Annotated in this window: 45 protein-coding genes, 1 tRNA gene and 1 riboswitch (2 of these 47 cut by a window edge); of the genes, 29 read left to right on the forward strand and 17 right to left on the reverse strand. The window is 70.0% G+C overall.

Translation table 11 applies throughout. The annotated features are described in order from the left end of the window. A protein-coding gene (locus ABT061_RS06335; protein ID WP_350913293.1) for an SSI family serine proteinase inhibitor crosses the window boundary here: on the forward strand, nucleotides 1-112 show its 3' portion. 203 nt of this gene lie to the left of the window's left edge; only the last 112 of its 315 coding nucleotides appear in the window; the start codon falls outside the window, past its left edge; it ends in the stop codon at nucleotides 110-112. A gap of 258 nt (nucleotides 113-370) precedes the next feature. Next, nucleotides 371-1666, forward strand: a complete 1296-nt coding sequence (locus ABT061_RS06340) for an FAD-binding protein (RefSeq protein WP_350913295.1) — start codon at nucleotides 371-373, stop codon at nucleotides 1664-1666. A 149-nt stretch (nucleotides 1667-1815) separates the two neighbouring features. On the opposite strand, the gene ABT061_RS06345 is transcribed toward ABT061_RS06340, so the two are convergent. Further along, on the reverse strand, nucleotides 1816-4017 hold the full coding sequence (locus ABT061_RS06345; protein ID WP_350913297.1) for a DUF262 domain-containing protein: 2202 nt from the start codon (nucleotides 4015-4017) through the stop codon (nucleotides 1816-1818). 112 nt (nucleotides 4018-4129) lie between these two features. Further along, a complete protein-coding gene (locus ABT061_RS06350) occupies nucleotides 4130-4828 on the reverse strand; it encodes a TetR/AcrR family transcriptional regulator (protein ID WP_350913299.1) in 699 nt (232 codons plus the stop codon). 113 nt (nucleotides 4829-4941) lie between these two features. Here ABT061_RS06350 and ABT061_RS06355 point away from each other — a divergent pair, with 113 nt between their 5' ends. The 3 genes from ABT061_RS06355 to ABT061_RS06365 all read left to right on the forward strand — a co-directional run bounded on the left by ABT061_RS06355 (nucleotide 4942) and on the right by ABT061_RS06365 (nucleotide 7219). Then, complete coding sequence (locus tag ABT061_RS06355; RefSeq protein WP_350913301.1) at nucleotides 4942-5286, forward strand: YrdB family protein; 345 nt, start codon at nucleotides 4942-4944, stop codon at nucleotides 5284-5286. Between the two features lie 13 nt (nucleotides 5287-5299). Beyond that, complete coding sequence (locus ABT061_RS06360; RefSeq protein ID WP_350913303.1) at nucleotides 5300-6244, forward strand: NAD-dependent epimerase/dehydratase family protein; 945 nt, start codon at nucleotides 5300-5302, stop codon at nucleotides 6242-6244. An 84-nt stretch (nucleotides 6245-6328) separates the two neighbouring features. Next, nucleotides 6329-7219, forward strand: coding sequence for a Gfo/Idh/MocA family protein (locus tag ABT061_RS06365; RefSeq protein ID WP_350913305.1), 891 nt, complete (start codon nucleotides 6329-6331; stop codon nucleotides 7217-7219). 25 nt (nucleotides 7220-7244) lie between these two features. Here ABT061_RS06365 and ABT061_RS06370 read toward each other — a convergent pair whose 3' ends face one another. Then, nucleotides 7245-8528 (reverse strand): Glu/Leu/Phe/Val family dehydrogenase, encoded by a 1284-nt coding sequence (locus tag ABT061_RS06370; RefSeq protein WP_350913308.1) that lies wholly within the window; start codon nucleotides 8526-8528, stop codon nucleotides 7245-7247. A 252-nt stretch (nucleotides 8529-8780) separates the two neighbouring features. Here ABT061_RS06370 and ABT061_RS06375 point away from each other — a divergent pair, with 252 nt between their 5' ends. The 4 genes from ABT061_RS06375 to ABT061_RS06390 all read left to right on the forward strand — a co-directional run bounded on the left by ABT061_RS06375 (nucleotide 8781) and on the right by ABT061_RS06390 (nucleotide 21617). Further along, nucleotides 8781-10346 (forward strand): alkaline phosphatase D family protein, encoded by a 1566-nt coding sequence (locus ABT061_RS06375; protein ID WP_502991370.1) that lies wholly within the window; start codon nucleotides 8781-8783, stop codon nucleotides 10344-10346. Between the two features lie 418 nt (nucleotides 10347-10764). Then, on the forward strand, nucleotides 10765-14790 hold the full coding sequence (locus ABT061_RS06380) for a LamG-like jellyroll fold domain-containing protein (protein WP_350913313.1): 4026 nt from the start codon (nucleotides 10765-10767) through the stop codon (nucleotides 14788-14790). 115 nt (nucleotides 14791-14905) lie between these two features. Next, nucleotides 14906-21193 carry an RHS repeat domain-containing protein gene (locus tag ABT061_RS06385; protein WP_350913315.1) on the forward strand — a complete coding sequence of 2096 codons (6288 nt, stop codon included), beginning with the start codon at nucleotides 14906-14908 and terminating at the stop codon, nucleotides 21191-21193. After that, a complete protein-coding gene (locus ABT061_RS06390) occupies nucleotides 21186-21617 on the forward strand; it encodes a hypothetical protein (protein WP_350913318.1) in 432 nt (143 codons plus the stop codon). Before ABT061_RS06385 ends, ABT061_RS06390 begins: the two co-directional genes overlap by 8 nt. 139 nt (nucleotides 21618-21756) lie before the next feature. On the opposite strand, the gene rocD is transcribed toward ABT061_RS06390, so the two are convergent. From rocD to ABT061_RS06415, 5 genes are all read right to left on the reverse strand, one after another. Next, nucleotides 21757-22968 (reverse strand): ornithine--oxo-acid transaminase, encoded by a 1212-nt coding sequence (rocD, locus tag ABT061_RS06395; protein WP_350913320.1) that lies wholly within the window; start codon nucleotides 22966-22968, stop codon nucleotides 21757-21759. Between the two features lie 43 nt (nucleotides 22969-23011). Continuing rightward, the gene (ddaH, locus tag ABT061_RS06400; RefSeq protein WP_350913322.1) at nucleotides 23012-23806 is read right to left on the reverse strand and encodes a dimethylargininase; all 795 of its coding nucleotides are present in this window, start codon (nucleotides 23804-23806) and stop codon (nucleotides 23012-23014) included. Between the two features lie 126 nt (nucleotides 23807-23932). After that, on the reverse strand, nucleotides 23933-24430 hold the full coding sequence (locus ABT061_RS06405) for an Lrp/AsnC family transcriptional regulator (protein WP_350913324.1): 498 nt from the start codon (nucleotides 24428-24430) through the stop codon (nucleotides 23933-23935). A 143-nt stretch (nucleotides 24431-24573) separates the two neighbouring features. Next, nucleotides 24574-25281, reverse strand: coding sequence for a DUF5941 domain-containing protein (locus ABT061_RS06410; RefSeq protein ID WP_350913327.1), 708 nt, complete (start codon nucleotides 25279-25281; stop codon nucleotides 24574-24576). Beyond that, nucleotides 25278-26855 carry a CDP-alcohol phosphatidyltransferase family protein gene (locus ABT061_RS06415; protein WP_350913329.1) on the reverse strand — a complete coding sequence of 526 codons (1578 nt, stop codon included), beginning with the start codon at nucleotides 26853-26855 and terminating at the stop codon, nucleotides 25278-25280. Before ABT061_RS06415 ends, ABT061_RS06410 begins: the two co-directional genes overlap by 4 nt. Before the next feature lie 177 nt (nucleotides 26856-27032). On the opposite strand from ABT061_RS06415, the gene recO reads away from it, so the two are divergent. Beyond that, the gene (gene recO, locus ABT061_RS06420; protein WP_350913331.1) at nucleotides 27033-27770 is read left to right on the forward strand and encodes a DNA repair protein RecO; all 738 of its coding nucleotides are present in this window, start codon (nucleotides 27033-27035) and stop codon (nucleotides 27768-27770) included. Continuing rightward, nucleotides 27767-28546, forward strand: coding sequence for an isoprenyl transferase (locus ABT061_RS06425; protein ID WP_350913334.1), 780 nt, complete (start codon nucleotides 27767-27769; stop codon nucleotides 28544-28546). Before recO ends, ABT061_RS06425 begins: the two co-directional genes overlap by 4 nt. A 63-nt stretch (nucleotides 28547-28609) precedes the next feature. Here ABT061_RS06425 and ABT061_RS06430 read toward each other — a convergent pair whose 3' ends face one another. From ABT061_RS06430 to ABT061_RS06455, 6 genes are all read right to left on the reverse strand, one after another. Beyond that, nucleotides 28610-29158 carry a CGNR zinc finger domain-containing protein gene (locus ABT061_RS06430; RefSeq protein WP_343978465.1) on the reverse strand — a complete coding sequence of 183 codons (549 nt, stop codon included), beginning with the start codon at nucleotides 29156-29158 and terminating at the stop codon, nucleotides 28610-28612. A 258-nt stretch (nucleotides 29159-29416) separates the two neighbouring features. After that, on the reverse strand, nucleotides 29417-29824 hold the full coding sequence (locus ABT061_RS06435) for a Fur family transcriptional regulator (protein WP_350913337.1): 408 nt from the start codon (nucleotides 29822-29824) through the stop codon (nucleotides 29417-29419). Further along, nucleotides 29821-30654 carry a metal ABC transporter permease gene (locus ABT061_RS06440; protein ID WP_350913340.1) on the reverse strand — a complete coding sequence of 278 codons (834 nt, stop codon included), beginning with the start codon at nucleotides 30652-30654 and terminating at the stop codon, nucleotides 29821-29823. Before ABT061_RS06440 ends, ABT061_RS06435 begins: the two co-directional genes overlap by 4 nt. Then, on the reverse strand, nucleotides 30651-31403 hold the full coding sequence (locus tag ABT061_RS06445) for a metal ABC transporter ATP-binding protein (protein ID WP_350913342.1): 753 nt from the start codon (nucleotides 31401-31403) through the stop codon (nucleotides 30651-30653). Before ABT061_RS06445 ends, ABT061_RS06440 begins: the two co-directional genes overlap by 4 nt. 36 nt (nucleotides 31404-31439) lie before the next feature. After that, nucleotides 31440-32411, reverse strand: a complete 972-nt coding sequence (locus ABT061_RS06450; RefSeq protein WP_350913345.1) for a metal ABC transporter substrate-binding protein — start codon at nucleotides 32409-32411, stop codon at nucleotides 31440-31442. Between the two features lie 197 nt (nucleotides 32412-32608). Further along, nucleotides 32609-32998 (reverse strand): DUF6703 family protein, encoded by a 390-nt coding sequence (locus tag ABT061_RS06455; RefSeq protein ID WP_350913348.1) that lies wholly within the window; start codon nucleotides 32996-32998, stop codon nucleotides 32609-32611. A gap of 115 nt (nucleotides 32999-33113) precedes the next feature. Here ABT061_RS06455 and ABT061_RS06460 point away from each other — a divergent pair, with 115 nt between their 5' ends. From ABT061_RS06460 to ABT061_RS06480, 5 genes are all read left to right on the forward strand, one after another. Then, complete coding sequence (locus tag ABT061_RS06460; protein ID WP_350913351.1) at nucleotides 33114-33392, forward strand: antibiotic biosynthesis monooxygenase family protein; 279 nt, start codon at nucleotides 33114-33116, stop codon at nucleotides 33390-33392. A gap of 131 nt (nucleotides 33393-33523) precedes the next feature. Next, a complete protein-coding gene (locus ABT061_RS06465) occupies nucleotides 33524-34909 on the forward strand; it encodes a glycine--tRNA ligase (protein WP_350913354.1) in 1386 nt (461 codons plus the stop codon). Between the two features lie 94 nt (nucleotides 34910-35003). After that, nucleotides 35004-35675 (forward strand): response regulator transcription factor, encoded by a 672-nt coding sequence (locus ABT061_RS06470; RefSeq protein WP_350913357.1) that lies wholly within the window; start codon nucleotides 35004-35006, stop codon nucleotides 35673-35675. A 394-nt stretch (nucleotides 35676-36069) separates the two neighbouring features. Then, the gene (ppdK, locus tag ABT061_RS06475; protein ID WP_350913359.1) at nucleotides 36070-38712 is read left to right on the forward strand and encodes a pyruvate, phosphate dikinase; all 2643 of its coding nucleotides are present in this window, start codon (nucleotides 36070-36072) and stop codon (nucleotides 38710-38712) included. A gap of 212 nt (nucleotides 38713-38924) precedes the next feature. Further along, on the forward strand, nucleotides 38925-40157 hold the full coding sequence (locus tag ABT061_RS06480; RefSeq protein ID WP_350913362.1) for a deoxyguanosinetriphosphate triphosphohydrolase: 1233 nt from the start codon (nucleotides 38925-38927) through the stop codon (nucleotides 40155-40157). 13 nt (nucleotides 40158-40170) lie between these two features. On the opposite strand, the gene ABT061_RS06485 is transcribed toward ABT061_RS06480, so the two are convergent. Next, on the reverse strand, nucleotides 40171-41004 hold the full coding sequence (locus tag ABT061_RS06485) for a M23 family metallopeptidase (RefSeq protein ID WP_350913364.1): 834 nt from the start codon (nucleotides 41002-41004) through the stop codon (nucleotides 40171-40173). A 224-nt stretch (nucleotides 41005-41228) separates the two neighbouring features. Here ABT061_RS06485 and dnaG point away from each other — a divergent pair, with 224 nt between their 5' ends. The 4 genes from dnaG (at nucleotide 41229) to ABT061_RS06505 (ending at nucleotide 46326) form a co-directional block, all read left to right on the forward strand. Next, nucleotides 41229-43079, forward strand: a complete 1851-nt coding sequence (gene dnaG / locus ABT061_RS06490) for a DNA primase (protein ID WP_350913367.1) — start codon at nucleotides 41229-41231, stop codon at nucleotides 43077-43079. 185 nt (nucleotides 43080-43264) lie between these two features. Next, on the forward strand, nucleotides 43265-44368 hold the full coding sequence (gene rpoD / locus ABT061_RS06495; RefSeq protein ID WP_386271728.1) for an RNA polymerase sigma factor RpoD: 1104 nt from the start codon (nucleotides 43265-43267) through the stop codon (nucleotides 44366-44368). Between the two features lie 123 nt (nucleotides 44369-44491). Next, a complete protein-coding gene (locus ABT061_RS06500; RefSeq protein ID WP_350913369.1) occupies nucleotides 44492-45790 on the forward strand; it encodes an MGH1-like glycoside hydrolase domain-containing protein in 1299 nt (432 codons plus the stop codon). Between the two features lie 74 nt (nucleotides 45791-45864). Next, a complete protein-coding gene (locus ABT061_RS06505; RefSeq protein ID WP_350913371.1) occupies nucleotides 45865-46326 on the forward strand; it encodes a hypothetical protein in 462 nt (153 codons plus the stop codon). 108 nt (nucleotides 46327-46434) lie between these two features. Here the strand turns inward: ABT061_RS06505 and ABT061_RS06510 are convergent, their stop codons facing one another. Further along, on the reverse strand, nucleotides 46435-46746 hold the full coding sequence (locus tag ABT061_RS06510) for a YtxH domain-containing protein (protein ID WP_350913373.1): 312 nt from the start codon (nucleotides 46744-46746) through the stop codon (nucleotides 46435-46437). Nucleotides 46747-46919: 173 nt separating this feature from the next. On the opposite strand from ABT061_RS06510, the gene ABT061_RS06515 reads away from it, so the two are divergent. The 7 genes from ABT061_RS06515 to ABT061_RS06545 all read left to right on the forward strand — a co-directional run bounded on the left by ABT061_RS06515 (nucleotide 46920) and on the right by ABT061_RS06545 (nucleotide 53454). Beyond that, nucleotides 46920-46995: transfer RNA gene (locus ABT061_RS06515), tRNA-Asn, on the forward strand. Nucleotides 46996-47337: 342 nt separating this feature from the next. Then, complete coding sequence (locus tag ABT061_RS06520; RefSeq protein ID WP_350913376.1) at nucleotides 47338-48462, forward strand: nitric oxide synthase oxygenase; 1125 nt, start codon at nucleotides 47338-47340, stop codon at nucleotides 48460-48462. Between the two features lie 235 nt (nucleotides 48463-48697). Next, on the forward strand, nucleotides 48698-49873 hold the full coding sequence (locus tag ABT061_RS06525) for an agmatinase family protein (RefSeq protein WP_350913379.1): 1176 nt from the start codon (nucleotides 48698-48700) through the stop codon (nucleotides 49871-49873). Beyond that, complete coding sequence (locus tag ABT061_RS06530) at nucleotides 49870-50877, forward strand: ABC transporter substrate-binding protein (protein WP_350913382.1); 1008 nt, start codon at nucleotides 49870-49872, stop codon at nucleotides 50875-50877. The genes ABT061_RS06525 and ABT061_RS06530 overlap by 4 nt, the downstream gene beginning before the upstream one ends. Before the next feature lie 16 nt (nucleotides 50878-50893). Beyond that, complete coding sequence (locus ABT061_RS06535; protein WP_350913385.1) at nucleotides 50894-51841, forward strand: ABC transporter permease; 948 nt, start codon at nucleotides 50894-50896, stop codon at nucleotides 51839-51841. Continuing rightward, nucleotides 51838-52605 (forward strand): ABC transporter ATP-binding protein, encoded by a 768-nt coding sequence (locus ABT061_RS06540; RefSeq protein ID WP_350913387.1) that lies wholly within the window; start codon nucleotides 51838-51840, stop codon nucleotides 52603-52605. Before ABT061_RS06535 ends, ABT061_RS06540 begins: the two co-directional genes overlap by 4 nt. A 36-nt stretch (nucleotides 52606-52641) precedes the next feature. Beyond that, nucleotides 52642-53454: an enoyl-CoA hydratase-related protein gene (locus tag ABT061_RS06545; RefSeq protein ID WP_350913390.1), complete on the forward strand. Its 813-nt coding sequence runs from the start codon at nucleotides 52642-52644 to the stop codon at nucleotides 53452-53454. Between the two features lie 15 nt (nucleotides 53455-53469). Here ABT061_RS06545 and ABT061_RS06550 read toward each other — a convergent pair whose 3' ends face one another. After that, a complete protein-coding gene (locus ABT061_RS06550) occupies nucleotides 53470-53991 on the reverse strand; it encodes a DUF402 domain-containing protein (RefSeq protein WP_350913393.1) in 522 nt (173 codons plus the stop codon). 52 nt (nucleotides 53992-54043) lie between these two features. Further along, a riboswitch (SAM riboswitch) is annotated at nucleotides 54044-54156 on the forward strand. Nucleotides 54157-54281: 125 nt separating this feature from the next. Here ABT061_RS06550 and ABT061_RS06555 point away from each other — a divergent pair. Together ABT061_RS06555 and ABT061_RS06560 are read left to right on the forward strand one after the other, a co-directional pair. Beyond that, nucleotides 54282-56039, forward strand: coding sequence for an FAD/NAD(P)-binding protein (locus ABT061_RS06555; protein WP_350913396.1), 1758 nt, complete (start codon nucleotides 54282-54284; stop codon nucleotides 56037-56039). 68 nt (nucleotides 56040-56107) lie between these two features. Next, nucleotides 56108-57671, forward strand: the 5' portion of a protein-coding gene (locus tag ABT061_RS06560; RefSeq protein ID WP_350913399.1) for an ABC transporter substrate-binding protein. It continues 80 nt past the right edge of the window; only the first 1564 of its 1644 coding nucleotides appear in the window; its start codon is at nucleotides 56108-56110; its stop codon lies off the right edge, out of view.

Raw genomic sequence — 57671 nt, forward strand, 5'->3', positions numbered from 1 at the left:
CACGACGGCGAGTGCGACCGGCACGTGGGACGGCCAGTACATCCAGTACCGGCGGACCTTCAGCAACGAGTGCGACATGCACGCCGCGACAGGTCCGGTCTTCGACTTCTAGGTCCTGACCTTCGAGGGGCCGGGAGAGGAGAGCACTCACCCGCCGGCGTCTGGAGAGGATCGGGCCGCCGCCGCCCGTCATGAAACGGCGGCCCGATCCCCGGAACATCGGCTTGCATGGCGGCGGGGCATTCCGCCGCCGTACGAGCCTGAAATACCCTTGGGGCGGTGATGCCGTCGTCGCGCCCTCGCATGGCCACCCGTGTGCGGCGCGCATCCGCCGTGCACGGCCTGGCGCGAGGCGTAGAGAGGGCACGACTTGACCGGACGGCTGCTGAACTGGGCGGGCAACATCACCTACGGCGCCGCGCGGTTCCACCGCCCCGGCAGCATGGAGCAGCTCCAGGAACTGGTCGCCGGCAGCGACGCCGTCCGGGCACTCGGCACCCGGCACTCCTTCAACGAGATCGCCGACCGTCCCGGCGGTGACCTCGTCTCGCTGGAGGGTCTGCCGGGTGGGCCCGAGCTCGACCCGGCACGCGGCACGGTCACGGTCGGCGCCGGGGTGCGCTACGGCGAGCTGAGCCGCTATCTGCACGGTGCGGGCTACGCGCTGCACAATCTCGGCTCGCTGCCGCACATCTCGGTCGCCGGTGCCTGCGCCACGGCCACGCACGGCTCGGGCGACGCCAACGGCAACCTGGCGACCGCGGTCTCCGGCCTCGAACTGGTCACCGCCGACGGTGAGGTCACCTTCCTCAGCCGGGAGCGGGACGGCGATCGCTTCGCGGGGGCGGTCGTCGGGCTCGGCGCGCTGGGAGTCGTCACCAGGGTCGTCCTCGACGTCGTCCCGGCCTTCGAGGTGCGGCAGCACGTCTACGAGAACCTGCCCTGGGCGCGCCTTGAGGAGCACTTCGAGGAGATCACCTCGGCCGGATACAGCGTGAGCATGTTCACCGGATGGGACGGCCCGGTGATCGACCAGGTGTGGGTGAAGCGGCGTGACGGCGAGCCCGGCCCGTGGGAGCCGGTGTCGCGCTGGCTGGACGCCACGGCCGCGCCGGCCGACCGGCACCCGCTGCCGGGGCTGTCCGCCGTCAACTGCACCGCGCAACTGGGGGTGCCCGGCCCCTGGTACGACCGGTTGCCGCACTTTCGCCTGGACTTCACCCCGAGCAGCGGGGAGGAGCTCCAGTCGGAGTATCTGCTCCCGCGCCGCCACGCCCTGACCGCGCTCCGCGCGCTGGACGGGGTCAGGGACGTCGTCTCCCCCGTCCTGCAGGTGTCGGAGATCCGCACCGTCGCGGCGGACGAGTTGTGGCTGAGCCCCTCCTACCGCCAGGACGTCGTCGCGGTCCACTTCACCTGGAAGAAGGACTGGCCCGCGGTGCGCCGGGTGCTCACCGTGATCGAGGATCTGCTGGAGCCCTTCGAGGCCCGCCCCCACTGGGGCAAGCTCTTCCTGATGGGCCCCGAGCGCCTGGCGTCCCGGTACGACCGGCTACCGGACTTCCGGCGGCTGGCCGCCGACCTCGACCCCACGGGCAAGTTCCGCAACCCGTTCGTCAACGATCGTCTCTTCGCGGGTGATTCTCCCTCATCGGTGTCGAGGTGACGGTCCACCTGCCGGAGGTGGATCCCCGGCCAGCCGGTTGTCTCGCCGGACGGGCACACCGGCACCGCCCCTACTCCACGGCACTGCCGGGCAACGTCGACGTCGGACCGCACCTCGCTTGAGGGAGGCTTCACCCTCCGGCCGGTTCGTCAGTTCGTGGAGACGAGGCCGCGGGTGATGGCCTCCTCGCGGAGGCGTTTCAGCGGGATCGCCGCGCCGTCGCGGTCGATGCGCCAGACGTCCCAACCGGCGCACGCCTTGCTCCCCGCGGCCGCGGCCCCGGCGGCGGACAGGGAGTGATACGCCTGGTCCGTCGCCGCCAGCCTGATCCTTCCGTCCTCCTCGATCGTGGCGTGGTGGACCTCGCCCTTGACCGTACGGAAGATCTTGGCGTTCGGCGCTATCAGGCCGCTCCTGATCAGGTCGGCGACCTCGACGCCGTAGTGGCGGCGGGTCGTGGGCGACTCGACAGGAGTCGGGAGCGGGATCACCGGCAGGCGGAAGCCGAGCCTGGCCGGGTTCCAGATCTCCTCGCAGAGCAGCCGGTAGAGGTGCTGGCGCTGTTCGATCTCCCGTACCCCGAAACTGGGGCAGGGCCGGAACGCCTTGTCCAGCCCCGAGTCCCTGAGGTAATGGGTGAACGGGGTGTTGCGCAGGCGGCTCTTGGGGTGCAGAGAGGCGGCGAGCCGGTTCTCCGCGTAGTAGTGCTCGATCTTCCTGTCGTAGGGATCGTCGCGGAAGCTCGCGTTGACGGACTTGGGCAGGAGCAGCAGGGCGCCGAGGCGATTGCGCCGGATGTAGAACTCGGCGGTGGTCTTGACGGCGTCCCGGTACCGTTCGAAGCGGTTGGCCCAGATGTGCTCGATCTCGTAGTCGCGCCGCCCCCGCAGGAAGGCGTACTCGTGCTGCCCTCCCTCGCAGGCGCGCTGGACGTGGGCGGTCATCCGGGAGAGCAGGTAGCGGACCACGCGGCGGTTGTTGGCCCGCAGCCCGAAGGAGGCCAGCTCGCGGAAGTCGTGGTCGAGCAGGGAGGTCTCCCGGCCGAGGACCGTGGCGACGTCCTCGGCGGTCCGGCAGATCCGCAGGACGGGGATCAGCCGGTGGATGACCTCGTCGAGGTCGCGGCGCTGCACGGGAAGATTGTTGACGCACCTGCGCACGTAGAGGAGGTCGAGGAATGAGGCGACCATCGAGGTCTTCCGGACGAACACCTCGTCGGTGTCCTCGGGAGAGACGACGGAGAGCAGCAGTGTGAACTGGTTGTCGATGCCGTTGTAGCCGTTGAAGTAGACGGCTGCCAGGGCGGGCGTGAACTCCCGGCAGGCGCGGAGCAGCTCGCAGTAGCGTTTCGACACGTCGGTGAGCTTCCGCACGAACTTTTCGGCCTCTGCCGGGCGGCCGAGGCCCAGCTGGACGTCGTTGCGCAGGATCCACTCGTGGACGGCCCGCCCGATCTCGGCGGCGTCCTCGGAGTCCTTGTCGAGGTGCGCGTACTGCGCCAGCAGGAACGAGCGGACGTACGCGCTGGGCGTGTTGGCCTCGGGGGAGTCGGTCTCCGCGGTGGTGAGACGGGCCAGCATGTCGGCCCACTCCCTGCCCAGTTCCTCGCGCGGCTGCTCGCCGATCCGCCGGAAGAGATGGCCCTTGAGCAGGTCCACGTGGCTCAGCCGGAGCCCCCGGTCGTTCATCGACACGAAGATCTCGCGGCCGTTCTCCTGGTCGAGGGCCCGGATGCCGACCAGGCAGACCCGGTCTAGCAGCCACCGGACGAAGGGCACCAGGGCCTCGCCGCGCAACTCCTCGGGGAACTCCCCGTCGATCTCCCTGCTCCGGTCGTGCAGGTTGCGTACCGAGATGTGCGCGTCGTCGGGCAGGGTGAACCCCTTGAGACCGTTCCAATCGGTGACCAGGGAGTTGAGCAGCTGCGCGCGGGACAGCTCCTCGGAGCTGCCGACCTTGAAGCTCCGCCTGCCGTGCCGCGCCGTGTAGGTGAGCCCTTCCAACTCGTCGACGTTGATCCACATCTCCTGGTCGAGCAGCAGCTGCCGGAGATAGATGAGCACGAGGTGGAGGGTGGTGACGCGCTGCTGGCCGTCGACGAGGAAGGTGCGGCCGTCGCTCTCGTGGTAGACGTAGGGGCCCAGGAAGTACGGGGCGTAGCGGCCGGCCTCCTCCTGGTCGTGCAGGGGGTTCCACTGGCTGAGGAAGCGCTGGCTGAGGTCGTCGATCAGCGTGCTGACCTCGTGCCGGGTCCAGGTGTACTCACGCTGGTAGTAGTCCAGTGCGAAGGAGTTCCGCTCGAAGAGGGTGCGGACCGTCACACCCTCGCCGTGAATGGGACTGTCCACCATGAAGTCGGCAGCGCCTCTCGCCTGTGGGGGGACGGCTCACTCGAAAGCCGATTCTTCTCGTTTATCACGTTGAATCGGCAACCGTTACCGATCGCCGCTAAGTCGTGACATGTCAGGCGGGTAGGCCGAGGGTGCGGGCCTGACAGCGCATGGTGTGGTCGAAGGCCGCGGCGCGGTCCAGGATCGCGTTGTTGAACTGGCCGAACAACTCGAAGCTGATCCAGCCGAACAGGCCGGTCCAGGTGATCAGGCCGCGGACGATCACGTCGTCGGGGACGTCGGGCATCAGCTCGCGCAGGCGTGCGGCGTCCTCGCGGAAGGACGGCGGGGCGGGCGGGTGGTCGCCGGGTGGGTTCAGGGTTCCGGCCCGGTGGGCGTCGGAGACGATCCGGCCGTAGACGACGGTGTCGCGGATCGCGGCGGGGACGGTGTCCTGCGGAGCCTGGTAGCCGGGGACGGGGGAACCGTACAGCAGGGCGTACTCGTGCGGGTGGGCCAGTGCCCAGTCCCGTACGGCGTGGCAGACCGCCATCCACCTGCCCGCGTGGTCGGTGTGCGGGACGGCCGCGTCGGCGTTCTCCACGGCCTCGCCGAGGGCGTTGTAGCCGTCGATGATCAGGGCCGTGAGCAGGTCGTCCTTGGAGGGGAAGTAGCGGTAGATCGCGGAGGAGGCCATGCCCATCTCGCGGGCGACCGCGCGCAGGGACAGGCCGCTCGCGCCGTCGACGGCCAGCTGCCCGCGGGCGACGTCGGCGATCTCGCGGGTCAGCTCGGCCCTGACCCTTTCGCGTGCGGTGAGGCTCGAACTCATGTCCCGACCATATCAGAGCAGTGGAAAGAAACGAGAGCACTGCTCTTGACGAACGGCGCTCTTTAACGAGAGCATTGCTCTCAGAACGGAGCGGCAATCTCTTAGGAGCCCCCATGATCTCCCTGGCCAAGAACACCAACCTGCTCGTCATGTTCCTGCTGGAGCTGGGCGTGCTGGCCTCGGTCGGTTACTGGGGTTTCGTCACCGGTTCGAACTGGCCGGTGAAGCTGCTCCTCGGCCTCGGCGGCCCCGCGCTGTTCGTCGTGGCCTGGGCGATCTTCGGCGCGCCCAACGGCGCGACGATCCCGCTCACCGGTCTCGCCCGTGCCGTCCTGGAGGTGCTCTGGTTCGGCGGCGGCGCCGCGGCGCTGGTCATGGCCGGCCGTGTCGTCCCCGGGATCGCCTTCGCCGCACTCTTCGTCGTCAATGCCGCGCTGCGGCTCCTCTGGAACCAGTGAAGGAAGAACCATCATGGCCAAGCACGTCATCGCGGGAGCCGGTCAGGTCGGCTCCGAGGTCGCCCGGTTGCTGGCCGGGCAGGGCCACGAGGTGGTCCTGGTCAGCCGCTCGGGCTCGGGACCCGAACTGCCGGGCATTCGCAGGGTCGCCGCCGACGCGGGCGACCGCACGGAGCTGACCGCCCTGACCAGGGGCGCCGCCGTCCTCTACAACTGCGTCAACCCGCCCTACCACCGGTGGGCGCGGGACTGGCCGCCGCTCGCCGCGTCGCTGCTGGGAGCCGCCGAGGACACCGGCGCCGGATATGTCATCCTCGGCAACCTCTACGTCTACGCCGCTCCCACCAGGCCGATGCGGGAGAGTGACCCGTTGACCCCGCCTAGCGCCAAGGGCGAGATACGGGTCCGGCTGTGGCAGGAGGCCCTGGCCGCGCACGAGGCGGGCCGGGTCCGGGTGACCGAGGTGCGCGGATCCGACTTCTTCGGCCCCGGCTGCCTGGACCAGTCACACCTGGGGGAGAGGCTCGTGCCCAGGCTGCTGGCGGGCAAGGCCGTTCGCGTCGTCGGCGACCCCGCACAGCCGCACAGCTGGACCTACGTGCCCGATGTCGCGCGGGCCCTGATCGCGGCGGGTGAGGGTGACCGGGCCTGGGGCCGCCCCTGGCACATCCCGACGAACGAGCCGATGACGGTGCGCGAGGTCGCCGCGCGGCTGTGCGCGCTCGCCGGAATCCCCGACCCGGGAGTCAAGGCCATGCCGCACTGGCTGCTGCGCGCCGCCGGGACCTTCTCCCCGATGCTCGGCGAGCTGGAGGAGCTGCGCTACCAGTTCGTCCGGCCCTTCGTCCTGGACTCGGATGACTTCCAGGAGGCCTTCGGCATCGCGCCGACCCCGATGGACGAGGCGCTGGTCGCGACGATCGCGTGGTGGCGCGACCGTCTGGCCGCGGCGGCGTAGGAACCGGCCGGACGCCGTACGGCGGGTGCGCCGGCCCGGGGCGCGACGTACGCGCCGGAAAAGCGCGCGCCGTAGGCTCTCAGCATGAAGATCGCTGTCATCGGCCTCGGGGACATCGCGCAGAAGGCCTACCTGCCTGTCCTCGGCGCGACCTCCGGCCTCGACCTGCACCTGTGCACCCGCGACCGTGCCACGCTCGACCGCCTCGGTGACGCCTACCGGGTCGAACGCCGGCTCTCCTCGGTGGACGAGGTGCTCGGCGCGGGGGTCGAGGCGGCCTTCGTGCACGTCGCGACGGAGGCGCACGTGAAGGTCGTCGAGCCGCTGCTGCGGGCCGGCGTCCACGTCTACCTGGACAAGCCGATCGCCTACACCCTCGCCGAGGCCGAGCGCCTGGTGCGGCTGGCGCGGGAGAGCGAGCGGTCGCTGCTCGTCGGTTTCAACCGCCGTAGGGCGCCGTCCTACGCCGCTCTGCGCGATCTTCCCCGCGATCTGGTGGTGATGCAGAAGCACCGTGCGCGCCATCCGGAGAACCCGCGAGCCGTCGTCTACGACGATTTCATCCACGTCGTGGACACGCTCAGGTTCCTGGTGCCGGGTGAGGTCGAGCACACCGTCGTCCGCACCCGGGTCAGGGAGGGACTGCTGGAGCACGTGACGCTGGAGCTCTCCGGGGACGGTTTCACCGCCTTCGGGATCATGAACAGGATGGGCGGCCTGGCGGAGGAGAGCGTGGAGGTCATGGGCGGCGGCGCCAAGCGCCGGGTGGTCAACATGGCCGAGGTGACCGACCACGCCGGCGCCGAGACCCTGACCAGGCGGGGCGACTGGACCCCGGTCTCCCGGCAGCGGGGCATCGAGCAGGTCTGCCTGGAGTTCCTCGACGCGGTCCGCTCCGGCACCGTCGTCGACGCCGCCGACGCCCTGGCCACCCATGCGATCTGCGAGGAAATCGTCACCGCCGCGGCCCGGTAGCGCGTGACGGGGCGCGGTTTCAGGATCAGAGCCCGCGCGAACGGTGCGCCTCGGCGACCCGGCCGACGCCGATCACGTGGGCGGCCTGGCGCAGGGTGATCCCTCCCTCGGCCGAGACCGCCGCGACCGTGTCGAACGCGTTCTCCACGAGGCCGCGGAGCCTCGCGTCCACCTCGCGCGCGCTCCAGGAACGAGCCTGCGCCTCCTGCAGCCACTCCAGGTAGGAGACGATCACACCGCCCGCGTTGGCCAGGATGTCGGGGACCACCGTGATGCCCGCGTCGGCGAGGACGCGGTCCGCCCCGGGCGTGGTGGGGCAGCTGGCACCCTCCACGATCAGGCCGGCCCTGATCCGGGGGGCGTTCTGCTCGGTGATCGCCCCCTCCAGAGCCGCGGGAACGAGCACGTCCACATCGAGTTCCAGCAGGTCGTCGTGGGACAGCGGGTCCGCCTCGCGGTAGCCGCGCACTCCACCGGTCTCCTTCGACCACGCCCGCAGGCCGTCGACGTCCAGGCCCGAACGGTTGACCACGGCCCCGGTGCTGTCGGAGACCGCGACCACGAGAGCGCCCGCGTCGGCGAGGTGGCGCGCGGTGGGGGCGCCGACCTTGCCGAAGCCCTGGATCGCGACGGTACGGCCCTCGGGGGAGCCGCACATGGCCCTGAGCGTGGCGAACCGCACGCCGCGTGCGGTGGCCTCCGCCCGCTCCGGCGCGCAGCCGGAGGTCGTCGATCCGCCGGTCGTCACGCCGGGCAGCGGGTAGCCCGCGTTCACCGAGTAGGTGTCCATGATCCAGGCCATGGTCCGCCTGTCGGCGCCGACCTCGGGGGCCGGGACGTCCCGCTCGGGGCCGACGATCGGCAGCACCTCGTTGACGTAGCGGCGGGTGACCCGCTCCAGCTCCCGGGTGCTCAGCGAGGCGGGATCCACCGAGACGCCGCCCTGGGCGCCTCCGTACGGGATGCCGGCCAGCGCGCACTTCCACGTCATCCCCATGGCCAGCGCGGTGACCTCGTGGACGTCGGTGCGGGGGTGGAAACGGATGCCGCCCTTCGCCGGGCCACGGGTGATGTTGTGCTGCACCCGGAAACCCTGCACGACGTCCATCCGGCCGTCCTCGCGGCGGACCGGCACCGACACGGTGAGTGAGCGGCGGGGAGTGGCGAGCATGGCGCGCAGGCTGTCGTCCAGGTCCAGCCGGTCGGCCGCCTGGCCGAGCTGGAAGAGCGCGGTGTCGAGGGCCTGACGGCCAGGGCTGACGGGAGCGATGGTGGCCGGCGTCGTCGACGGCACCGTGAGCGTCCTCAAGGGAAACCTCCGTACGGTGAGCGGAGCGCCTTTGCTCCGCCCGGGGCAGCTGGTCACGATCAGAGTAGGTGCGCTTTTTTGCCTGCGGGGACGGGCAGTGTTTCGTTCTCGTGACCGCTCCGAGGCCTGGTCGCGCCACCGCGACCGGATGGTGCGTTGTTATCTGTCCGCGTCTCTGGGCAATCTGGGAGGAAGGTACGGATCTGGCGGGCTCCGGTAAAGGATTCCCGCCGTCGTGCGGTGACTGAGGGGATGAACGTGCCGGAACTTGTGCTCGGACCGATGTTGCGTTACGTCGACGAGACGAGCGCGTCGGTATGGCTGGAGACGAGCGAGCCGTGCGAGGTGACGGTCGAGGTCGGTGGCGTGAGCTCGCAGGCCAGGACGTTCACGGTGCACGGTCACCACTACGCGATCGTGGACGTGGCGGGCGGCGGGACCTACCAGGTGCGCCTGGACACCGAGACCGTGTGGCCGCTGCCCGACCAGCCGCCCAGCCGCATCCGCCTGCTCGGCCCCGACGGGCCGGACCGGGTGATGTTCGGCTCCTGCCGGACCAGCGTGCCGCACGACCCCCTGCACACGATCTCCCACGGGGTGGACATGCTGCGCGCGTACGGCTGCACCCTGATGGAGGCGCCCGAGGACCGCTGGCCCGACCTGCTGCTGCTCCTCGGCGACCAGGTCTACGCCGACGAGCCCTCCGCCGAGATGCTGAAGTTCATCGGAAACCGCAGGGACGGCGAGCCGAAGAAGGAGATCGCCGACTTCGAGGAGTACGCCGAGCTGTACCGCCTGGCGTGGGCCGACCCGGAGATCCGCTGGATCCTCTCCACGGTGCCCACCGCGATGATCTTCGATGACCACGACCTGCGCGACGATTTCAACACCTCCAGCACCTGGCGCGAGCAGATGGAGCACGTCCCGTGGTGGCGGCACCGGGTGATCTCCGGGATCGGCGCCTACTGGGTCTACCAGCATCTGGGCAACCTGTCGCCGGCGGAGCGCGCCGCCGACGAACTGCTCAGCAAGGTGTGCGCGGCCGAGGGGGACGGCGGGGAGGTCCTCGACGCGTTCGCCGAGCACGCCTACGACGTACCCGCCGACAGCCGGTGGAGCTACGCCCGCGACCTCGGCGACACCCGCCTGATCATGCTGGACTCCCGTTGCTCCCGCCGGCTCACCCCGAAAGACCGGCGCATGATCGACCCGGTGGAGTGGGAGTGGCTCACCGAGCAGCTCCAGCGGGACGGCGCGAAGCGCTACGTGATCGGCTCCTCGGTGCCGTTCCTGCTTCCCGCGGGCATCCACCACATCCAGAACTGGAACGAGGCGCTGGCGCAGGGGGCCTGGGGCGCCAGGGTGGCCCGCTGGTCGGAGGCGCTGCGCCAGGGGCTGGACCTGGAGCACTGGGCGGCCTTCCGGCGCTCCTTCGAGGACCTGTCCAGGCTGCTGGCCGGGCTGGGCAGGCCGGTGATCATACTCTCTGGAGACGTGCACTACTCCTATGTCTCGAAGGCGCACGGGCTCCCCGTCTACCAGCTGGTCTGCTCGCCGATCCGCAACCCGCTGAGCCGCACGCTCCGCCTGGCCAACATCGTCGCCCAGTTCGGTGTCGCCAGCCTGATCGGACGCTCGCTCTCCCGGCTGGCCAAGATCCCCAAGGCGCCCTTCAGGTGGCGGATCACCAACGGCCCCTGGTTCTCCAACGCGGTGGCGGTGCTGTCCCTGGACACCGCCCCCACCTCGGTCCGCTGGGACACCGCCACCGGAACCGACGTCTCGGAGATCACCACGGTGGAGCTGAAGGGGATCTAGCGAAGCGCCTCCGTTCCCCGTGCCGAGAGGTCCGGGGCGCGCCGCGGTTTCCGGGCGACGTCCGGCCAGAGAACCGGGGCATTCTTCTCGCGCGCCCGGGAAGCTGTGGAACGCACCCACCTGGGAAGTTGTGGAAACCGCTTACCGAGAGCCGTAAGTACGTTCGTTTCGATCGCAAAAAGATCATTGACAACGAGCGTCACCCGGTTTTACATGGTGATCATCAGCGCTGATTTGCCCCTTTTCTACCAGGTGACACAGCTTTGGGCTGCCGTCATCCCTTTTTCTGGTGAGGCGCATGTCAACGTTACGGGGCCTGGCGGCCGTACTGGCCGTCGGGGTTATCGCTACGGGGTTAACGGTCGGGATCGACGTCCATGAAGGGGCTCCGAGGGCGGTCGCGTCCTCGGCGGAGCCGGTGGCTCCGACGGATGAGCAGGCCGGCAGGATCGCCCGCGAGACGGGCCGCAGCACGGAGATCCTCGCCAAGCGGGGTGAGAGCAGGGAGGTCTTCGCCAACCCCGACGGTTCCTTCACCGCGGTGGAGCACCTGCGCCCTGTCAGGGTCCGGCAGGACAGCTCCTGGGTGGCGCCGGACGTCACCCTGATCCGCAGGCCCGACGGGTCCATCGGGCCCCGGGCCTCCACCGTCGATCTGACCCTCTCCGGTGGAGGGGACGAGCCCATGGTGCGGATGGCTCGGGCCGGCCGGGAGATGTCGCTGAAGTGGCCGGGGAAACTGCCGGAACCTGAACTGCAGGGCGACTCGGCCGTCTACCGGTCGGTGCTCAAGGACGTCGACCTGGTCGTCCGGGCCGACACCGACGGGTTCGCGCACACGCTCGTCGTCAAGACCAGGGAGGCGGCGGAGAGCGGAGCCCTCGCCCGGCTCGGCTTCGACCTGGGCGGGACCGAGCTGGCGGTGCGCGCGGAGACGGACGGGCAACTGCGAGCCGTCGACACCGGGGGAGGAGGCGCGGTCTTCGAGGCCCCGTCGGCGATCATGTGGGACTCCGGCACGCAGGCCGGGACCGCGTCGGCCGGGACGGAGAGGCGCGCGGCGGCCGAGCCGCAGGAGGACCTCGCCAGGGGCCCCGCACCGACCTCGAAGGTGGCCGACGTCGGAGCCGCCGTCGAGGACGGATCACTCACCCTCACTCCCGAGGCCGCGCTGCTGACGGCTCCCGACACGCGCTTTCCCGTCTACATCGACCCGGTGTGGAAGACGGTCAAGGCCTCTGCCTGGGGGTACGTCTCCCGCACCTACCCGAGCACGTCGTACTACAAGTTCGGCGGCAAGGCCGACTCCGGCATGGGCTACTGCTCGGGCGACTCCAAGTGCGCGCCCTCGGACGTGAAGCGCATCTTCTACCGGATGCCCACCAGCGCCTACGCGGGCAAGTACATCATCTCCGCGGAGTTCGTCGCCAAGGAGACCTGGTCCTACTCCTGCGACGGCCGCACCGTGCAGCTCTGGCGGACCAAGGGGTTCGTCGAGGGCTCGACCTGGAACTCCACCAAGGACAACTGGCTCGAACACCTCGACACCCGGGACGTGGCGAAGGGCTGGTCCTCCAGTTGCCCGGGTGGCGACGTGGAGTTCAACGCGACCAAGGCGGTCAAGGACGCCGCGGCGGGCAAGTGGTCGACCACCACGTTCGGCCTCAAGGCCGGGTACGAGACCGACCCGTACGGATGGAAGCGGTTCGCCGACGACGCCTGGCTCCGGGTCAACTACAACACCCCGCCGCCCCAGCCGAAGATGGCCAACCTGACGATGGACCCGGGAGGCAAGTGCGTCTACTCCCCGGCCCCGGCGGTGCGGGTGCCCCCGACGCTGTCGGCGGTGCTGCACGACTCCGACTCCGCCGACGCCAAGAAGGTGTACGCCGAGTTCCAGGCCAGCTGGGACGGCGCGACGAAGTGGACCTCCGGCAGGATCGGCCCCAAGACCACGGGATCGACGTTCCAGGTCAAGATGCCCTCGACGATCCCCGAGAAGAAGACGATCGCCTGGTCCGTACGCACCTGGGACGGCTACCAGTACAGCCCGTGGAGCTACGCGGGCGACGCGACCGGCTGCTACTACACCTATGACAAGAGCGTGCCGGCCGCTCCGGTGCTGACCTCGACCGCCTATCCCGCGTCGGACCCGGAGAACGAGCTCGACCCGTGGTACGACGGGGTGGGCCGCTACGGAGCCTTCACCGCCGACTCCGCCTCCACCGACGTCGTCAAGTACTGGTTCGGGATCAACGGCAACCCCACGCAGGCCAACGAGCGCAAGCCCAGCACCAACGGCGGGCCGGTGACGATCGACATCGCGCCCGAGCACGCGGGGCTGAACTACATCACGGTCCAGGCCTTCGACGCGGCCGGCAACGCCAGCGAGATCGGCCGCCACGCCTTCAGGGTCAAGGCCGGAGCGCCGGCGAAGGCCGAATGGCCGCTGGACGAGCCCATCGACTCCCCGCAGGTCACGGACATCGGGGGAACCTTCCCCGCCACCGTCACCGGCGGCGTCACGCTGGGTGTGGACGGCATCTCGAAGAGCGCCGCGCAGTTCAACGGCGTCAGCGGGTACGCCAGGACCACCGCTCCGGTGGTGGGCACCACCACGAGTTTCTCGGTGTCGGCGTGGGCGCGGCTCCCGGAGGTCAAACCGACCCACGCCGGGGTGATCGCCACCCAGGCGGGCACGGCGCGACCGGGCTTCGAGCTGTACTACTCCTCCTCCTACGACCGGTGGATCTTCAACAGGTTCAGCACCGACAGCACGAGCGCCACGATCGTGCGGGCGATCGGGACCACCGCGCCGCAGGGCGGGGAGTGGGCGCACCTGGTCGGCGTGTACGACTCGGTCGCCAAGCACATCAGGCTCTACGTCAACGGCAAGCTGGCCTCGACCACGGCGTTCACCACGCCGTGGAACGCCACCGGACCCGTACAGATCGGTGCGAGTCTGTACAGCACGGTCCCGGACGCGTTCTTCCCCGGTGAGGTCGACGATCTGCGGATCTTCGACCGGATCGTCACCCCGGAGGAGGTCGGCAACCTCTTCAGCCAGCACCCGGTGGTGAACGCCCGCTGGAAGCTGAACGACTCGGCCTCGGCGGTCCGGGCGAGCAAGGCGTACTGGAAGCTGGACGAGGCGGCGGGCGCGACCCGGGCCGAGGAGGCGGGCGGCGTCCACCCCGCGAGCAAGGTCGGCACCGTCACCTTCGGCACGACCGGGAAGTTCGGCAAGGCCGTCACCCTCAACGGCACGACCGGGTACCTGAAGACCACCGGAGCCGTGCTCGACACCACCAAGAGCTTCTCGGTGTCGGCCTGGGCGAGGCTCCCCGCCACCAAACCCACCCATGCGGGGATCATCGCCACCCAGACCGCGACGGTGAAACCGGCGTTCGAGCTGTACTACTCCTCCTCCTACGATCGGTGGATCTTCAACCGGTTCAGCGCGAACAACGCCTCCGCCACGATCATCCGGGCGCAGTCCACCTCGGTGCCACAGGGTGGGGTGTGGACGCACCTGACCGGAACCTACGACGCGGCCACCAAGCAGATCAGGCTCTACGTCAACGGCAAGCTGGCCTCGACCACGGCGTTCACCACGCCGTGGAACGCCACCGGGCCGGTGCAGCTCGGCGCGGGTTCCTACGACGGCGCGGCGGGATCGTTCTTCCCCGGTGAGATCGACGACCTGCGGATCTTCGACCAGGTCGTCACCGACTCCGAGATCGCCACGCTGGCCTCGGGTTCCCCGCTGACCATCGCGGCCGACGACGGCACCGCGGGCCGTCACGTCACCCTGTACGGCAACGCCCGCATCGACCAGGGCGCGGGCTGGGTCGGCACCCCGCCGGGCGCACTGGTCCTGGACGGCGACGGCGACTACGCGGCCAGCGCCGGTCCCGTGGTGCGCACGGACGACAGCTTCACCGTCGCCGGCTGGGTGACCAGCGCGGGCCGTCCCGGCCGGACGGCGGCGGTCTTCAGCCAGGAGGGCGCGGTCAACAGCGCCTTCACCCTCCGCTATCGGCCGGACCCGGCGGACCCGGCCAACGCGGGCGGCTACCAGATCGAGATGCCGGACAAGGACGCCGCGGGAGCCGCGCGCCCCACCACGGAGCACTCGGCCTTCCAGTCCAGCTTCGAGTGGGACCACGTGGCGATCGCCTACGACGCCCTCCAGGACGAGATGCGGCTCTACGTCAACGGGGAGCTGGAGCAGACCGAGGAGCAGGTGTCCTGGCGGTTCAACGTGCTGGGTTTCAACGCCACGAAGGGGTTGCAGCTCGGCCGGACCAAGGGCGACGGCGCCTGGGGCGAGTACTGGCCCGGCGTGATCGACGACGTGTGGGCCTTCCAGGGGGTCGCCACACAGGAGCAGATCCAGATGCTGGCCGCGGGCAACGAGCTCGACACCGAGACCGGCCCCTGACCTGAGAAGGGGGTCGCGGGCCACGGTTCGCGATCCCCCTTCCACCCCCATTTCCTGAGGTGCCCCGGCCGCCGCGTGCGGCGGCCGGTGGCCTGCGCCTGTGCGGAGGATGTTCATGAAGGGGTTATACGAATCGGGTACCCGGCGATGGCTGGCCGTGTTCACGGCACTGGTCACCGCCGCGGGCCTGCTGGTGGCGCCGCCGGCGCACGCCGCGGTCGGGCCGGACGGAGAGCGTCCCGAGGTCGAGAGCGCCGAGCGCGTGGTACCCGGCAGGGCGGAGACGGTGAGACCGCGCAAGCCCGACCCCGCGGCGGCCGAGCCCGACCCGGCCCCGAAGGGCTGGCCGGAGCCGGGCGTGACCGAGGCGAGGGTACCGGCGAGCGGGGAGGCGGTCCGCGCCGGGAACCTGCCGGTCCGGGTGCGCGCTCCCCAGTCACGGGCCAGGGGGGCGGCGCCCCCCGTGGAAGAGGTGAAGGTCCAGGTCCTGGAACAGGCGGCGGCGCGGCGCGCCGGCGTGGACGGGGTCGTGCTGACCGTGGGCGGCCCCGGGACCGGCCAGGTCGGCGTCGAGCTGGACTACTCCGGGTTCGCCGGGAGTTTCGGCGGGTCCTACGGCAGCCGCCTGCGCCTGGTCCGGCTGCCGGCCTGCGCGCTGACCACCCCTGACGCGCCGGAGTGCCGTACCGGCACCGAGGTCCCCTCGCGCAACGACACCGAGGCGAGAACGCTGTCGGCCGAGGTGACGGCCGCACCGCAGGCGACGGTGCTCGCCGCGGTGGCGGGGGAGTCCAGTGACAAGGGCGACTACAAGGCGACGGCGCTGTCGGCCTCGTCGACCTGGGCGGTCTCCGAGCAGTCGGGCGACTTCGCCTGGTCGTACCCGATGCGGGTGCCCCCCGTCCCCGGCGAGCTCGCGCCCAAGGTGGAGATCGGCTACTCCTCGGGCGCGATGGACGGCCGCACGTCCAACACCAACAACCAGCCGTCCTGGGTGGGAGAGGGCTTCGACTACTGGCCCGGCTACATCCAGCGCGGCTACAAGCCGTGTGCCGACGACGGCGCTCCCAAGGACGAGTGGGGCACCCCGCCGGGCGACCAGTGCTGGGCCTACGACAACGCCACGCTCAGCTGGAACGGCAAGGGCGGCGAGCTGGTCCAGGCCGCGGACGGCACCTGGCGGATGAAGAACGACGACGGCACCCGCATCGAGCGGATCAAGGACACCGGGAAGGCCAACGGTGACAACGACGGCGAGTACTGGAAGCTGACCACCACCGAGGGCGTGCAGTACTTCTTCGGCCTGAACCGCCTGCCCGGCTGGAGCACCGGCAAGGAGGAGACGAAGTCGACGTGGACCCACCCGGTCTTCGGCGACGACGACGGCGAGCCCTGCCACGGCTCCACGTTCGCCACCTCCTGGTGCCAGCAGGCTTACCGGTGGAACCTCGACTACGTCGTGGACCCGCGGGGCAACGCCATCTCCTACTTCTACACGCAGGAGGGCAACCACTACGGCCGCAACCTCAAGCCCGCCGACGACACCCCCTACGTGCGGGGCGGCTGGCTGGACCGGATCGACTACGGCCAGCGCGCCGGCACCCTGTTCTCGGCGAAGCCGTCGGCCCGGGTGGTCTTCGGCGTCTCGGAGCGCTGCCTGTCGGCGACCGCCGCCGACTGCGCGGCGGACAAGATCGGTGCCAACCCGACCAGGTGGCCGGACGTGCCCTGGGACCTGAACTGCGCCGCCGGCACCGAGTGCAAGGGCACCCACGGCACGCTGGCGCCCACCTTCTGGTCGCGCAAGCGGCTGACCAAGGTCACCACCCAGGTGCTGAAGGCCGACGGAGACTACCGGGACGTCGACTCCTGGAAACTGGACCACCTGTGGGGCGACGCCGACATCGACAGGGCCCTGCTGGTCAAGTCGATCCAGCACACCGGCCACGCGGCGTCCCCGGCCATCACGCTGCCCCCGGTGACGTTCAACCACGTCCAGCTGCCCAACCGGGTGGACAAACTGGGCGATGACATCGCGCCGTTCATCAAGTACAGAGTCGGGGCGATCTACGACGAGTCCGGTGGTCAGATCGACGTCAACTACTCCGACGCCGACTGCACACTGTCCTCGCTGCCGACGCCGGAGACCAACACCCGGCGCTGCTTCCCGGTCAAGTGGACACCGGCCGGCCATGCCGACCCGATCCGGGACTGGTTCCACAAGTACGTGGTCACCCAGGTCGTGCAGAGCGACAGGACCGGCAAGGCGCCGGACATGCTCACCACCTACGAGTATCTCGACGGTGCCGCCTGGCACTACGACGATGACGACGGCATGACCAAGGAGAAGTACAAGACCTGGTCGCAGTGGCGCGGCTACGGCCGGGTGCGGGTCAAGACGGGAGGGTGGAACGACCTGCGCTCCCAGAACGAACGCCTGTTCCTGAGGGGCATGGACGGTGACCGGCTCAACGCCGACGGCGGGACCAAGAAGGTCTCCGTCAAGGACGGCGAGGGTGGCGAGCACGTCGACCACGAGGCGCTGCAGGGCTTCGAGCTGAAGAGGACGGAGTACGAGGGGGTCGGCGGCGCGGTGGCCGTCAAGACGGTCAACACCCCGTGGCGGCAGCAGACCGCCAGCCGGACCAGGAGCTGGGGGACGGTCACCGCCAACCTGACGGACGTCGCCAAGAGCCACACCTGGACCGCCATGGACGAGGGGAAGTGGCGGGAGACCGAGACCGTGACCTCCTACGATCCCGCCACGGGCCTGGCCACCCAGGTCGACGACAAGGGCGACCTGGCCACGGCGGCCGACGACCGGTGTGTCAGGACCACGTACGCGCAGGACAAGACCGCCTGGATGCTGAAGTTCCCCTCGCGGGTGGAGAGCCTCTCGGTGGCCTGCTCGGTCACGCCCGACCGGTCCAAACACGTGATCGAGGACGGGCGCTCCTTCTACGACAACGGCGCCTTCGGCGCGGCGCCGACCAGGGGAGAGGTCACCAGGGTCGAGAAGATCGCGAGCCACAACGGCACCACCGCGACGTACGTCCCCACCGAGGTCTCCACCTACGACTCCTACGGCCGCGAACTCACCACGAAGGACGCCGCGGGCAACGTCACGACCGTCGCCTACACCGACACCGCGGGCCTGGCCACGCTGGTGAAGACCACCGGACCGCCGGTGAAGCCCGGTGACGCCGGCACGGCCCACGTGACGAGCGAGGAGCGCGACCCGGCCTTCGGCTTCGAGACGGTCAAACTGGACGCCAACAGCAAGCGGACCGACCTGGAGTACGACGCGCTGGGCCGCCTGCTCAAGGTGTGGATGGCAGACCGCTCCAAGGCGTCCGGGCAGACACCGAACCTGGAGTTCAGCTACCGGGTGACCGACGGTCAGATCATCGCGATCGGCACGAAGCGGCTGACCGCCGAGGGCGGCCAGACCGAGCCCACCTACGAGCTGTACGACGGCAGGCTGCGGCTGCGCCAGACCCAGGATCCGGGGCCGGACGGCGGGCGGCTGATCTCCGACAAGCTCTACGACTCCCGGGGCAACGTCGCCCGCGAGTACGGGCAGTACTACTCGACCGGGGCGCCCTCGACGACCCTCTTCGGAGCCTTCGACGGCAACGTCGAGTCGCAGAAGGTCTTCGACTTCGACGGCCGCAACCGGGTGACCGTCGAGCGGTTCCTCGTCGGCAACGGCGAGACCCAGGAGAAATGGCGCACGACCACCTCCTACGCCGGGGGCCGGGTCACGGTGGACCCGCCGACCGGGGACACGCCGGTCACCACCTTCACCGACGCGCGCGACCACATCGTCGAGCTGCGCCAGTACCGGGGGGACTCGCCGACCGGCGACTTCGACCGGACCCTCTACACCTACACCCCGCTGGGCAAGCTCGCCACGGTCAAGGACGCGGCGAACAACACCTGGACCCACCACTACGACCTGCGCGGCCGGGAGATCCGGGTGGACGACCCGGACAAGGGCACGACCAGGTCCAGCTACGACGACCTGGACCGGGTGACCTCCACCGAGGACGCCAGGGGCGCCAAGCTGTTCACGACCTACGACGCGCTCGGCCGCAAGACCGAGGTCCGTGAGGGGTCGCAGACCGGCACCGTCCTGACGGCGTGGACCTACGACACGGTCCGCAAGGGGCAGCTCTCCAGCTCCACCAGGAACGTGGCCGGCCAGGCGTACACCACGACCGTCAACGCCTACGACAACCTGGACCGGGCGATCCGGACCACGGTCACCATCCCCGGCACCGAGAAGGAGCTGGCGGGCAGCTACCAGTTCGACACCCGCTACAAGCTGGACGGCACGGTACAGTCCGCCACCTTCCCGGCCTCGGGCGGCCTGGCGGCCGAGACCGTCGTCTACTCCTACGACGAGCTGCGGCGGCCCACCGTCACCTCCGGGCTCACCTCCTACGTGACCAGGTCGATCCACAGCCTCACCGGCAAGCCCGAGCAGTACGAGCTCTCCACCGGAGGCAAGAAGGTCTGGCTGACCAACTCCTACGAGTACGGCACGCAGCGGCTGAAGTCGGCGCGGGTCGACCGCGAGGACGTCGCCGGGGTGGACCGCAACGCCACCTACAGCTACGACGCGGCGGGCAACGTCACCGCGGTCTCCGACGTCTCCCGGTCCGGCACGGACACCCAGTGCTTCTCCTACGACTACCTGCGCAGGATGACCGAGGCGTGGACGCAGGGCACCCAGAGCTGCGCCACCGCACCGGCGGCGAACCTCGTCGGAGGTGTGGCACCGTACTGGCAGTCGTTCGGCTATGACGCGACGGGCAACAGGACCAGGGAGGTCGAGCACGGCATCGGCGGGACCGCCGACACCCAGCGCCTCTACGGCTACCCGGCCCCCGGGGCCCCGCAACCGCACGCGCTGGCCTCGGTCACCCAGACCGGGGGCGCGGGCGCGCGCGTCGAGAGCTACGGCTACGACGCCACCGGCAACACGACCAGCCGCAAGATCGGCGCCGTCGACCAGAAGCTCGACTGGGACGCCGAGGGGCGGCTGAGCAAGGTCACCGACGGGGCCAAGGTCACCTCCTACCTCTACGACGCCGACGGCAACCGGCTGATCCGCAGGGAACCGGCCGCCACGACCCTGTACCTGCCGGGCATGGAACTCCGGCTGGACAACGCCACCACGAAGGTCGAGGCCACCAGGTACTACGTCCACGACACGGTCGCGGTCGCGGTCAGGACCACGGCGGGCGTGACCTTCCTGGCCAACGACCACAACGGCACCGGCGAGCTCGCGATCAACGCCACCACCCAGGCGGTCTCCCAGCGCCGCTTCAAGCCCTTCGGCCAGCTGCGGGGGGCGCCACCGGGGACATGGCCCTCGGAGAAGGGGTTCGTCGGTGGCACCGTCGACTCCTCCACGGGCCTGACACATCTGGGCGCCCGCGAGTACGACCCGGCGACCGGCCGTTTCATCAGCGTCGACCCGATCATCGACCCGCAGGACCCGCAGCAGATGAACGGGTACGCCTACGCGAACAACAACCCGGTCACCTTCACCGACCCGGACGGCAAGTTCTGGGGAAGCTGGATCGCCGCTCTGCTGGCGATCATTCGGGCGCTGATGGCGCTGCTCAACAGCGGCGGCGGTGGCGGCAACAAGGGCGGCGGAGGCGGCGGGGGCGGTGGCGGTGGTGGCGGCGCACCGCACCGCCCGGCGCCGAGCGGCGGCGTGACCACCTCCTACGGCAGTACCGTCAAGAACAACACCCTCAGCAGCGTCGATCCCCGCAAGTTCACGGCGCTGGGCTGGCTCGCCTACGGCTTCGGCGGCCCGTCCGACATGCTCAACACCTGGGGAACCAACGTCGCCGAGAACGGGCGCGTGATGGGCGGCATCTACGCCCTCAAGGCGGCGAGCTACCCGCAGGGCAACTGGAAGAGCAGCTGGTTCTGGAACGGGCTGCGCAAGTGGTACGACGCCAAGTCGGTCAGGGTGGAGGCGCGCGGCATCAAGTGGGGCGGCCGCCTGGCCAAGGCCGGAAAGTTCCTGGGCCGGTTCGGGCTGGTGACCACCTTCGCCGACGGCGCGCTGACCCAGTGGAACTCCGACAGTGGAAAGGACATCAACAAGGGCGAGAAAGCCCTGCGAGCCGGTATCCGCGGTGCCGCGGTGGCCGGCGGCGCCTATGCGGGTGCCACCATCGGGGCCGCGGCGTGCAGCCCCGGAGTGGTCCTCGCGGCGGTCTGCGGCGCGGCCGGTGCCTACATCGGAGGTATGGTCGGCGGAGTCGTCGGTGACACCGCCATCGCCGCCTACGACAAGATGCGAGATCCTGTGGTGAACACCGCCAAGTCCATCGGTTCCGGGATCAAGAAGGGATGGAACAAGCTCTTTGGATGAGACAGCCGTGCTGACGGGTTACCCGCACGCGCCGGTGTGGGCGGTGCTCGCCGCCGCCCTCATGGCGATCCTCGGGTTCGTCAACCATCGCCGGTTCCGCGGGGCGGACGCGCAGAGCGCGTGGGCCGAGCGCTACTTCGACGAGGCCAAGCCGAAGGAGTGGCGCAACCTGCCCTTCGCCCAGTTCCCGGGGGCGATCATGTTCTCCCTCTGGGCGGTGATGCTGGCCTACACCTGGGTGTCCGGGCAGGAACTCCTCGACGCGCTCGTCGGGCTCGCCTTCTTCGGGTCCTTCGTCTTCGGCGGGGTCGCCGTCAAGCGGCTCTACCGGCCTCCGGCCAAGGCCAGGCCGGCCTGGCTGGTGGCCGAGGAGGAACGGCGCGAGCGGCTGGGCCTGACCACCCGCGACGGCTGGACGACGTAGGAGCCGCCCCCCAGGTCCCCGCCCGGGGACCTGGGGGGCGGAAACGCAACGGAGCCGGTGCGGCTCTCGCGTCCATGGAGGCGAGAGCCGCACCGGCTCCGTCATGTCGAGGTTCCGCCGGCCCGTCCGAGCCGACGGCTCACTCCGCCAGTTCGGCGAGGACGGCACCGAGCTGGTCGATCGCCCAGACGAGGTCCTCCTCGGAGATGACGATCGGCGGGGCGAGACGGACGGTCGAGCCGTGCGTGTCCTTGGCCAGGACGCCATGGGCCATGAGCGCCTTGGAGACCTCGCGCCCGCTGGCCAGGGACGGGTCGATGTCGACGCCCGCCCACAGGCCGCGCCCGCGGACGGTGACCACGCCCTGGCCGATCAGGCCGCGCAGCCTCTCGTGCATGACCTCGCCGAGCTCCCTGGCCCGCGCCTGGTACTCGCCGGTGCCGAGCATCTCGATGACCGCGTTCGCGACCGCGCAGGCGAGGGGGTTGCCGCCGAAGGTGGAGCCGTGCTGCCCCGGCCTGATCACGCCGAGCACGTCCTCGTTCGCGGTGATCGCCGAGACCGGGACGACGCCGCCGCCCAGGGCCTTGCCCAGCACGTAGATGTCGGGGACGACGCCCTCGTGGTCGCAGGCGAAGGTGTCACCGGTGCGGCCCAGACCCGACTGGATCTCGTCGGCGATCATCAGGATGTTCTCCGCGGTGCACAACTCGCGGACCTGGGTGAGGTACCCGTCCGGCGGGACCAGCACGCCGGCCTCGCCCTGGATGGGCTCCAGCAGCACCGCGACGGTGTTGGCGTCGATGGCCTCGTGGATCGCCTCGACGGAGCCGTACTTTACGATCTTGAAGCCGGGGGTGTACGGGCCGAAGCCGTCGTGGGCGTCGGGGTCGGTGGAGAAGCTGACGATCGTGGTGGTGCGACCGTGGAAGTTGTCCTCCATCACGATGATGTTGGCCTGCTCGGCGGCCACCCCCTTGACCTCGTAGCCCCACTTGCGGGCCACCTTGATCGCGGTCTCCACGGCCTCGGCGCCGGTGTTCATCGGCAGGACCATGTCCTTGCCGGTGAGGTCGCCCAGCCCGGCGGCGAAGGTGGCGAACTGGTCGTGAAAGAAGGCCCGGCTGGTCAGGGTGAGCCTGGACAGCTGCTCCTGGGCCGCTGTGATGATCTTCGGGTTGCCGTGCCCGAAGTTCAGCGAGGAGTAGCCGGACAGGCAGTCCAGGAACCGCCTGCCCTCCACGTCGACCACCCAGGCGCCCTGCGCCTCGGATATCACGACGGGCAGGGGATGGTAGTTGTGAGCGCTGCGGCGCTCGCTGAGCTCGATGAATTCGTCCGTGCTGGTCATTCGGTATCCGCCCCTCCTTGGTCCGTGGCCGTTTCGCCCGGCACTATCCCCTGATCTCCAGCGTGCAGCACTTCGGACCGCCCCCGGCCTTGCGGAGCTCCGACAGGTCCACGGGGACGACCTCGAAGCCCCGGCGCTTGAGCTCCAGCTGGAGGTTGGCGGCCTCGACGTTGATCACCACGTTGGTGCCGTCGCTGACCGCGTTGAGGCCCAGCACGGAGGCGTCGTCCTCACTCGCGATGATGGCGTCGGGGAAGAGAGAGCGGAGCACCTCCTGGCTTCCAGGGGAGAAAGCCCCTGGGAAGTATGCCACGTTGTGTCCGTTTAGCGGGAAGAGGGCGGTGTCCAGGTGGTAGAACCGCGGATCCACCAGCTGCAGGGTGACCACCGGCCGGCCGAGGAACTCCTGGGCCTCCTTGTGAGCGGTGATGTCGGTGCGGAAGCCGGTGCCGGCCAGCACCAGGTGGTCGAGGGTGAGGAAGTCCCCCTCGCCCTCGTTGGTGAAGGTCGCCTCGCGGACCCGCTGGTAGCCGTTGTCGACGAACCAGTCCAGGTAGGCGGGGCCCTCGGCCGCCCGCTGCGGGTGGGCGAACCGCGCGCCGTACACGCGGCCGCCGACCACCAGCGCCCCGTTGGCGGCGAAGACCATGTCCGGCAGGCCCTCCACCGGGTCGATGAGGCTGACGCGGTGACCGAGCTCCTGGTAGGCGCTCCTGAGCGTCTCCCACTGCCTGATCGCCACCTCACGGTCGGCTCCGGCCTCGGGATGCATCCACGGGTTGATCGCGTACTCAACCGCGAAGTGGTCGGGCCGACACATGAGGTAGTGCCTCGTCATGAATAACCCCGTATCGAAGGTCGTGAGTGAAATGCCGGCCCAATGGCGGCGACATCAGCCTAGGAAACGGTGTTCTCGCAGGCCAAGAGCTTGCTCTTGCGTTCTGACGCGGGTTTCTTGCGCGCTTCAGGCGATGAACGGTGATTCGTTGTGCGGGGCGACGAACGGTTCGCCGCGCGAGGTCATGAGCGGTGCCTCGATCAGCCGGGAGAGCACGATGGAGCTCTTGGTCCGCACCACGAACGGCTCCGAGGCGATGCGCTCGATCACCCTCTCCACGTGCCGCACATCGGTGGCCCTGACGTGCAGCAGCGCGTCGGCCTCGCCGGTGATGGTGCACGCCGAGACCACCTCGGGATGGCGGCCGATGGCCACTCCGATCTCCGACGGCGAGGTCTTCCCCGCGCAGAACAGCTCCACGTAGGCCTCGGTGGTCCAGCCGAGCGCCGCGGGCTCCACCCTGGCGGTGAACCCGGTGATGGCACCGGTCTCGCGCAGCCGGTCCACCCGGCGTTTCACCGCCGACGCCGACAGGCCCACGCGCTGTCCGATCTCCGCGTATGTGGCTCGGGCGTCCTCGACGAGCGCCCCGATGATGTCGCGATCCAGCCTGTCCAGTTCCACGCTGACCTGTATATCGCTTCGGGTCCGTCCGGGCTCACGGCGAGTGGTGGCGACCCGCGGTCACCCCCGGTCCTGCTGATGAATGGAAATGCCGCCGGACAGGTGACCTGTCCGGCGGCATCCGCCAGGTGTGCGGTTTCCGGTCAGGTCTGCTCGGCCTCGCCGGTGGCCTGTTCCTGGGCCTCCTCGGGGGAGGCCTCCAGGTCGTCGCCCGCCTGGGCGAGCGCCGTCTGCTTGTCCAGGCCGACCCAGCTCGTCACGCTCTCGACGGCGAACAGCACCCCGAGGTAGACGGTGAGCGCGGCCAGCACCCAGGTCAGCACGCCCAGCGCGGCACCGGCGCCGATCAGCAGCAGCCTGAGCTCCCAGCCCAGGCCGGCCCGGAAGACCCAGGGGGCCGGCCAGATGCTCTGCCGCGTCCGGTACACCGTGTCGTAGGTGTGGTAGCCGATCACGTAGATCAGCACGTACAGCAGCCACTTGGGCGCGTCGGCCGCCAGGCCGATCAGGATGATCGCGAGGAACTCGGCCCCGCGGATCAGCGGCGGCGCCAGCCAGTCGAGCTTGCCGAGATGGTCGCGGGCCGCGGTGGGCAGCACCAGGACGATCATGATCAGCACCGGGACGAGCAGGATCGGCCCGTCCACCAGCATCCCGGTCACCGCCATCGCGATGATCGCCAGCAGTGCGGCGAGCGTGGCGGGCACCGGGGGCAGCCCGGGGCCGACCTTGTCCCGCAGCAGCGTCACCAGCGGGCCGTCGTCGCGGTAGGCGAGCAGCCGCGCGGTCTGGATGCGCAGCCGCTCCTCGTACGGGTCCGGAGCGGGGATGGTCTGTGGCTGGGTGATCATGCGAGAGACCTCATCAGGCGTCCGGTGAGCGAGTAGGCGGCGCCGATGCCACCCCAGATGATCAGTGTCAGGAAGGTGACCCTGGCGTCGAACAGGGCGCTGACGATCGCGATGGCGGCGAAGCGCTCACCGATGGGGAACACGATCATCTTGCGGGCCCAGTGCACGGCCCGGAACCTGCCGGCCCTGCCCCACATCCTCAGCAGGTTGCGGATCCCGCCGCCCTGGGCGACCCTGCGCTGCTCCAGCGCCTGGCGAAGGCCGGTGTCGGCGCTGACCGACAGCGGCACCGAGGGCAGCGGCGACGGGGGCTTGCGCCGGTTCGCCGCGCCGTAGGAGAAGTCGAGCAGATGCTTGATGGACTGCACGCCGAGCGCGATCAGCGCCAGCGTCCACACGTCGCCCACACCTGAGACCGCCGCGCCGACCGCCAGACCGGCGAAGACCACGTACTCCTTGAACCGGTCGAAGGTCGCGTCCAGCCACGCCCCGAGCACGCCGAACTTGCGGGCGTACCGCGCCACCTGGCCGTCCACGCAGTCGAACACGAACGCGAAGTAGATCAGCACACCGCCCGCGACCATACCGGCCCGCTCGCCGGTGGCGAAGCAGAGCGCCGCGGCCACACCCAGCGCGATCGAGATCAGCGTGACCTGGTTGGGGGTCAGCCCCCGCCTGGCCGCCCAGCGGGCGATGAACCGGGAGTAGGTGCTGACGAAATAGGTGGTGAAGAAACCGTCGGCGCCCTTCACCGCGTTGTTCAGCCTGGCCCGGTCCTCGTCGAACGTGGCCATCTCCGCCGGCGCCTCGGTGGCCTGCTCGGGAGTGGACACCCGGCGGTAGAACAGGTCCCGGCGGCCGCGGACGCCGACCGAGACGCCCTTGCGGACCAGGCCCAGGACCAGCAACTGGACCAGGTCGTCGTCGGGGCCCAGCAGGTGGGCCATGTCGGCCAGCTCGCGGGCGGCCTCGGCGAGGACGGGCGCGTGCTTGTGGTGCAGGTGCAGCGGGCCGAGCAGGACCGCGTTGGGCCTGGTCACCGCATGGAAGGCCGAGCCCACCGAGATGATGCGGGACCTGCGGGCGCGTACCCGGACGGGCAGGTCCTCCAGCCTCCGGTCGCCGATCTCCGGCTGCGCCTCGTCGATCGGGACGTCGGGGACGATGGCGTCGCCGTTCTCGTCCTCCTCCCGCGGCTCCCTGACGATCAGCGCGAGCGCCCCGCGCTTCGACTTGGTGATCTGGTAGATCAGCTCGTCGTGGATCAGTGAGTTGGCGGGCAGGATGAGCAGGTTCTCGGTGGCGTCCTCGACCGCGTCGGCCAGGGCGCGCAGGTCGCCGGCCAGGTCGGAGGTCTCGACGAGCCTGCCGGGGAAACCGCGGTAGGCGGCGGCCTCGCTCGATCGGGCGATCGTCACCGGCTCGGAGTCGAGCGAGGCGAGCTGGCCGTGCAGCTTGCCGATCACCGTGGGGCAGCCGGCAAGCGCGGGCAGGGTCAACGCGGCGGGCGGCGTCGCCTGGCCGGTAGCGGCATAGGGGCCGGGCGATGAGCCCAGCAGGACCACGCGGGGCATGGCACCCTTTCGTGCGGAGACGGGTGTGAGGCGGTGTAGCGGAGGATACGTTGCGTCAGAGGCCAAAGTTTAGTGAGTTTTGGGCGAACAACACGCACCAGTGATCTATCCGTGTCGTTTGATCATGGTTGCACCTCTGCCAAGTGAACCGTCCCGCGCCCCCACTACACTGTGCGGGTGAGTCTGTACCGTGATGACGGCATCGTGCTGCGCACCCACAAGCTGGGCGAGGCCGATCGCATCGTCACGGTCCTGACCAGGCGGATGGGCAAGATCCGGGGGGTCGCCAAGGGCGTCCGGCGCACGACATCACGATTCGGCAGCCGGCTCGAACCGTTCACCCATGTCGATCTCCAGCTGCACACCGGCCGCACCCTCGACGTGATCACCCAGGCCGAGACCATCCAGCCGTACGGCCGGCCGCTCGTCGCGGACTACCCGCGCTACACGGCGGGAACCGCGATGCTGGAGACCGCCGACCGTCTGATCATGGGAGAGAAGGAGCCGGCCCTTCGCCAGTTCCTGCTGCTGGTCGGCGGCCTGCGCACACTCGGTTCCGGCGCCCACGAGGCCAGGCTCGTGCTGGACGCCTACTTCCTGCGCTCTCTCGCGGTCGCCGGTTACGCCCCCGCCCTGGAGGCCTGCGCCCGCTGCAAGGCGGTCTCGGTGCGGGCCTTCGCCATCGTGGCCGGCGGCGTGGTGTGCGGGGCCTGCCGTCCCGCGGGCGCGGCGGTGCCCGAGGGGGAGACCCTGGCCCTGATGGTCGCGCTCCTCAAGGGGGACTGGCCCACCGCCGACGCCTCGGGGCCCAGGCACCGGGCCGAGTGCAGCGGTCTGGTCGCCGCGTACCTCCAGTGGCACCTGGAACACGGCATACGCTCTCTCCGACACGTAGAAAGGGAGCTCGCCACGTGAACGTCCGCCCGCCCGTCCCGCACCCCTCCGGCGCAACCCCGCCCGCGATCCCGCGTGACCTCGTGCCGCGGCACGTGGCGATCGTGATGGACGGCAACGGCCGGTGGGCCAAGCAGCGGGGCCTGCCCCGTACCGAGGGGCACAAGGCGGGCGAGGCGTCGCTCTTCGACGTGATCGAGGGCGCGATCGAGCTCGGCATCCCCTACCTGTCGGCCTACGCCTTCTCCACGGAGAACTGGAAGCGCTCCCCTGACGAGGTCCGCTTCCTGATGGGTTTCAACCGCGACGTCATCCGCCGCCGCAGGGATCAGCTCCACGCGATGGGCGTGCGGGTCCGCTGGGCGGGCCGCCCCGGACGGTTGTGGCGGAGCGTCATCCAGGAACTGCGCGACGCCGAGCAGATGACCGAGGGCAACTCCAAGCTGACCCTGCAGTTCTGCGTCAACTACGGCGGCCGTGCCGAGATCGTGGACGCCGCCCTGCGCCTGGCGCAGGACATCGCCGAGGGGAAGGTCAAGCCGGGCAGGGTGAAGGAGGAGACCTTCGCCCGCTACCTGGACGAGCCGCAGATCCCCGACGTCGACCTGTTCGTGCGTTCCTCCGGCGAGCAGCGCATCTCCAACTTCCTGATCTGGCAGACGGCGTACGCCGAGATGGTCTTCCTCAACCGCCTCTGGCCCGACTTCGACCGCCGTGATCTGTGGGAGGCATGCGAGACGTACGCCAAGCGCGACAGGAGGTACGGCGGAGCCGTGCCGAACGTGGTCGCGGAATAACGGCGTGTCCCGGGCGCCCTCGACGCGCCGCCAGGTGCGCCCGGTCGAACGCGGAGAGTGACGTCAGGCCCGGCGTCGCGCGCGATAGGCGGCCACGTGCATCCGGTTCCCGCAGGTGCGGCTGTCACAGTAGACCCGCGAGCGGTTGCGCGACTCGTCCACGAAGACGTGGTCGCAGTCCGGCGCCGAGCAGGTGCGCAGGCGCTCCCACTCGTCCTCGACGAGCAGGTGGGCCAGGGCGACCCCGATGTCGGCCGCCAGGTGCTCGTGGAGTGAGGCGTCCGGCGCGAAGTAGTGGACGTGCAGGGGGTGGCCGTCGTGCTCCGCCAGGCGCGGGGTGATGCGGGTCCCGCTCAGCAGGGTGTTGAGCCGGATGACCGCGGTGGGCTGGTCCGGGGCGGTGAAGACCTTGTGGAAGGCCTCGCGCAGGGCGCGCACCTGGGCCAGGTCGGCGGCGTCCAGTTCACCGATCCCGCTGACCTCCCAGCGTGCCACGAAGTCGCCGAGCTCCCGCAGATCGGTAAGGGTGTCCTCGCCTCCGGTGGAGGGGGAGGTGTTGACCAGGTCGACCGCGGTGGCGAGTGAGTGCACCATGTCATGTCCGAATGGCATGTTGACTCCTGTAGGAAGCGGTTACAGCGTGGGCTCGCGGTGGCTTGCCGTGTCGGAAGCGTATCTCTCCGGTGGACCTTCGTGCCTTCTCTCTCGCGCTCACATCGCGATGGCGCGCCATGTGAGCACCCGGCGGGCGTGATCTTCAGCGGCGCTGCGTCCGGTGCGCCCCGCCGCGTGCGCCGTGTCGCCCGGTGCGGTGCTCCGGGCGCGGATCGGTCAACCCGGGACCCGGCCCGCCAGGGGATCCCGGCGGGCTCAGGCGCGGCTCGGCGTACGGGCCGGTTTGGCGGCTGTGGAGCAGACGGTGCAGGTCCCGAAGATCTCCAGGGTGTGGGTGATCTCGGTGAACCCGTGCTCGGAGCCGATGGCCTCGGCCCAGCGCTCCACCGCGGGTCCGGCCACCTCCACCGTACGGCCGCAGGTGCGGCAGACCAGGTGGTGGTGGTGGTCGCCGCTGGCGCACGCCCGGTAGACCGACTCGCCGTCGTCGGTTCTCAGCACGTCGACGTGACCGGTGTCGGCGAGCGCCTGGAGCGCCCGGTAGACGGTGGTCAGTCCGATCTTGGCGCCTTCCGCGCGCATCTCCGCGTAGACGTCCTGCGCGCTGCGGAAACCCTCACTCTGACGGAGGACCGCGTGGACGGCGTCACGCCTGTTGCTCATGGGCTGGACTCCTGAGGTCGACTTCGGCGTATGAATCTACCGAGCCCGAGGGCGAGGACGAACCCCGTGAGAGCAACGATCACGATGACCGCGCCCGGCGGGACCTCGACGTAGAAGGAGGAGGTCAGGCCGCCGACCGTGGAGATCATCCCGAAAAGCATGGAAAGCAGCATCGTGCTCGTGAAACCTCGGGTGAGCTGCTGGCTGGTCGCCACCGGCACCACCATCAGCGCGCTGACCAGAAGCAGTCCCACCACGCGCATGGCGATGACCACGGTCAGCGCGGCGGTCACGGCGATCAGCAGGCTGAGGAAGCGGACCGGCAGGCCGCCGGCCCTGGCGACCTCCTCGTCCTGGCAGAGCACGTAGAGCTCCCGCCCGAAGACGGCCAGCACGCCGAGGACCGCCGCCGCCAGCAGGCCGATCACCCACACGTCCTCGACGGGAACGCTGCTGATCGAGCCGAACAGGTAGGACGTCAAGGTGGCGTTGCTGCCGCCCGGGGCCAGCGAGATGAGCAGTACGCCCCCGGCGATGCCGCCGTAGAACAGCAGCGCGAGTGCCACGTCACCGCTGGTCCTGCCGCGCGCGCGGACCAGTTCGATGGCCACGGCGCCGAGCACGGAGACCAGCACGGCGGTCAGCACCGGGGCGGTCCCGGTCAGGAAGCCCAGGGCCACGCCGGTCAGCGCGACGTGCCCGATGCCGTCGCCCAGCAGGGCCAGGCGGCGCTGGACCATGAACGTGCCGATGGCGGGCGCGACCAGGCCGACGAGGAGGGCGGCGATCAGCGCCCGTCGCATGAAGTCGAACTGCAGAAGCTCGATCACGACGTGGGTCTCCAGTCGAGCGGGCTCACCGGCTCCTCCTCGGCGTGCGGGTGCACGTGGTCGTGGCCGGGCAGCGCGTGGGCGCCGACGGCGTGGGGCGGCGGGCCGTCGTGGCAGACGTACCCGTCCCGCAGGACCACCGCGCGGGTGATCAGAGGTTCCAGCGGGCCGAGCTCGTGCGCGACCAGCAGGACCGTCTTGCCCTGCTCCATGAGCACGGACAGGGTCTCGGCGAGGAGCTTCTGGCTCTCGGAGTCGACGCCGGCGGTGGGTTCGTCCATGACGAAGGTGTCGGGCTCCCCGGCGAGGGCGCGGGCGATCAGCACCCGCTGCTGCTGGCCGCCGGACAGGGCCTGCACCGGGTCGGCGGCGCGATGGGCCAGGCCGACGGCGGCCAGCGCCCGGCCCGTCGCCTCCCGGTCGGCCGCGCTGGTCGGCCGCAGGCGCCGCTGCCTGGCGATCCGTCCCGAGGCGACGACCTCGCGGATCGTGGTCGGCACGCCGCCGCCCACCGAGAGCCGCTGGGGCACGTAGCCGATCCGCCACCACTCGCGGAACCGGGCGGGAGGCCTGCCGTACAGCAGGGTCTCGCCGCCGGACAGGGGGATGAGGCCGAGCAGGGCGCGGATGAGGGTGGACTTCCCCGACCCGTTCGCGCCGAGTACGGCCACCGCCTCGCCGGGCTCGACGGACAGGTCGATCCCGCGGAGCACCGGGCGGCGGTCCAGGTTGACCTGGCCGCCGCTCATGGTGAAAACCGTTTTGCTGGATGTCACGTGTGGCCCTTACGAGCAGCTGAGCGCAGATTGGAGGACTTCAAGGTTCCGGCGCATGGCGGACGGGTAGTCGCCGTTCGCCGGCTGGCTTTCGACCGGGTCGAGGACCGCGGTCTTCGCACCGACCTCCTGGGCGAGAACCTCGGCGACCTTGGGGCTGACGAGGGTCTCGGTGAAAATCGTAGTCACTTTCTCCTGCTTGGCCACTTTTGCCACTTCAGCGAGGCGGGCGGGAGAGGGGTCGGCCTCGGGATCGATTCCGCTGATGCCGACCTGGTGGAGCCGGTAGCGGTTGGCGAGATAGCCGAACGCGGCGTGGCTGGTGACGATCGCGCGGGAGGAGCAGGTGGCCAGGCCCTTGGCCAGCTCGCCGTCCAGGGCGGTGAGGCCGGCCGCGGTTTCGGCGGCCCGCTCCCGGTAGCCCTGCGCGTGCGCGGGGTCGGCGGCGGCGAGCCTCTCGCCGAGCCGGGTGGCGACCGTCGCGAAGCGGGCCGGGTCGAGCCAGAGGTGGGGGTCGTAGTCGACCTCCTCGTGGCCGTGCTCCTCCTCGCCTTCGTGGCCCTCCTCCCCGGCCGCGGGCAGGGTCGGGACCGAGGAGGCCACCTCGAAGCTCCGGTCGGCGGCGTGCTGTCCGACCGCCTCGTCCACGGCGGGCTGGATGCCCTTGATGTAGACGACGAGGCTCGTCTCCTGCAACCCGGCCACCTGGAGCGGGGACAGCTCCAGGTCGTGCGGCTCGACGCCGGGCTTGGTCAGGCCGGTGACCGTCACGTCGGGGCCGCCGACCTGCTCGGCGAGCCACTGCAGGGGATACATGGCCGCGGTGACGACGGGCTTGCCCGCCGCGGAGACGCCTGACGCCCCCCCGGGCGATTCACCGGCCGAGCCGATTTCGGCGCCGCAGGCGGTGGCGACAAAGGCGGCGGCCACGACCAGGCTCGCATTACGTATGCGGATACGTCGGGAGGACTCGGACATCATGTCATCCAGTATGCGCGCAAATGAAAATGGTTGTCAAAATCACCTACGGGCTCGATGATCGCCGGCCCGGCGGACGGGAGCGGTCTCCGCGTCAGCCCGGTCGCCCCCGGTGCGACGGCTTCACGCGCCGGGTGCCCGCGACGTACGGGCGCCGCGGAGCCCGGGAGCGCGGTGCGCGCGGCGAGGGTCGGGCGGCGTCAGAAGGCGCCGAAGCGGTCGGCGGCGAGCAGGATCAGGAAGGTGAGCAGCGCGATGCGCAGCAGACGGCCCCCGGTCCCCAGGGACGGCCACGACATGTAGGCGAGCCAGCCGACGAACCCGATCACCGGAAGCACCGCGACGCCACCCCAGAAGGAGGCCACCGCGAAGCCGGTCAACAGGAGGATCACCAGCACCACCGGGGCGATCCAGCGGGGGAGCTGGAACAGGAAGACCAGCGGGGCCGCGCTGCGCCGCTCGGCCTTCTTTCGCAGCCCGGTCGCCCCCGGTGTGAAGAACTGCTCGCCCGCGGGCAGCGGACGCCCGCCTCGCGGGCGCCGGGGCTGTGCCAGCGGATGTGCGGGGCGTTTCCCGTGCTTGTCGGCCACAGGCCGAGCCTAACGCCACAGCCCCCGCCGCGACACGCCCCGATGCCCGGTACGACACCGCGGCTCTCGCCCCGCCCGGTACGGGGCCGGAGGCGGGCTCTGGCATGCTGGGCGGATGCTCGCTGTCATCCGTTATTCGGTGCCGCCCGGCCAGACCGAGGAGTTCCTGGCCAGGGCCCACGAGATCGTCGACACCCTGGCAGGGCAGCCGGGGTACCTGCGCGGCAGGGTGTCGAGATCGGTGGACGAGCCGGAGCTGTGGGCGCTGGTCAGCGAGTGGGAGGGCGCCGGGTTCTACCGCAGGGCGCTGGGCGCGGCGCGGATGGCGATGTATCCGCTGATGACGCTCATGATCAACGAGCCGAGCGCGTTCGAGGACGTCGACCGTCCCTGAGGTTCGGCGGAAGCTTTGCCGGAGTGAGGCGGGCGTCATGGTTTATCCGCACGTCCCGAGGGTCCGTCTCCCCTAAGCTGGATGTTCAATCAATTCCTCGCCGACCTCCAGCCGGATGGAGATTTTCCCTTATGGCACGCCGTACCGACATCATGGACACCATCGTCAGCCTCGCCAAGCGGCGCGGTCTTGTGTATCCCTCCAGCGAGATCTACGGTGGCCTGCGCGCGTCGTGGGACTACGGTCCACTGGGCGTGGAGCTCAAGAACAACGTGAAGCGGCAGTGGTGGAAGACCGTGGTGCAGGGCCGTGACGACGTGGTCGGTCTCGACTCCTGTGTGATTCTGGCCCGCGAGGTGTGGCAGGCCAGCGGTCACGTGGACACCTTCACCGACCCGCTGACCGAGTGCCAGGCGTGTCACAAGCGCTACCGCGCCGACCACCTCGAAGAGGCGTACAGCGAGAAGCACGGGAAGGACCCCGTCAACGGCCTGGCCGACATCACCTGCCCCAACTGCGGTAACAAGGGCTCCTTCACCCAGCCCAAGCAGTTCAGCGGCCTGCTGAAGACCTACCTCGGCGCGGTCGAGGACGAGTCGGGCCTCGCCTACCTGCGGCCGGAGACCGCCCAGGGCATCTTCATCAACTACCTCAACGTGCAGCAGTCGGCGCGCAGGAAGATCCCGTTCGGTATCGGCCAGATCGGCAAGTCGTTCCGTAACGAGATCACCCCGGGCAACTTCATCTTCCGTACCCGTGAGTTCGAGCAGATGGAGATGGAGTTCTTCGTCAAGCCGGGCAGCGACGAGGAATGGCACCAGTACTGGATCGACGAGCGCTTCCGCTGGTACACCGACCTGGGTATCAACCCCGACAACCTGCGTATCTACGAGCACCCGCAGGAGAAGCTGTCGCACTACTCCAAGCGGACCGTCGACATCGAGTACCGCTTCAACTTCACCGGCAGTGAGTGGGGCGAGCTCGAGGGCGTCGCCAACCGTACGGACTTCGACCTGACCGCGCACGGCAAGGCCTCCGGTACCGACCTCAGCTTCTTCGAGCAGGACACCGGCGAGCGCTACGTCCCGTACGTGATCGAGCCGGCCGCCGGTGTCGACCGCGCCACGCTCACCTTCCTGATCGACGCCTACACCGAGGACGAGGCGCCCAACGCCAAGGGCGTCATGGAGAAGCGCACGGTCATGCGGCTCGACCACCGGCTCGCGCCGGTCAAGGTCGCGGTGCTCCCGCTGTCGCGCAACGCCGACCTGTCGCCCAAGGCCAAGGACCTGGCCGCCCAGCTCCGCCGCCGGTGGAACGTCGAGTTCGACGACGCGGGCGCGATCGGCCGCCGCTACCGCCGCCAGGACGAGATCGGCACGCCGTTCTGCATCACCGTCGACTTCGACACTCTCGACGACCAGGCGGTGACCATCCGCGAGCGTGACTCGATGGCCCAGAAGCGGGTGGCCCTCGACCAGGTCGAGTCCTACCTCCGCCAGCACCTCAACGACTGAGGAAAGGGCCCGCCCCGCGACGACACGGGAGCGACGGGGGCGGGGACGGTGGTGGCAGCCGGGTTTCGGGCCGTGCACGATCTAGGTTCGTACCATGCGACTGCTCGTTGTCGAGGATGAGGAAGACCTGGTCGAAGCCCTGCGGGTGGGGTTCGTCCGGGCTGGTTACGCGGTCTGCGTCGCCCGGGACACGGCGCAGGCCGCCGAGAGGTTGCAGGCCGACCCGTACGACGTGGTCCTGCTCGACCTCGACCTGTCCGGCCGTGACGGCTTCGAGCTGTGCCGCGCGCTGCGGCGGACCGCCCACGGCCGGACCGCGCGGATCATCATGGTGACCGCGCGGGACCGGCTGGACGACCGGCTTCTCGGGCTGGACGAGGGGCCCGACGACTACCTGGTCAAACCGTTCGCCTTTCCCGAACTGCTGGCCAGGGTGCGCGCGCTGCCGCACCGGGAGCAGGGCGACGACACCGCGATCTTGCAGGTGGGGGACCTGCGGCTGGACATCTCCAGGGCCGAGGCCCGGGCGCGGGGACGGGAGCTGGGGCTCACCCCGAAGGAGTTCGGCGTGCTGCGCTACCTGATGGCCCGCTGCGGGCACGTGGTCTCGGCGGAGGAACTGCTCGAGCACGTCTGGGGCGAGCACGCCGACCCCTTCACCAACACCGTGCGGGTGACGGTGGGCAATCTGCGACGCAAGCTCGGCGCCGAGGGCGTGATCGAGACCGTGATCAGTAGGGGGTACCGGCTGCGGGAGGGCTCCTGAGGCCGTTCCCCGCGGCTCTGTGTGAAAAGCCCGATTTATGTGGCGATGTAGCTGTGAGAGGGATCCTGAGGCGGTTCCCCCCTACCACAGTTCTGTATGAAAAACCCGAGTCATGCGGCGGTGTAGTTGATGCCCGGCCGGTCGCCGAGCCCGCCGTGAACGGCGTTGAAGCCGGAGAAATTGGTTTACACCAATTGGCGGGAGTCGGTTTCCGAAGTGATCAATATCATCGCGTATTTGGCCCAGATTTGAATTGGATTAGACCGGTTCATCTGCTCTGAGCTGGGAAAATGCAGTGTTGCCTGATGGGTGCCGTTTCGTCGTCTTGTTCGTCGGTAGAGTCCGCAGGGAGGCGGAATCAGACGCCGGTTTTGAAGTCGAAGAAGGAGCAACCGTGCCCAAGTACGTTTACGACTTCACCGAGGGCAACAAAGATCTCAAGGGTCTGCTCGGAGGTAAGGGGGCAAACCTCGCGGAGATGACCAATCTCGGGTTGCCGGTTCCCCCCGGCTTCACCATCACCACCGAGGCATGCCAGAACTTCCTGCGGGACGGGGTCATTCCCGAGGGAATGCGGGAGGAGGTCTCCGCGCACCTGGCCGCGCTGGAGGCCAAGATGGGGCGCCGACTGGGCCAGGCCGACGACCCACTCCTGGTGAGCGTGCGCTCGGGGGCCGCGTTCTCCATGCCCGGCATGATGGAGACCGTTCTCAACATCGGTCTGAACGACGAATCGGTCCACGGACTGGCCAAGCAGGCGAGTGGCAACGAGCGTTTCGCCTGGGACTCCTACCGGCGCCTCATCCAGATGTTCGGCAAGACCGTCCAGGGCATCGACGGTGAGCTCTTCGACGAGGCCCTGGAGGAGCTCAAGGCCGGCCGCCACGACCTGGAGCTGGAGGCGGCCGACTTCCGGCGCCTGGTCGCGACCTACAAGGACATCGTCCGTGCCCAGACCGGCGAGGACTTCCCCGCGGACCCCCACCGGCAGATGAGCATGGCGGTGGAGGCCGTGTTCAAGTCGTGGAACGCCCCGCGAGCCGTCCTCTACCGCCGTCAGGAACGCATCCCGGCCGACCTGGGCACTGCGGTCAGCGTCTGTTCGATGGTCTTCGGCAACTGCGGCATGGACTCCGGAACCGGTGTGGCCTTCACCCGCGACCCCGGCTCGGGACAGCAGGGCGTCTACGGCGACTACTTGCAGAACGCCCAGGGCGAGGACGTGGTCGCGGGCATCCGCAACACCATGCCGCTGCAGGAGCTGGAGAGCCTCGACAAGGCCGTCTACGACGAGCTCATGCGGATCATGGAGACGCTGGAGAACCACTACCGGGACCTGTGCGACATCGAGTTCACCGTCGAGCGCGGCAGGCTCTGGATGCTCCAGACCCGGGTGGGCAAGCGGACCGCGGGCGCGGCCTTCCGCATCGCCGTGCAGCTCGCCGACCAGGGGCTGATCAACCTCGACGAGGCCGTGACCCGGGTGACCGGCCACCAGCTCGCCCAGCTCATGTTCCCCCGTTTCGCCGCCGACTCCGGCGGCGAGGTGATCGCCAAGGGGATGAACGCCTCACCGGGCGCGGCCGTCGGCAAGGCCGTCTTCTCCACCGAGCGGGCCGTCGAGCTCGCCGCGCGGGGAGAGGCGGTCATCCTGGTCCGCAGGGAGACCAACCCCGACGACCTGGCCGGGATGATCGCCGCCCAGGGCGTCCTGACGAGCCGCGGCGGCAAGACCTCGCACGCCGCCGTGGTCGCCAGGGGCATGGGCAAGACCTGCGTCTGCGGGGCCGAGGAACTGGAGGTCTCGGTCAAGGACCGCAGGTTCACCACGTCTTCCGGCATCGTGGTCTCCGAGGGAGACGTCATCTCCATCGACGGCACCAGCGGGACCGTCTACCTCGGTGAGGTGCCCGTGGTCCCCTCTCCGATCGTGGAGTACTTCGAGGGGGTGGGCGACCAGGACGACGAGCTCGTCGGCGCCGTGCACCGGATCATGTCCCACGCCGACGAGGTACGCCGGATGGCCGTGCGCGCCAACGCCGACAACGCCGAGGACTCCGCCAGGGCGCGCAGGTTCGGTGCCCAGGGCATCGGGCTCTGCCGTACCGAGCACATGTTCCTCGGCGAGCGTCGCAGCCTGGTCGAGGACCTGGTGCTGGCCACCTCCGAGGAGGGGCGTGAGCGGGCACTGGCCGCGCTGGAGCCGCTGCAGAGGGCGGACTTCACGGGGATCTTCCAGGCGATGGAGGGGCTGCCCGTCACGATCCGCCTGATCGACCCGCCGCTCCACGAGTTCCTGCCCGACTTCACCGAGCTGTCGGTGAAGGTCGCCCTCGCGGGCGACGGGGCGGAGAAGAAGGACCGCGAGCTGCTGGCCGCGCTCAAGCGGCTCCACGAGCAGAACCCGATGCTGGGCCTGCGCGGTGTCCGGCTCGGCCTGGTCATCCCCGGCGTGTTCGCCATGCAGGTCCGGGCGATCGCGGCGGCGGCCAAGGCCGTGCCCGGCAGCCGCGCGGAGATCATGATTCCGCTCGTGGCCGCGGTCCAGGAGCTGGAGCACGTCAAGGACGAGGCGCGGAAGATCCTTGCCGAGGCCGGGGTCGAGGCGCTGATCGGCACGATGATCGAGGTGCCGCGCGCGGCGCTGACCGCCGGCCAGATCGCCGAGGCCGCCCAGTTCTTCTCCTTCGGCACCAACGACCTGACCCAGATGACCTGGGGTTTCTCTCGCGACGACGTCGAGGCCGCGTTCTTCTCCAAGTACTTCGAGCTTGGCGTCTTCGGTGTCTCCCCGTTCGAGACCCTGGACCGTGACGGCGTCGGCAGGCTCGTCGGCATCGCCGCGGAGGAGGGCCGCAAGGTCCGGCCCGACCTGAAGCTGGGCATCTGTGGCGAGCACGGCGGAGACCCCGACTCGATCCACTTCTGCCACCAGATGGGTCTGGACTACGTGTCCTGCTCGCCGTTCCGTGTCCCGGTCGCCCGGCTGGAGGCCGCTCGCGCCACCCTGGCCCGCGCCGGATCCGACACTCGCTGACCTCCGGATCTCACCCGGAACTTCGCGGGTGTGCCGCCTTCGGCACCGCCGGAGGCGGCACCCGCGGAGTCGGGCCTCGTGGTCGTCCCACCGCACCGGGGCGGCCCCGGGGTCCGGTACGAGCCGGGGCAAAGGTCACGGGTCCCGGTAACCAGGTGTTTTCTCGCCGTTCCGCATAGTGCTCTCCTTTCGCGGATAAAATCACTGCACTTATGCATGGCTATGACGAACACGACCAGGTCAGGTGGGTGCCGGAACCTCCCGGCAACCCCGGCAGAAACCCGTTCGGGCGTGATCGGGCACGCGTGCTGCACAGCGCCGGGCTGCGGCGGCTCGCCGCCAAGACCCAGGTCGTCGGCCCGGGAGAGACCTTCGGCAGCGGCCAGCACATCCCCCGAACCCGCCTTACCCACTCGCTGGAGTGCGCGCAGATCGGCCGGGAGATGGGTGAGGCGCTGGGCAGGAACCCCGACCTGGTGGAGACCGCCTGCCTGGCCCATGACCTCGGCCACCCGCCGTTCGGCCACAACGGGGAGACGGCGCTCAACGAACTCGCCGCCGGGTGCGGCGGCTTCGAGGGCAACGCGCAGAGCCTGCGCCTGCTGACCCGGCTGGAGGCCAAGGTGGTCACCGAGGACGGCCGTAGCGCCGGCCTCAACCTCACCCGCGCCGCTCTGGACGCGGCGGTCAAATACCCGTGGACCAGGGAAAGAAGTGCCAAGTACTGCGTCTACGACGATGACCTGCCGGTCTTCGAGTGGATCAGGGAGGGCGCACCCGAGGGGCGGGTCAGCTTCGAAGCCCAGATCATGGACTGGGCCGACGACGTCGCCTACTCCGTGCACGACCTGGAAGACGCGCTCCACTCGGGCAACGTGGTGCTGGAGGCGATGCGCGACCCGGCGGAGCGCCGGGAGGTCTGCGCGACCACCCGCGAGTGGTACGCCCCCGACGCGGAGCCCGGCGAGCTGGAGGATCTCTTCGGGCGCCTGATCACCCAGCCGCTCTGGCCCCGCCACTTCGACCGCTCGCTCGCCGACCTCGCCGCGATCAAGGGGCTCACCAGCTCGCTCATCGGCCACTTCTGCAGGTCCGCCGAGGTGGCCACCCGCGAGGCGTACGGCCCGGCCGCCGGGCGCTACAGCGCCGACCTGATCGTGCCCAGGGCCACCCGGCTGGAGTGCGCGCTGCTGAAGGGGGTCACCGCCCACTACGTGATGGCCAGCGACGCGCACAACGCCAACCAGGCCAGGCAGCGCGAGCTGATCCACGACCTGGCCCACCAGATCATGCTGGGTGCCCCCGGCACCCTGGAACCGGCTTTCAGGCCCGCCTTCACCAGGGCGGCGGGGAACGCCGATCGGCTCCGCGTGGTCATCGACCAGATCGCCTCGCTCACCGACACCTCCGCGGTCGCCTGGCACCGCCACCTGGCGGGTCACTGATCCGCTGTCGCGCTCAGCCGCCGCCCAGTGTGATCTGCTCCTGCTCCTCGGGCTCCTCCGGCTTCTTGGTGGGCTTCTTCGTCGGCGTCGGCTTCGACGCGCAGAGGGTGACGCACCTGGGAGCCGCCCCGGTCCGGTTCATCACGGCCCGCATCTCGTCGGCCGGAGAGAGCGTGGGGTTGCCCTTCAGCCAGGCGTCCAGATAGTCCCACGGCTTGACCATGCCCCGGCGGACCCACCACAGCGAGGGATCGGCCTTCCAGGAGATCGCGAAATAGAGGTTGCTGGCCGTGGAGCGGGCGTTGCCCGAGTTGCCGACCTGGCCCAGGACCTGGCCGGCGCTGACGCGCAGCCCCGGCCGGACCTCCGGGGCCACCTTGTCCAGGTGGCCGCCCAGGTAGCGCACGCCGTCGTCGCCGATGACCGTGACGAAGCGCCCCTCACGGTCGGCGCCGCGATCGGTGGACGGCTTCCAGCGGTTCTTGACGTTGACCTCGTCGACCACGCCGTTCACCGGCGAGACGAAGGAGCAGCCCTTGGCCGCCCAGATCGTGGTCTTGGGCAGTACCAGAAGCCTGCTCTGGTAGTTGACCGAGCAGCCCTTCACCGGGAAGACATAGCTGTGTTCGGAAACCTTCGGCGGCGGAACCCGCACCGGGGGGTCGGCCTTGGGACGGTCGACCGCCGTCTGCGGGGCGGGGGTCGGCGTCGCCTCGGGCATGGTCGCGGTGACCGAGGCCGGTGCCCCGGCGGCGGCCTCGGACTCGAAGCTCGGAGCCGCCGTGCCGATGCCCGCCACCCCACCCGGCGACGCGCAGGCTCCGGTGACGAGTACCGCACCTGTCACAGCGGCCAATCGTGCTATATGCCCCGATCGCATGATCTCCACCCGCGTACATTATCGAGAATCCGCCTTTACCTTTGTAACCGACGTCATGGTTGGTCACGACCGCTTCGGGAAAGTCATCGTTCCTCCTGTCCCTCCCGTCCCGGCGGCACCGCTGCCACCCGTCCGGAGGCGGACCGGGCCGACTGCTCCGACCTGTCGGGGGGCCGGACTAGACTCGCGGCGTGGCAGGCCGGATCAGTGACGAGGACATCGCGCTCGTACGGGAGCGCTCACCGATCGCCGACATCGTGGGCGAGCACATCCAGCTCCGCAACGCGGGCGGCGGCAACCTGAAAGGGCTCTGCCCCTTCCACGAGGAGAAGAGCCCGTCGTTCAACGTGACCCCCACCCGGGGGTACTGGTACTGCTTCGGCTGCGCCGAGGGCGGTGACGTCATCACCTTCGTCCGGCGCCTGGAGCACCTGTCGTTCGGCGAGGCGGTCGAGCGGCTGGCCGGCCGGGCGGGCATCCAGCTCCGCTACGAGCAGGGCGGATACGTCCCGGGACGCGAGCAGGGCGAGCGCACCCGCCTGATCGAGGCCCATCGGGCGGCGGCCGAGTTCTATGCCTCGAAGCTGTCCGCACCCGACGCCGCGATCGGGCGCAGATTCCTGTCGGAGCGCGGGTTCGAGCGGGTCGACGCCGAGCGTTTCGGCGTCGGGTACGCCCCGGCCGAGTGGGAGGCGCTCTCGCGGCACCTGATGGCCAAAGGGTTCACCAGCGCGGAACTGATCAAGGGAGGGCTGGCCAAGGAGGGGCGGCGCGGCCCGATCGACCGCTTCCGGGGACGGCTGGTCTGGCCTATTCGCGATATAACCGGCGATGTCATTGGTTTCGGCGCGCGGAAGTTGAACGACGCCGAAGACGGGCCGAAGTATTTGAACACCCCGGAAAGCCCGCTCTATAAGAAGAGCGAGGTTCTCTACGGTGTCGACCTGGCCAAACGCGAGATCTCCAAGCGCTCCCAGGCCGTGATCGTCGAGGGCTACACCGATGTGATGGCCTGCCACCTGTCGGGCGTGCCGACGGCGGTGGCCACCTGCGGCACCGCGTTCGGCGAGGAGCACATCAAGGTGCTCCGGCGGCTGCTGCTCGACCACACGGGCTCCCAGGGCGAGGTGGTCTTCACCTTCGACGGTGACTCCGCCGGGCAGAAGGCGGCGCTGCGCGCCTTCGCCGACGAGCAGAAGTTCGCCACCCAGACCTTCGTGGCGGTGCAGGCGGACGGGCTCGACCCGTGCGACCTGCGCATCAGGCAGGGCGAGGCGGCCGTGCGCGACCTGATCGCCGGCCGGGAGCCGCTGTTCGCCTTCGCCATTCGCAGCGTGATCTCCCGCTACGACGCGAGCACCAACGAGGGGCGGCTCGCCGGACTCGACGCCGCGGCGCCCATCGTGGCCCGGATCAAGGACCAGGGGCTGCGCAAGCTGTACGCGGTGAGCCTGGACCGCTGGCTCGGTTTCAACGACGAGAGCTTCGTGCTGGACCGGATCATGGAGGTGTCCCTGCGGGCACAGCCGGGTCCCCGTCAGAAGGCCAGGCCGAGGAAGGTCGCGGACCTGACCGATCCCACCGTCAGGACCGAGGCCGAGGTTCTCAAACTGGCGGTGCAGCGTCCCGCGCTGCTCGGCCCGGAGTTCGACGTGATGGGCGGGGAGGCGTTCACCCTTCCCGAGCATCTCGCCCTCTACAAGCTCATCGCCGACGCGGGCGGCACGGCGGCGGCCGGAGCCGGTGGGCGAGAGTGGGTGGACCGGTTGCTGAACGGCGTGAGCGACTCCCTGAGAGGGCTCCTGACCCGTTTCGCGGTCGAGGAGATCCGCGCCGACCTGACGAGCGAGGAACGGTACGCGGCTGGGCTGCTGGTGGCACTCGAACTGATCGCCGTCACCCGCGTGCTCGATCAGCTCAAATCACGCATGGAGCGGACCAATCCCGTCGAGGAACCGGAGGAGTACAAGCGGCTGTACGCGGAACTGGTCGCGCTCGAGCAGCAGCGGCGCGTGCTGAGGGAACGCGCCGCCGCGAGCTGATCGCGTAATTGGCTTTAATATCCGCGAGGCGATTCCACCAAACCCGAATAAGGTCTCAATTCGATAATGATCGCAGCCTTACCTTCGGTGACAAAAATAGGTCTGCCATTTAGGGGACCCAATACAGCAGACTGTCTCCCGTGGGTGCATCGGTGCTGCCAAGTGGGCCGCCATCGGTAGACCAGGTGGCCGACCTCGTCACGAAGGGAAGGGAGCGCGGAAGCGTCACGGTCGATGACGTGGCCGCCGCTCTCGACAAGTCCGAGCTGCCGTCCGACGCGCTTGAACGCGTCGTCCGCATGCTCGCCGAGCACGGAGTGGAGGTCCTCGAGCCCCAGAGCGACGAGGAACCCGCCCGGTCCGATGAGGAGGATATCGGGAAAAGGGCTCCTACCAGCGATCTCGTCCGGATCTACCTGCGGGAGATCGGTCGTGTGCCCCTGCTCACGGCCGAGGAGGAGGTGGAGCTCGCCAAGTCCATCGAGGCGGGCCTGTTCGCCGAGGACAAGCTGACCAGCGTCGTCTCACGCCTGGTCTTCCCGGAGTTCAAGGAACTCGCCTGGCAGGGCACGCGGGCCAAGCAGCGGCTGATCGAGGCCAATCTGCGGCTGGTCGTGTCAATCGCCAAAAGATATGTGGGGCGCGGCATGCTGTTCCTGGATCTCATCCAGGAGGGCAACCTCGGGCTCATCCGGGCGGTCGAGAAATTCGACTACACCAAGGGCTACAAGTTCTCCACATATGCCACCTGGTGGATTCGCCAGGCGATCACCAGGGCCATCGCGGACCAGGCGCGCACCATTCGGATTCCGGTGCACATGGTCGAGACGATCAACAAGCTGGTGCGTGTCCAGCGCCAGCTCCACCAGGACCTCGGCCGCGAGCCCGCGCCCGAGGAGATCGCCCTGGAGATGGACCTGCCGATCGACAGGGTGATCGAGATCCAGCGGATCGCCCAGGAGCCGGTCTCGCTCCAGTCGCCGATCGGTGAGGAGGACTCCGACCTCGGTGACTTCATCGAGGACGCGGACGCGGTGGTCCCGATGGAGGCGGCGGCCTTCATCATGTTGCAGGACCAGCTCGACGACATCCTCGCGACGCTCTCAGATCGGGAACAGCGCATCATCCAGCTGCGCTTCGGGCTCGCGGACGGCCACCCCCGGACGCTGGAGGAGGTCGGCAGGGAGTTCGGCGTGACGCGCGAGCGCATCCGTCAGATCGAGTCGAAGACCCTCGCCAAGCTACGCCACCCGACGAGGGCGCAGATGCTCCGCGACTACCTCGACTGAGGAGCCGTACGGCGCGGGCCCCGGGAACCTCGGTTCCCGGGGCCCGCGCCGTTTCGTGGCCCTTTTTCCCGCGTCCGGAAAGGCGGGCTGTTCTCCCGGCCGATACAGGCGCAGACTGGGCGGATGGAGTCGCGAGCGGCGGTCGACGATGCCGCGCTCGGGCGCGAGGCGTGGTCCGTGCTCGACGCGAACTCGACGGGTGCCGCGACCGTGCCCGCGCCGGGCCTCTATCCGCACCAGTGGAACTGGGACTCCACCTTCGTCGCGATCGGCCTGGCCCGCTGGGACACCCGCAGGGCCGGGACCGAACTGCTCAGCCTGCTGGCGGGACAGTGGCACACCGGGATGGTGCCGCACATCGTCTTCCAGCCCGCCCGCGAGGAGGTCTACTTCCCAGGCCCGGCCGTCTGGCGCTCGACGGAGCACCGGGCCGCTCCCCACGGCGTGTGCACCTCCGGGCTGACCCAGCCGCCGCTGCAGGCGCTGGCCCTGTGGTGGGTGTGGCGGCACGCGGCCGACCGCGACACGGCCGTGGCCCTCGTACGGCGGATCTACCCGATGCTGGTCGCCCAGCACGACTACCTCGCCACGTCCAGGGACCTGGGCGGGGGAGGGCTGGCCGCGATCGTGCATCCATGGGAGTCGGGGATGGACGACAGCCCCGTCTGGGACGCCCCGCTGGAGGCGCTGCCCCCGGTCCGTCACGCCTACCGGCGAGAGGAGCCCTCCCCGTGGCATCCCGACAGCCACCACGACCGCTACATGGCGCTGGTCCTGGGCTACCGGGACTCCGGCTACGACCCGGCCTACCTGAGAGACGAGCACCCGTTCGCGGTCGAGGACCCGATGTTCAACGGGATCTGGCTCGCCTCCTGCCAGGCGCTCGTCGAGCTGGCGCCGGTGGCCGGAGCGGACGCAGGTCCGCACCGGGAGGCGGTGGAGCGGATCCGCGCCGCGCTGCTGGACCGGCTCTGGGCCGACGGCGTCTTCCGCGCCCGTGACCTGCGCGCGGGGCGGCTCAGTTCCATCCGCACGGTCGGCTCCTTCGGCCCGCTGCTCGATGCGGGGCTGCCCGCCGACAAGGTCGCGGAACTGGTGGGGGCGCTGGAGTCGGCGAGCTTCATGGGAGCCGCGGGGTACCCGGTGCCGAGCTGTGAGATCCGCGCTCCGCAGTTCGACCGGTCCTGCTACTGGCGCGGGCCGTCCTGGGTGAACACCAACTGGCTGCTGCGGCGGGCGGCGGCGGTGCACGGCCTGGTGGGGCTGGTGCGGGTGCTGGGCTCGCAGACCCTGCGCCTCGTACGGCAGGCGGGTTTCCGCGAGTGTTTCGACCCCTTCGACGGCAGCGGACGAGGCAGCCGGGACTTCTCCTGGTCGGCCGCGCTCACCCTCGACCTGCTCGCGGATACCGTGGAGTGTTGAGGTACGGCCATCGCCGGACACGACACCGGACCATGCGGGGCCGTGCCGCGCCTCTCCACGCTGTGAGGATTCAAATGAAGCTCTTCCGTCGCCTGCCCGCCGAGATCCGCGGGGCCATCGATCCCGGTGACCGGGTGCTCACCTATGCCGAGGGCCCGGGCGGTTACGTGATCGCCGCGGACAGGGCACTTTACCTGGGCGGCGAGCGCCTGCCCTGGTTCCAGGTGGACCGCGGTGCCTGGGACGAGGAGGGGCTGACCGTCGTCACCACCGATGGGCGGTCGTACCGGGCGCTGCTGCCCGAGCCCGGCCGGATCCCCGAGGCCGTGCGGGAGCGGGTGACCGCCTCGATCGTGGTCAACCACTACGTCCCGCTGGACGCGCGAGGGGGAGTGCGGCTGGTGGCGAGGAGGGCCGACGCCGACCGGTTGGTCTGGGAGTTCGTCTTCGACGCGGGTCTTGACCCGGACGACGCCGGGCTGCGCGCTCTCGCGGAGCAGGCGCTTGAGGAGACCCGCAGGAGCTTCGGCGTCTGAGCCGGGGTCTGAGGGTGCCCGGACACGCGAAAGGCCCCTGGAGGGGCCTTTCGCGCCTGCGGGCCGCTCACGGGGCCCGCGGGCGCCGACAGGGCGGCACCGGCAAGATCAGTGGGGCGTATCGGTCCTTTGGTTCTCCGGCCAGCCGGTGCCCGTGTCGTCGTGCTCGTCGCCGGGCCAGCCGTTCGCCGAATGCAGGAAGGGCAGCCGGTTTCTGGCCGCGTCGCCCACCTTGGTCCTCGCCACGCCGGTGGCCTTGGAGACCTTGGCGCCCATCAGGCCGGCCGTCTCCTGCACGGTGGGGTTGTCGAAGACCCGCTGGGCCATCCTCTTGATCTGCTCGTAACGCTCCCGACCGGCGCGGCTCCCCAGGATGTAGCCGGCCGCGAAGCCCACCCCGAACATCAACCGATAACGCATGTCCACCTCCACAAGCATGTTCCGCCGGTCCCTGTCCTGTGATCACCCGCGGATGGCCATTCGTCTCGCACCTACCCCGGACTATCGATGCGACACACACCCACGGAGTGCGCTAATCTATTCCTGCGCCGCAAGGAACCGGGGACACCCGGTCCGACCAGCGCAAAGCGCAATCCCGTGTAGCTCAATCGGCAGAGCAGCCGGCTGTTAACCGGCAGGTTATAGGTTCGAGTCCTATCGCGGGAGCCAGCGTCAGAGCCCCGGAAGCCCGGCTTCCGGGGCTTTTGGCGTCTCATGTCCCGGTTTGGTGGCCTGCTCATGCCCCGATTCAGCGGACAAACCACGGTGAATCACAGAAAATGAGTGAGGCCATGCCCGGTGTCGCCGCGATCGTGGCGAGTGAGCCGGTGCGCGGTCGCCGCGGACCAACAGTGATCGCAGCGGGGAAGGGCCGCCGCGTTCAGGGCACCACGCCGCCCGGAACGGCAGTCGTGCTCGTGAGCCACAATGGGTGGTTTTTCTGTGCTGACCTGGCGAAGGTCCCGGCGGCGTGCGCCGGATCCGTTCCACGAGGTTCCCAAGGTCCCCGAGGTGCCTCCAACCGATGTGATGGCGGCGGCCGAGGACTACCTGCGGCTGTTTCACGCGGAGAATCCCGGTGCGGGGGTCCTGCGGGAGCGCCTGCGCGAGGTCCGGCAGGAGATCGCCGACACGGGCACGTACACGCACACCAGTGGTGAGCTGGTCTTTGGCGCCAGGGTGGCCTGGCGCAACAGCGGCAGATGCATCGGGCGGCTGTACTGGCGCTCGCTGCGGGTGCGCGACCGGCGGCATGTCACCACGGCCGAGGGCGTCGCCGTCGAGTGCGTGAACCACCTGCGGGACGCGGCGCCCGCCCGCCGGATCCGCCCGACGATCACCGTTTTCCCCCAGGACCGGCCGGGGGCGCCGGGACCGCGGATCTGGAACGAGCAGCTCATCCGGTACGCCGGGTACGCGATGGCGGACGGTTCGGTCATCGGGGACCCCCGCTACGTCGGCTTCACCGCGATGCTGCGCGAGCTGGGCTGGCCCGGCGGCCCCGGAAGCCCCTTCGACGTCCTCCCGCTGGCCATCTCGGTCGGGAACGGGCCGCCGCTGCTGTCCACGATTCCCGGCGACGCCGTGCTGGAGGTCGCGCTCTCGCATCCCCACCACCCGTGGTTCGAGCAGCTGGGGCTGCGCTGGCACGCGGTACCGGTCATCTCGAACATGTGCCTGGAGATCGGCGGCGTCTGCTACCGGGCGGCGCCGTTCAACGGCTGGTACATGGGCACCGAGATCGGCGCCCGCAACCTGGCCGACGCCGACCGCTACGACCTGATGCCGCTGATCGCCCGGCGGCTGGGCCTGAACACCGGCACCGACCGCTCGCTCTGGCGGGACCAGGCGCTGGTGGAGCTGAACGTGGCGGTCCTGCACTCCTTCGAGCGGGCGGGGGTGACGATGACGGACCACCACACCGAGGCCAGGCACTTCCTGATCCACCTGGAGCGCGAGGAGCGGGCAGGACGGGTCTGCCCCGCGGACTGGACCTGGATCGTGCCGCCCATGTCGGCCTCGGCCACGCCGGTCTTCCACCGTTACTACGAGGACAGGCAGCTGTCGCCGAACTTCGTCCACCACGCCGACTCCCTGGAGCGCGCACTCGGTCACCGGACTGCAACGGGAGGTTAATTCAGGGGAAACGTACCGGCGCTGCACTTGCAGTGACCCACCGAGTGGTGGGGCGCATCTAGGGTTCCGCCGCCGCCGACGCCGGGCGTCACGACCGTGAGGCCGTACGGCGACGGCGCGGGACTGGTCCGAGAGATGCAGGCGGCCGCGTGGCCGTTCCACGGCGGGACAAAAGCCCGGGAGGCCGGCCGATCCCGGCTGTCCTCCAGCCGGGGTCCAAGCTGATCGGAGCTCCATGCACTGGCACCCGTCCGCTTCCGACCCCGCCCGCCAGGGCCCCTCCGGCGCGGCCCCCTCGGGCCCCGACCGGTACGGTCCCGAGGCCCGCTTCGCCGTCGACCGCGAGGCCGAGCTGCCCACCGCCAACTGGGAGCGCGAGGTCGCCTGGGCCCTGGAGGTGGGCCTGCAGGGCGCCGACTCCATCGTCGACCGGCGCATCCCGACCTTCTCCCGCGGGGAACTGCCGCACTTCGCCGGGATCAACACCTTCCTCAAGGCTCCGTACGTCGAGGACGTGCGGCGCTGCGGCGCGTACGACGTGGCGATCCTGGGCGCGCCGTTCGACGGCGGCACGACCTACCGCTCGGGCACCCGCTTCGGCCCGCAGGGCATCAGGAAGATCTCCGCCCTGTACGGCCCCTACAGCTTCGAGCTGGGGGTGGATCTGCGCGAGTCGATCACGATGGCCGACCTCGGGGACGTGTTCACCATCCCCGGCAACATCGAGAAGACCTTCGACCAGATCTCCAAGGCCGTCTCGCACGTCTACTCCAGCGGGGCGTTCCCGGTCGTGCTGGGAGGCGACCACTCCATCGGTTACCCGACCGTGCGCGGCGTGGCCGAACACCTGTCGGGCAACCTCGGGATCATCCACTTCGACCGGCACGTGGACACCCAGGAGACCGACCTCGACGAACGCATGCACACCACGCCGTGGTTCCACGCCACCGACATCCCCAACGTGCCGCCGCAGAACCTGGTGCAGATCGGCATCGGCGGATGGCAGGCGCCCCGACCCGGGGTGAAGGTCGGTCGTGAGCGCGGCACCACGATCATGACGGTCAACGACTGCGTGGACATGGGCATCGAGGCGGCGGCCGAGCGCGCGCTGGAGGTCGCCTGGAAGGACGCCGAGGCCGTGTGGCTCTCCTTCGACGTCGACTGCCTGGACGCCGCGTTCGTCCCCGGCACCGGCTGGCCGGAACCCGGCGGCTTCCTGCCGCGCGAGGTACTGAAGTTCATCCAGATCATCGCCGACGCGGCGCCGCTGGCCGGGATCGAGGTCGTGGAGTGCTCGCCACCCTACGACAACGCGGAGATCACCTCGCTGATCGCCACCCGCGTCATCTGCGACACCCTCGGCTGCCTGGTCCGTTCCGGGCACCTGCCCGCGAGGAAGGGAACCGCGTGACGCTCCGCCGCCTGCTCGTCTCGCTCTGCCTGCTCGCCGCCTGCGCGGCGTGCGCGTCCGCCCCCGGCGGGTCCGCCGAGCCGGCCGCGTCCGGTGGGAAGAAGGCTCTCACCCTGGGCTTCTCCGCCTGGCCCGGCTGGTTCCCCTGGCAGGTCGCCCAGGAGAAGGGGCTGTTCGCCAAGAACGGCATCGAGGTCGAGCTGAAGTACTTCGACAGCTACACCGACAGCCTGACCGCGCTGGCCACCGGCAACATCGACGCCAACAGCCAGACGCTCAACGACACCCTCGCCTCGGTGTCCGGCGGGGCGAAGCAGACGATCGTGCTGGTCAACGACAACTCCACCGGCAACGACCAGATCATCGCCAGGTCCGGCATCGCCACGGTGGCCGACCTGAAGGGCGGAACCGTCGCGGCCGAGCAGGGCACCGTCGACCACTACCTGCTGCTGCTCGCGCTGCGGAAGGCGGGACTGACCGAGAAGGACGTCACCTTCAAGCCGCTGCCGACGGACGCCGCCGCGGCGGCCTTCAAGGCGGGCCAGGTGGACGCGGTCGGCGTGTTCGCGCCCTTCACCACCACCGCCCTGGGGCTGCCGGGTTCCACGGCCGTCGCCACCTCCAGGGACTTCCCCGGCGCGATCCCCGACCACCTGGTGGTGGCCGCCTCGCTGGTCGCCGAGCGGCCGCAGGAGGTGCAGGCGCTGGTGAAGACCTGGTTCGAGACCCTGGAGTGGATCGCGGCCAACAGGGCGGACGCCACCGCGATCATGGCCAGGCGGGCGGGGGTGAGCGAGGCCGACTACGCGAGCTACGACGCGGGAACCACGATCTTCTCCCTGGACGACAACCTGGCCGCCTTCGAGCCCGGCGGCACCGACGACCACCTCGACCACCAGGCCGCCCTGATCGCGAAGTTCCTCGTCGCGTCGGGCCTGGCCGACACCGAGCCGTCACTGGAAGGTCTTTTCGAGCCAAGGTTCGTCAGGAGCCTCAAGCCGTGAGTGCGGGAGCGCCGATATGGAGAGCATGCCGGGCGACCGGTTGCGGCCGGGGCGGGTTCAGCTCGCCCTGCTCGCCACCAGGAAGGTCGCGGCAGTCATGAGCGCGGGGACCGCGGAGCCCGTCGCGCCCCCCGAGGCGGGACGGCGGGCCTGGGAGCCGCTGCCCCGGCGCGCGGGCCGGCCGGGCCCGGTCTGGAAGCGGAGCTCCGGGATGTCCGTCCGTGCCCGCTGGAGTCTGCGGGCGGCCTCGGTGCTGGTCCCGCTCGTCCTCTGGACCGTCGTCGGCATGGCGGAGCTGGTCGATCCGACCTTCCTGCCGTCCCCGCTGGCCGTCCTGGAGGCGTTCGCGGAGATGCTGGGCACCGGCCTGCTGCTCGACGACACCCTCGCCAGCCTCGGCCGGGTCGGGGCCGGGTTCGGGCTGGCGGTGGCGATCTCGGTGCCGGTGGGCGTCGCGATGGGCACCTCGGCCGTGGCGCTGGCCCTGCTGGAACCGGCGGTCGGCCTGCTGCGCTACATGCCGGCCGCCGCGTTCATCCCGCTGCTGATCATCTGGCTGGGTCTCGGCGAGCCGTCCAAGATCGCGATTCTGCTGCTGGGCGTGGTGTTCTTCAACACGCTGATGGTCGCCGACGCCGTACGGCGGGTGCCGGGCGAGCTCGGCCAGGCGGCCGCCACCCTGGGCGCCCGGCGCGGCGAGATCCTCCGGAAGGTGATCTGGCCGTACGCGCTCCCGGCGGTGGTGGACGCGGCGCGGATCAACGCCGCCGCCGCGTGGAACTTCGTGGTGGTGGCCGAGCTGATCGCCGCCGAGTCCGGGCTCGGCTACCGGATCGTCCGGGCCCAGCGGTTCCTGCAGACCGACAAGATCTTCGCGGTGCTCATCGTGATCGGGGCGGTCGGCCTGCTGATCGACGTCGTGCTGCGCGTGCTGCGCGACCGTCTCGGAAGGTGGACGGCATGACCCTCGTGCTGCGCGGCGTGGCCAAGGACTACGGGACCACCCGCGTCCTGGACGGCATCGACCTGTCGATGGAGCCGGGCGAGTTCGTGTGCGTGGTCGGGGCGAGCGGCTCGGGCAAGTCAACGCTGCTGTCGCTGATCGCCGGGCTCTCCCCGGTCAGCGCGGGCTCCATCACGCTCGGCGGGGCACCCGTCGTCGGCCCCGGTCCCGAGCGCGGGCTGGTCTTCCAGTCGGGAGCGCTGTTCCCCTTCCTCACCGTCGCGGAGAACGTGGCCTTCGGACTGCGGCTGCTGCCGATCTCCGGGGCCGACCGGGAACGGCGGGTCCGCTGGTATCTCGGCGAGGTCGGGCTGTCGTCCCTGGCGGGCGCGCTGCCCCGGCAGCTGTCCGGCGGGCAGCGCCAGCGGGTGGCGATCGCCAGGGCGCTGGCGTGCGAGCCGGCCGTACTCCTGCTCGACGAGCCGTTCGGGGCGCTGGACGTGCAGACCAAGGAGGACATGCAGCTCTTCCTGCGCGAGGTGTGGCGCGACACGGGCACGACCGTGCTGATGGTCACCCATGACGTGGAGGAGGCGGTCCTGCTCGCCCAGCGGGTCCTCGTCTTCGCCTGCGGGCCCGGCAGGATCGCCGCCGAGGTCCCGATCGACCTGCCCGCCTACCGGGCCCTCGCCGTCAAGCGGACCTCCCTCTTCCTGGGCCTGCGCGCAGGCGTCGAGGACCTGGTCCGCTCGCACATGCTGACACCGGGGAGGGAAAAGGTGTAGAACGATATTCTGTAGCTCTCCGGGCGGGGAGCTCCTGTGCGGGAGCGCCCCGAGGGCTTCCGGGAGGGAGAGACGATGGTCGACCTGGTGCTGCCGTCGATCGAGCGGGGCGTGCTGACGCTGACGTTCAACCGGCCGGACCGGCTCAATGCCTGGACCGACGAGATGGGCCGCCGCTACTTCGACCAGCTGGCCGAGGCGGAGAAGAATCCCGAGGTCCGGGTGATCGTGGTCACCGGGGCGGGCAGGGGCTTCTGCGCCGGGGCGGACTTCCAGACGCTCACCGCCATCCAGGACGGCTCGTACGCGGGGGAGCCCGACCGGCGTCCCAACACCTTCCCGACCACGATCCGCAAGCCGATCATCGCCGCGGTCAACGGCGCCTGCGCCGGGCTCGGCATGGTCCACGCCCTGGTCTGCGACCTGGTCTTCACCGCCGCCGAGGCCAAGTGGACCACCGCCTTCGCCCGGCGCGGCCTGGTCGCCGAGTACGGCCTGTCGTGGATCCTGCCCCGCCTGGCCGGGCAGGCCAGGGCCATGGACCTGCTGCTCTCCGGGCGCACCTTCACCGGTGCCGAGGCCTGCGAGCTGGGCCTGGCCAACCGGGCGGTGCCGGGAGAGCGGCTGATCGAGGAGACCCTGGCCTACGCCCACGAGCTGGCGACGTACAGCTCTCCGGCCTCGATGGCCGTGATCAAGCGTCAGATCTGGGGCGACTGGCAGCGAACCCTGGAGGCGTCGGAGTCGGCCGCGGCGCGCCTGATGGTCGACTCCTTCACCCGGCCGGACTTCGCCGAGGGCGTCGCCAGCTTCGTCGAGCGCCGCGTCCCCGGCTTCCCGCCGCTGTAGTCACTCCGGCGCATCTCAGCTGACCAGGGTGAGCCAGCGCGGGGCGGCGTCGAAGGGGGCCGTGCGGGCGGTGACGGCCTCCATCAGCCAGGCGGCCGAGGCGCGGGCGCTCCGGACGACCTCGGGCGGGTAGGCGTACCTGACCCGGTGCTCCTCGAACTCGTCCTCGTCGTCCAGGAAGACCCGGCTGGTGCGGCCCTTCGCCAGGTTCCGGCGCGTCCGGATCACGTCGAGGTCGAGGTCGACCATGGTGACCTCGCCGTCGCTCCACCGTGGCACGGTGGAGATGTCGCAGTAGATCTCGTGCTTGTGCGGGGCGGAGTTGAAGGCGGCGGTCCACCAGGCGTCGCGGGGGAAGAGCATCACGAAGGCGTGCGGGGAGGCCACCTCGGGCCCGTGGCCCTTGCGGCCGACGGAGTTGGCCGCGCAGCCGGTCCACACCCCGTGTTCGTCCTCGCCGAGCAGAAGGCCGCTGTGGTTCCAGTGCAGTGATCCGTCGTATTTGCGGTAGACCACCTTCACCATCTCATAGGACATTCCCCAACATTAAGCCTTGACAGAGATCTATGTATTTCCTACCTTCTAAATAGGTTAAGAGTGTCAGTGCGAAGCCCCGGCTGGCTGACCGGCAACCCTCGCACCGCGGCGGGGTGCCCCCGGGGGAGACCTGGCGGCACGGTCGGCGTGCCGCAAGCGCGGACCCCCTCACCGGGGTCACCGAGACATGTCCGGGAGTGCCACATGTCGAAGACCAGCACACTGAACTGCGCGAGCCCCATCGACCCCGACACCCACGGCCACTACCGGCCGCACCGTAGAGCCGCCGTATGAGCGCCTCGATCGCCGTCGTCGGCGCCGGCCCGACGGGCACCTGCCTGGTGGAGCGCATCTGCGCCAACGCCGCCGACCTGCTCGGCTGGCCCTCGCTCGACGTCCACGTGATCGACCCCCACCCGCCGGGGGGCGGCCGCGTCTGGCGCCGTGACCAGCCCGAGCTGCTCTGGATGAACTCCGCCGCCGCCGACGTGACGCTCTTCACCGACGAGTCGGTGCGCTGCGAGGGGCCGATCCGTCCAGGCCCCACGCTGGCCGAGTGGCTCGGCGGGGACCCCGGCGCCTTCGCCTCCCGCCCGGCCCAGAACGGCTACCTCTCCCATGTCTTCAGGCACGCGGTGGCGACCGCCCCGCGCGGGGTCCGGGTGCACGTGCACCCGGTCCGCGCCGTCGATCTCGCCGACATCCCCGGCGGCCAGGCGGTACGGCTGGAGGACGGCCGGACGATCGAGGTCGACGCGGTGATCCTGGCCCAGGGACACGGCGACGTGACCCCGAACGGGGAGGAGCGGGCGCTGGCCGACCTGGCCGCGCGCGGCGGGCTGCGTTACCTGCCCACCGGATACGCGGCCGACCTCGACCTGGACGGCATCCCCGCCGGAGAGCCGGTGATCGTGCGGGGGATGGGGCTGGCCTTCGTCGACCTGATGGTGCTGCTCACCTCGGGCCGGGGCGGCCGGTTCGTCCGCGAGTACGACGGGGAACTGGTCTACCTGCCCGGCGGGCGGGAGCCCCTCCTGCACGTGGGATCGCGGCGCGGCGTGCCGTACCACTCCAAGACCGGCTACCCCTTCGAGGGCGCACACCCGCCGGTGCCGCGCTTCCTCACCCGCGAGGCGCTGGGCGAGGGCCCGTGGAACTTCCGCCGGGACGTGTGGCCGCTGGTCGCCAAGGAGCTCGCCTTCGCGTACTACCACGAGCTCATCACCGCCCACCCCAAGCGCGCCAGGCTGGACTGGGCGGCGTTCGCGGAGGCGTTCGCCGATCAGGAGTGGCGCAGCCCGGGTATGCGCAAGCTGATCCGTACGGCCGTGCCCCGGCACCTGGACCGGCTCGACTTCGACCGGCTCGACCGGCCGTTGGCGGGCATCAGGTTCGGTGACCGGGCGGGGCTGCAGAAGTGGATGCACGGCTACCTCGCGGTCGACCTGGAACGGCGCGCCGACCCGGCGCACAGCGCCGACCACGCCCTGATCCTCGGGCTGCTCTCCGTCTACGGGGTCCTGGCCGAGCTGGGCGTCTCCGATCCGTGGTTCCACGGGTTCTTCAGCTACCTCGCCAGCGGCCCGCCGGGACCCCGGCTTGCGGAGCTGCGCGCCCTGGCCAAGGCAGGGGTGGTCACCTTCCTCGGCGCCGACCTCAAGGTCGACCACCACGAAGGGCGCTGGCGGGCACAGAGTCCCACCGTGCCCGGCGGCGTGACGGCCACGACCCTCGTCGAGGCCAGGCTGCCCGCGCCCAGCGTGAGCCGGGCCACCGACCCGCTCATCGGCGCGCTCCGCGACCGGGGCGAGCTCGACGAGAAGTCGGGGCTGGTGAACGTGCGGGCCGCGGACCGCCGCCTGGTCGACAGGTCCGGCACCCCGCACTCGCGCAGGTTCGCCTTCGGCCCCTGGGTCGCCGGCGGCCAGGTCACCGGCGGTTTCGCCAGGCCCCGCCGCAACGCCCCGCTCTTCCGCCACGCCGACGCCCTCGCCCGGATCGTCCTGTCCGAGGCCGTCGGCACCCAGATAAGACGGCACGTCGCGTGAACCCCACGACAGATCGCATGGACCCGGTCCCGAACGAGCACGACGCACCACAGCACAAGGAGAAGAACGTGAAGTTGCGATGGGGCGCTCTGACGCTCGCCGGGGTGCTGGCGCTCGCGGCCTGCGGAGCCGAGAGCGGGACCCCGACCACGGCGGCCGGCGCGAAGGGCGGCACCGGCGGCGACGGAGGATCGCTCGTGTGGGCGGTGGAGACGCAGCCGATCACCTTCAACCCGCACCAGTGGGGCCAGAACAAGGCGCGCCTCCTGGTCCACAACCAGTTCGACGCGTTGATCGCCCGAGGCGGGAACGGTGATTTCCTGCCGTGGCTGGCCACCTCCTGGCAGGTTTCCAAGGACGGCCTGACCTACACCTTCGAGCTCCGTGACGACGTGACCTTCCACGACGGTGAGAGGTTCGACGCCGCCTCGGTGAAGGCCAACCTCGACCAGCTCGTCTCACCCGGCTACAACGCCGCGGTCAGCGCCATCCAGCTGCGCAACTTCGACCACGCCGAGGTGAGCGCCCCGTACACCCTGAAGGTCACGCTGAAGGCCCCGGACGGACTGTTCCTGGACTTCCTCTCCTCCCCGCTCGCCGGCCAGGTCTCCCCGAAGTCGCTGAAGAACGCCAAGGACCTCAAGGCGGGCGGCGTCGACGTGGTCGGCACCGGGCCGTTCATCCTCGACCGGTTCACCCCCGGCCAGGAGGTCCACTACCGGCGCAACCCGAACTACAACTGGCCGCCCGCCGGCGCCGCCCACCAGGGGCCGGCACACCTGGCCGAGGTCACCTACCGCTTCCTGCCCGAGGCGGCGGTGCGGGTCGGCGCGCTCACCTCCGGGCAGGTACAGGTGATCGAGGGCGTGCCCGCCACCGAGATCGGCCTCATCAAGGGCAACCCGGAGCTGAAGCTGGAGACCAGCCTCAACTCCGGCAGCGCGTTCTCCTACTACTTCAACGTCTCCCGCCCCCCGTTCGACGACAAGCGGGTCCGCGAGGCGTTCCGCGACGCCGTCGACGTGGACGCCGTGCTCGACTCCGTCTACCAGGGCACCGCCAAGCGGGCCTGGAGCGTCATCGGCCAGGGCAGCCCGCAGTTCTACGACCCCTCGCTGGAGAACACCTTCGGCAACGACCCGGCGCGGGCCAACAAGCTGCTCGACGAGGCCGGCTGGGGCAGCCGGGACGCCGAGGGCTTCCGGGTCAAGGACGGCAAGCGGCTGACGGTCCGCACGGTCAGCTCCGCGCCGTTCGTCCGGGACCGCCGCGACATCCTCGCCCAGGCCGTCCAGGCGGCGGTCAAGCAGAGCGCCGGCATCGACTTCCAGGTCAAGCTCGTGGACCAGGGCACCGCGCAGAAGGCCACCGACGAGAACGAGTACGAGATCTTCGAGAACTCGCGCGGCGACACCGACGCCGGGGCGGCGCTCAACCTGATCCTGCCGAAGGGCGCCGCGATCAACCGCACCAGGTTCCAGAGCGCGGAGCTGGACAGGCTGCTCGCCGACGCGTCGGCGACCTCCGACCTCGCCGAGCGCAAGGAGCTCTACGCCAAGGTGCAGAAGACCGTGGTCACGGACGAGGCGCTGCTGCTCCCGCTGTACGTGCCCGCCGACCAGATCGCCTACG

This window comes from Streptosporangium sp. NPDC002544, from assembly GCF_040295965.1.
Taxonomy (GTDB): Bacteria; Actinomycetota; Actinomycetes; order Streptosporangiales; family Streptosporangiaceae; genus Streptosporangium.

Excerpts from the sequence above, each read along its gene's own strand:
- ABT061_RS06360 (WP_350913303.1), top strand. The coding sequence starts at position 5,300 with ATGGCCAAGCACGTCATCGCGGGAGCCGGTCAGGTCGGCTCCGAGGTC.
- ABT061_RS06365 (WP_350913305.1), top strand. The coding sequence starts at position 6,329 with ATGAAGATCGCTGTCATCGGCCTCGGGGACATCGCGCAGAAGGCCTAC.
- ABT061_RS06505 (WP_350913371.1), top strand. The coding sequence starts at position 45,865 with ATGAAGCTCTTCCGTCGCCTGCCCGCCGAGATCCGCGGGGCCATCGAT.
- rocD (WP_350913320.1), bottom strand. The coding sequence starts at position 22,968 with ATGACCAGCACGGACGAATTCATCGAGCTCAGCGAGCGCCGCAGCGCT.
- ABT061_RS06410 (WP_350913327.1), bottom strand. The coding sequence starts at position 25,281 with ATGATCACCCAGCCACAGACCATCCCCGCTCCGGACCCGTACGAGGAG.
- ABT061_RS06460 (WP_350913351.1), top strand. The coding sequence starts at position 33,114 with ATGCTCGCTGTCATCCGTTATTCGGTGCCGCCCGGCCAGACCGAGGAG.
- ABT061_RS06445 (WP_350913342.1), bottom strand. The coding sequence starts at position 31,403 with ATGAGCGGCGGCCAGGTCAACCTGGACCGCCGCCCGGTGCTCCGCGGG.
- ABT061_RS06350 (WP_350913299.1), bottom strand. The coding sequence starts at position 4,828 with ATGAGTTCGAGCCTCACCGCACGCGAAAGGGTCAGGGCCGAGCTGACC.
- ABT061_RS06355 (WP_350913301.1), top strand. The coding sequence starts at position 4,942 with ATGATCTCCCTGGCCAAGAACACCAACCTGCTCGTCATGTTCCTGCTG.
- ABT061_RS06435 (WP_350913337.1), bottom strand. The coding sequence starts at position 29,824 with ATGAGCAACAGGCGTGACGCCGTCCACGCGGTCCTCCGTCAGAGTGAG.
- ABT061_RS06525 (WP_350913379.1), top strand. The coding sequence starts at position 48,698 with ATGCACTGGCACCCGTCCGCTTCCGACCCCGCCCGCCAGGGCCCCTCC.
- ABT061_RS06430 (WP_343978465.1), bottom strand. The coding sequence starts at position 29,158 with ATGCCATTCGGACATGACATGGTGCACTCACTCGCCACCGCGGTCGAC.
- ABT061_RS06550 (WP_350913393.1), bottom strand. The coding sequence starts at position 53,991 with ATGTCCTATGAGATGGTGAAGGTGGTCTACCGCAAATACGACGGATCA.
- ABT061_RS06375 (WP_502991370.1), top strand. The coding sequence starts at position 8,781 with ATGAACGTGCCGGAACTTGTGCTCGGACCGATGTTGCGTTACGTCGAC.
- ABT061_RS06450 (WP_350913345.1), bottom strand. The coding sequence starts at position 32,411 with ATGATGTCCGAGTCCTCCCGACGTATCCGCATACGTAATGCGAGCCTG.
- ABT061_RS06540 (WP_350913387.1), top strand. The coding sequence starts at position 51,838 with ATGACCCTCGTGCTGCGCGGCGTGGCCAAGGACTACGGGACCACCCGC.
- ABT061_RS06385 (WP_350913315.1), top strand. The coding sequence starts at position 14,906 with ATGAAGGGGTTATACGAATCGGGTACCCGGCGATGGCTGGCCGTGTTC.
- ABT061_RS06345 (WP_350913297.1), bottom strand. The coding sequence starts at position 4,017 with ATGGTGGACAGTCCCATTCACGGCGAGGGTGTGACGGTCCGCACCCTC.
- ABT061_RS06510 (WP_350913373.1), bottom strand. The coding sequence starts at position 46,746 with ATGCGTTATCGGTTGATGTTCGGGGTGGGCTTCGCGGCCGGCTACATC.
- ABT061_RS06500 (WP_350913369.1), top strand. The coding sequence starts at position 44,492 with ATGGAGTCGCGAGCGGCGGTCGACGATGCCGCGCTCGGGCGCGAGGCG.
- ABT061_RS06535 (WP_350913385.1), top strand. The coding sequence starts at position 50,894 with ATGGAGAGCATGCCGGGCGACCGGTTGCGGCCGGGGCGGGTTCAGCTC.
- ABT061_RS06480 (WP_350913362.1), top strand. The coding sequence starts at position 38,925 with ATGCATGGCTATGACGAACACGACCAGGTCAGGTGGGTGCCGGAACCT.
- ABT061_RS06415 (WP_350913329.1), bottom strand. The coding sequence starts at position 26,855 with ATGCCCCGCGTGGTCCTGCTGGGCTCATCGCCCGGCCCCTATGCCGCT.
- ABT061_RS06555 (WP_350913396.1), top strand. The coding sequence starts at position 54,282 with ATGAGCGCCTCGATCGCCGTCGTCGGCGCCGGCCCGACGGGCACCTGC.
- ABT061_RS06470 (WP_350913357.1), top strand. The coding sequence starts at position 35,004 with ATGCGACTGCTCGTTGTCGAGGATGAGGAAGACCTGGTCGAAGCCCTG.
- ABT061_RS06465 (WP_350913354.1), top strand. The coding sequence starts at position 33,524 with ATGGCACGCCGTACCGACATCATGGACACCATCGTCAGCCTCGCCAAG.
- ddaH (WP_350913322.1), bottom strand. The coding sequence starts at position 23,806 with ATGACGAGGCACTACCTCATGTGTCGGCCCGACCACTTCGCGGTTGAG.